The organism is Cupriavidus sp. YAF13, from assembly GCF_052113425.1.
In the GTDB taxonomy this organism is placed as follows: Bacteria; Pseudomonadota; Gammaproteobacteria; order Burkholderiales; family Burkholderiaceae; genus Cupriavidus.
Genome location: NZ_JBFRDD010000058.1, coordinates 1 through 49,357 on the forward strand (window position 1 = coordinate 1; position 49,357 = coordinate 49,357).

The following is a 49,357-nucleotide window of genomic DNA, read 5'->3' on the forward strand; positions in this document are numbered from 1 at the left end:
CGCGCGCGCTTCGTACCTGCTCCAACTGGCCGGCGGTGAGCTTGGTCACCGACTCCAGGAATCTCTTGAACTGGCGGGCGTTCATCGACTGCTCTCGTCATATCAACGACCAAAGTCTAGCAGCTATCCACGCTTAACCTGAACAGCGCCAATGAAACTCACCAGAACACGCTTCGCGTCACTGGCTGGCGCATTGGTTTATGGCTGCTTCGGCACGGCATTTGCGGCGGGCATGCAGGTGTCATCCGCATCGTTCGCGGACGGGGCGACGATCCCTGCGCTGCATGGCAACAATACGTCCGATTGCGGCGGCAAAGGCGTGTCGCCGCAGGTGTCGTGGTCGAATCTTCCCGCCGGCACCAGGTCCATGGCGGTGCTGCTACTGGATCCCGACGGCAATATGGGGCTAGGTAATTCGCATTGGGTTGCCTACAACATCGCCGCCGATCGCGGCCAGCTGAAGGAAGGCGAGGGCCAGACCAGTGGCCAAGGCGTCACCATTGGCAAGAGTGTCCGCGGCGAGCCGATTTATCGAGGACCTTGTCCGCCGGTTGGTGATGCGCCGCACCATTATGTGTTGACCGTCATCGCCACAGACCTTGCGCCAACCGCGCTGCCGCCCGGCCTGACCAGGGACGAACTGATGCAGGCGCTAAAGGGCCATGCGCTTGGCGGCCAAAGCGTCATTGGAAGATATGCGCGCTAAACGGTGGCGCAGCTTTTTGAGCGCACCTTTCATGAGCAAGAGGCTACGGGCATCGGGCCATCAGCAATAGCGCTTCACAATCACGCTCGGAAATACCCCGGCAATTGCCACAACAGCAATACACCATGACCCGCCACGCCGGCGCTGCGCGAGTGTTGCCCGCGCGGCGGCGGCCATCACAGGGCTGCAACCAGCACCGCTGCCAATAGCGCGCCAACGTGATGTCGAACATCACGCAATGATGCTTGGCGGGCTCGATCCTCTCGCTACGATTTCGTGCTGCTGCCGCAGGCAAGGCGCATCGTCGCCGCATGCGGCGAACTCGCCGTTGGCAACGCGCGCCGAAAAAATCCCTTGAGTTTCAAAACTACGACTCATAGAATCGGAGTTATGGGCCGGCGCGTCGCACAGCGTGCGAGGTCCGGCGGCTTGAACGCAAGCGTAAATTCAGAGGAGTTGCATGATGGCTAAACGTATCCTGATCGTTGGCGCCGGCTTCGCCGGCATGTGGAGTGCCCTGAGCGCGGCGCGCCTGATCGACCTGCACGGCCAGAAGGATGTGGAGATCGCACTGATCGCGCCCCAGCCGGAACTGCATGTGCGTCCGCGCTTCTATGAGGCAGGTGCTGCGCGGATGAGGGCGCCGCTGCACGACATCTTCAATGCGGTCGGCGTCAGGTTCATCCAGGGCACCGTCGAGCGCATCCATGCGAGCCGCAATGAAGTCGAGGTGGTTGGCGTCGATCAAGCGAGGTCAACGCTGTCCTATGACCGCCTCGTGCTCGCGACGGGCAGCCGCCTGTTCCGCCCGCAGATCCCGGGCCTGGACAAGCATGCATTCAGCGTGGACCAGATCGATGAGGCGGCCGAGCTGGAGGCGCATATCAAGCGCCTTGCCGATCATCCGGCATCCGCCGCGCGCAATACCATCGTGGTGGCCGGTGGCGGCTTCACCGGCATCGAGACCGCGGCCGAAATGCCGGCGCGCCTGCGCGAAGCGCTGGGCGAGGACGCCGAGGTGAACGTCATCGTGGTCGATCGCCATGACGAGGTGGCCGCCGAGCTCGGCGCCGGCCCGCGTCCCGTCATCACGCAAGCGCTTGAAGCGCTTGGCGTGACCTGGCGGCTAGGCGCGTCGGTGGCGTCGGTCGACGAGAACGGCCTGACCACGGCGGACGGCGAGCGCATCGATGCCAAGACGGTGATCTGGACGGCGGGCGTGCGCGCCAGCGCGCTCACGCAGCAGATCCCCGCGCAGCGCGATGCATTCGGTCGCCTGCATGTGGACAGCAACCTGCGCGTCAAGGGCGTGGATGCCGTGTTTGCCACCGGTGATGTCGCCTATGCCGCCACGGACGATGATGGCAACTATGCCGCGATGTCGTGCCAGCACGCGATGAACCTTGGCCGCTCGGCGGGGCACAACGTTGCCGCGGACCTGCTCGGCCTCGCACCGATCCCCTACCGCCAGCCGAGGTACGTCACCTGCCTGGACCTGGGTCCGTGGGGCGCGGTCTACACCGAGGGCTGGGAGCGCGAAGTGAAGCTCGTTGGCGCGGATGCCAAGGCGCTCAAGGGCCGGATCAACGCCGAGTGGATCTATCCGCCCAGCGCCGATCGCGCGCAGGCACTGGCCGCGGCCAATCCCGATCGTACCGTGGTCGCGTAATTTCCTTGCGATGACTGGCCAGAATCGCTGTCGCCCGGCCTAGTCCTTGTCTGCCGTATCGCGCTCGCCACGCCGGTGGGTGGCGCGGTCGGCAAGCCATCGCACTACGTGCGGGCCGAAGTTGGCTGGCGCCTTGACGAGGGTCCGCTCGGCGAGATCGGCAAGCGTGTGCTTGGCCAGTTCCTGCCGCATCGCCTTTTGTGCCGCCTGCATGACGGCATCGATGGAGCAGGTGCCACGGGTGGCCCAGGCGGGCGGCGATGCATCGAACAGCGCGCAGCGCTCGCGGATATCGCGGCAGTCGAACAGCGCCTTGTCGCCGTCGATAGCTTGCACGACATCCATGACCGTGATCTTTGCCGCCGGCCGCGCCAGCGTGAAGCCGCCGCGAATGCCTTCGGTGGCCACGACCAGGTTGGCCTTGGCCAGCTTGGTGAACAATTTTGCGAGGTATTCGGCAGGGACGCCTTGCAGCTCGGCCAGGTCGCGCACGCTGGCTTCCTTGACGCTTGCCGTCGGGTCGGCGAGGAACAGGAGGCAGTGCAGTCCGTATTCGACGCCCGTGCTGATGTGGGACATAGCTTAACTAAGATAGATTGAATCGTAGTTCAGCCTATACAGATTCAGCGCGAAGCGCAAGCGTCGGGAACGGCCAGCAGGCGCGGCCGCATGGCCGCGCAAGTAAGGCTGCGCGCAGGACTCAGGCGATCGTATCCACGACCCCGCCATCCACGCGCAACGCGGCGCCGGTGGTGGCCGAAGCTTGCGGGGAGCAGGCATAGACGATCATGTTGGCGACTTCTTCGACGCTGGCGGCACGCTGGATGATCGAGGTGGAACGGTGTGTCTTGACGAAGTCCGCTGCCACGGCTTCGGCGGATTGCCCTGAGCCTGCAATGGCATCCTTGAGCATGTCGGTGACGCCTTCCGACAGCGTGGGGCCTGGCAGCACCGCATTGACGGTCACGCCGGTACCGGCAAGCCGCTTGGCTAGCCCGCGCGAGACCGCGAGTTGCGCGGTCTTGGAAAAGCCGTAGTGGATCATGTCGGCGGGGATATTCAGTGCCGATTCCGACGAGACGAACACGATCCGTCCCCATTTACGCTCGGCCATGGACGGCGCATAGGCCCGCGACAGCCGCACGCCCGACATGACGTTGGTCTCGAAGAATCGGGTCCACTCGCTGTCGGGGGTCTCAAAGAAGTCCTGCGGCTGGAAGATGCCAAGGTTATTCACCAGCACATCCACCCGGGGATGCATCGCTACCAGGCGGGCGCAGACCTCGGGGGCGGCAAGGTCGCCGACGAAACCCGTCACGTCAGCGCCGGCAACAGCGGCGCGCAGCGCTTGCAGGGCCTTGTCCACCGTGGCCTCGCTGCGCCCGTTGACGATGACGCTGGCGCCCGCGCCGGCGAGCCCCTTGGCCGTTGCGAAGCCGATGCCGGCGGTGGATCCTGAAACAAGGGCGATCTTGCCCGTGAGATCAATCTTCATGGTCATTCCTTGGGAGGCCTGCCGAGAGCAGGCCGACTGACCTAGTGTATTGGCTCCGTGGATTTCGGCAAGGTCGTCCTTCAGGCGGCCACGCGCACCAGTTCCACCCTCCGGTTCTTGCCGCGGCCTTCCTCGCTGGCATTGTCGGCAATCGGCTTGCTGGCGCCAAAGCCCTCCGGATCGCCGGCCTGCCTGGGCGCGCTCTTTCGGTCCACGTACAATCGCTCCTTTTACTTGATCCCAAGGGTCCCACATGACCACTATCGGCACCCCTCTCTCGCCCGGCGCGACCAAAGTCATGCTGCTGGGCTCCGGCGAGCTCGGCAAGGAAGTCCTGATCGCGCTGCAACGGCTCGGCGTTGAAACGATTGCGGTGGATCGCTATGCCGATGCGCCTGGCCAGCAGGTGGCGCACCACGCGCGCACCATTTCCATGAGCGACCCGGACCAGCTCAAGGCGCTGATCGAAGCCGAGAAGCCGGACCTGGTGGTGCCGGAGATCGAGGCCATTGCCACGCAGATGCTGGAGACACTGGAAGCCGCCGGCGTGGTGCGCGTCATTCCCACGGCGCGCGCGGCGCGCCTGACCATGGACCGCGAAGGCATCCGCCGCCTGGCCGCGGAGACGCTCGGCGTGCCCACCAGCCCCTACAAGTTCTGCGACTCGCTGCAAGAGCTGCAGGCGGCCATCGATGGCGGCATCGGCTACCCGTGCGTGGTCAAGCCGGTAATGAGCAGCTCCGGCAAGGGCCAGAGCAAGATCGACGGCCCCGCCGACGTCAAGGCCGCATGGGACTACGCCATGGCCGGCGGCCGTGTCAGCCACGGCCGCGTGATCGTGGAAGGCTTCATCGACTTCGACTACGAAATCACGCTGCTGACGGTGCGCGCGATCGGCGCCGACGGCCAGGTGGAAACGCAGTTCTGCGAGCCGATCGGCCACGTGCAGGTCAGCGGGGATTACGTGGAAAGCTGGCAGCCGCATCCGATGCATCCGGCCGCGCTGCAAACATCCCAGCAGATTGCGCAGGCCGTCACCGCCAACCTGGGCGGACAGGGCCTGTTCGGCGTGGAGCTGTTCGTCAAGGGCGAGCAGGTCTGGTTCAGCGAGGTCAGCCCGCGTCCGCACGACACCGGCATGGTGACCATGATCACCCAGTGGCAGAACGAGTTCGAGCTGCACGCGCGCGCCATTCTCGGCCTGCCGGTCAGCACGGCGCTCAAAAGCCCGGGCGCCAGCGCGGTGATCTATGGTGGCGTGGATGCGCAAGGCGTGGTGTTCGACGGCGTGGACGAGGCGCTGCGCGTACCGCAGACCGAGCTGCGCCTGTTCGGCAAGCCGGAGAGCTTCACCAAGCGCCGCATGGGCGTGGCGCTGGCGTATGACGCCGATGTGGAAGCGGCCCGCGTGCGCGCCAAGGATGCAGCAGGACGTGTGAAGCCGCGCGTGGCAGGCTGAGCGTATCGCGCGAGGAGGGAGAGAGCCAGCGCGCGCGCTCTCTCTCGGTATCAGCCCTCCCAGTCCTCGACGCGCAGGCCAGCTACGCGTTGAAACTCGCGGGTGTTGTGGGTGACAAGTGTCAGGGCGCGGGCGCGGGCCTGGCCCGCAATCAGTACATCGTAAGGACCAATTGGCGTGCCGGCTGTGGCGAGCGCCGCTCGCAACTCACCGGCGTGGCGCGCATCTTCGCGGTCGAAGTCCAGCACCTCGAATTGCAACCCTTCGACCCGAGCGAGGTTTTCCGTGGCGCGTTGGCTTTTGAACGCGCCATAGAATAGCTCGTGCGCCACAATGGCCGGGATGCCGAAATCTTGCGGCTGGTGTTGCCGCAATCGTTTCAGAAAGCCTGCGTGACCTCTCAGGAGTGCAATGACGGCATTGCTGTCGAGCAGGAATTTCACTTAAAAAAATCCAGTTCTGGCCGGCTCTGCTCCGCGGGCTGCTCGCTTGCCGCCTGCGCGAAGTCTTCGTCCAGCGGGCCGACGATGGGATCCAGCCACGCCCAATCGCTGACAATAGGCTCCAGGATGACGGCGTTGCCATGGCGGCGAATGCGCACCTCGCTTGCCTCGAAACGGAAGTCTTTCGGCAAGCGTACGGCTTGTGATCGTCCAGACCAGAAGATTTTTGCGGTATCCATGCGCACTCCTGTTGAGTGAGATATACCAAAAGTATATGCCTACGGCCCAAGGCGTTCAATAGCGATTAGTGCCTTATGATGCTCAGGGATTGGCCGCTGCCAGCCAAACTCGTTCAAACACTGCAGTCCCCAATCACATCGTCACATCGTCACATCGTGACATCGCATGGAGCCATCCGTCATGACCCTGCATATCGGTATCGTTGCCTGCTCCGCCGAAGGCGCCGCGCTTTGCTACCGCACCATCTGTATGGAGGGGGCGCGGCTGCTCGGGCCGCATGCGCATCCCGAGATATCCATGCACACCCCGTCGCTTGCCGAGTACGTCAAGCACCTGGATCGCGGCGACTGGCAGGCCGTCGGTGAGTTGATGCTTACCTCCGCCGGGAAGCTCGCTGGCATGGGCGCGGATTTCCTGATCTGCCCCGACAACACCATTCACCAGGCGCTGCCGTACGTGGCGGCGCGTTCGCCGCGGCCCTGGCTGCATATTGCCGAGGTGGTGGCCGAGAGCGCGGCGGCGCGCGGTTTCACCCGCCTGGGCCTGACGGGAACGCGCTGGCTTGTCGACAGCGAGGTCTACCCCGAGAAGCTCGCCGCGCGCGGGCTCGGCTTTATGCGGCCTGACCCCGCCGAACGCGATGAAATCAACCGCATCATCATGGACGAACTGGTGGGCGGGATTGCCACCCCGGAAGCACTCACTTACTTCCAGCGGGTTATCGGGCGGATGAAGTCACAGGGTTGCGATGCTGTTGTGCTCGGCTGCACGGAAATCCCGCTGATCGTGAACGACGCGAACTCTGCGCTGCCGACGCTGGATTCCACGCGGCTGCTGGCGCAGGCGGCGTTGCGCAGGGCGGTGCAAGGCGCACATTGAGACCGGGCAAGCTGGCGGGTTCGCGCGTAGCATTGGCGACTACGCCGGCTACGCCGACTACGCCGCTACACCATCAGGAAGCCCAGCCATGACCAGCAAGCCCATCAAGATCCCGGGGCCCGATCATCCGATCGTCATCGAAGCGAACCCCGCGCGCGTCGTCGTGACGCTCGGCGGCGCCGTCATTGCCGACACCCGCAACGCGCTCACGCTGCACGAGGCATCCTACCCGGCGGTGCAGTACATTCCGCGCAAGGATGTCGATATGTCGCTGCTGGCGCGCACGGACCACGCCACCTACTGCCCGTACAAAGGCGAGTGCGCTTACTACAGCATCCCCGCGGGCGGTGAGCGATCGGTCAATGCGGTGTGGACTTACGAGGCGCCGTATGCCGCCGTCGAGGCCATCAAGGATCACGTGGCTTTCTACCCCAGCCGCGTCGATGCCATCGTGCAGCAGCAGGGCTAGCCGGTGAACGCCAGCGCGGAGCACTTAGCCGCGCGGCACGTCGTGGACGAACTGCCCGGCGCTTAGCGTGTTGACCTTGTCGCCCGAGATATCCATCAGGATGCGGCTGCGTTCCGGGGACATATACACAGTGATGTACTGGACCGGCCGCGACTCCGGGTCATGCAGCAGGCGCACCAGCTTGAGCAGCGGCGCGCCAACCTCCGTGCGCAGCCAGCCCGCATAGGCGGGGTCGGCCGCCTGGGCCGTGATTTCCTGCACCACGCGGCCAAACTTCACCCCCTGCGCCATCAGGATCTCGTAGAGCGCGTGCTTGCGCAGCGCCGCTGCCGACACGCGCTTGCCCAGCGCGGCGGGAACCCATGCATCCGTCAGCATCACCGGTGTGCCCTTGATGCTGCGCAGGCGCAGCGCGTGCACTGCTTGTTCGCCCGGGGCGAGTTGCAGCAGTTGGGCAATGTCCGCCGGCGGCACGGCCGTGGTCACCTCAAGGACCTCGACGTCCGTCTCCAGCGCAGCTTTGCGCAGGCCGTCGATCACGCTAAGGCTCGGGCTGCTGCGCCCCGCCGGCATGTCCGCCCGCACAAAGGTGCCAAGGCCATGGCGCCGCTCCACCAGCCCAAGCGCCGCCAGCTCGGATAGCGCCCGCCGCACCGTGATGCGCGAGACGCCAAAGCGCTCGCACAGTGCTTCTTCTTTCGGCAAAGCCCCCGTTTCCGCATAGACGCCGCGCGTGATTTCGTCGCGCAGCACGAGAAAGAGCTGCCGGTGCAGTGAGGTGCCGGGCATATGGCCCAGTGGTGTAGGGGAGTCGGTCGTGCGCGGCATGGGGTGGCGGCTGAGTGACGCAGGCAGCATAGCACAACGATTCTGAAGCAAATCCCCCTGTCGTGTTGGGCTCTATTCAGTTGTATTTATAATATAAACACATAAACTTTGGTGGCAAGAAAACCCCCGTTTTCGTTTTCGCCTGCCGCTGGCACAGCGTCTGGCGGCAACGCTGCCCGGCAGCGGGACATGACCGAACCCATCAGCCAGCGCGCCGCGCCGGCACCGCCTGGCGCGCTGGCAATTCATCTTTCATCAGCAGGCGCACCAGGACGGCGCTGAGCAGCGCAACCCCGGCGGCCACGCAAAGAATCCAGGCGAAGCCATCCGCGAAGGCGGTGCGCGCAAGCGGTTCCAGCACGCTGCGCAGCGGTGCTTGCACATCGGCCATCGCGCCGTGCAGGTCGCCGGCAACCACGCGCGGGATGATGTGTGCGGCCATGCCGGGCATCATCTCCGAGCTTTCTTCATGCGCGCGCAGCGCCGTGTCGAATATGGCCTGGGTACGGTAGGCGAGCAGGCCGCCGAGCAAGCCGAAGGACAGCACGATCGCGCTGAACCGCGTGGTGGTGCTGATGCCAGACGCCATGCCGGAGCGCTCGCGCGGAATGCAGGCCATGATGTTCTTCTGCGTATCGCCATTGAGCAGGCCCGCGCCGCTGCCGGTGACGGCAATGGCCAGCGCGAAAGGCAGGTAGGACATGGTGACAGCCGCCCACGCGCTCAGCAGGTTGCCGAGGCCGACCAGCACGAGCCCGAACACCAGCATCGACGGCGCATCCAGCCGCCCCGACAGCCGCACGCCGATGCGCGGAAAGATCAGCATGGTCAGCGCAAACGGCAGCATGGCGGCGCCTGAAGCGATCGCCGAGAACCCCAGGCCCGTCTGCAGATATAGCGGGATCAAGGTCATCATCACCTGGGCGCAGGCGGCATAGGCGGCCATGCCGAGCAACGCGCCGATCAGGCGCGGATTGCGGAACAGCGTGAGATCCACCATGGGCCGGCGCTGGATGCGCTCCACGCCGATAAACAGCGCGAAGAGCAAGGCGCCGCCGGCCAGCCGCATCACGGTGTGCGTGTCGCCCCAGCCAATGCGGTTGGCCTCGATCAGGGCCCAGATCATCAGGAACAGGCTGCCGCAAAAACATAGCCCACCCCACAGGTCGATGCGCGCCGCGCCCGTGTCGCGCGACTCCGCAATATGCCGCAGCACCATGGCACCCAGCAGGATGCCGACCGGCAGGTTCAGCAGGAACACCCAGCGCCATCCCAACGCCTGGCTGATGACGCCGCCAAGGCTCGGCGCGACCAGCATGGCCACACCCATGCACGCGCCCCAGAAGGCCCACGCCCGGGCACGCTCGCGTTCGTCGTGAAAGGCGTGCGCGATGGTCGCCAGCGCGGAGGTCAGCAGCATGGCAGCGCCCACGCCCTTGACGGCGCGCGCCAGGTTCAGCGCCAGGCTGCTCCCGGCCAGGCCGCAGCCCAGCGAGGCCAGCATGAAGACCGCCAGGCCGGTCAGCAGCATGAGCTTGCGGCCGAACTTGTCGGCCAGGCTGCCCGCGGGCAGCAGGCCGCCGGCAAAGGTCAGCATGTAGGCGCTGACCACCCACTCGATATCGGAGAACGTGGCATGCAGGTCGCTCGCGATGCGCGGCAGCGTGACAGCCACGATGTTGGTGTCGAGGACGATCAGCGCGCAGGCGCCCGAGGCGGTCAGCAGCGCGGCGCGCGAGTTCATGCCGCTCATGCCGTCTCCCCGTCAAACAGCCCTGCCGGCGATATTGCCTGAAATGAAATAAATCTGGATGTGCCGTGCCTGGCTGGCTGTGGGTGCCGATTCGTCTTGTGCCGCATGTCGTTGCTTCCTGTCGCATTCCTTGATTGGATGCGGGCTAGGATACGGCGGGCAGGGCCGCGCGTTGTTGCGCTGGCCGTGCTATTTTATTGCCTTGCAGCTAATAATCAGAAAGCACTTAGACGACCTAGACGACCTAGACGACCTAGAAGGTAAAACAGCAAACCGATGGAACTGCGCCACTTTCGCTACTTCATCGCGGTAGCCCAGGACTTGCACTTCACCCGCGCCGCCGCGCGGCTCGGCATTTCCACGCCGACGCTTACCCGCCAGATCCAGGAGATGGAAGCTAGCCTTGGCATTCGCCTGTTCGAGCGCAACCAGCGCTCGGTGGCGTTGACGCCGGCCGGCGAGGTGCTGCTGGCGGAGGCGCAAGCCGTGGTGGCGCAGTTCGAGGCCGCCCAACTGCGCGCCCAGCGCGAGGCGCGTGGCGAGACGGGCAAGATCCATGTGGGTTATGTCGCCTCGGCGGCCTACTCGGGCGTGCTCCAGCGGCAAGTCGCGGCATTCCGCAAGGCTTGCCCCGATGTGCAACTGCTGGTGCGCGAGGCGCCCATGGGCACGCTGCCCGAGCAGGTCAGGGATGGTCAGGTCGACATCGCCTATATCCGCTCCCCGATGAACCTGCCCGAGGGCGTGGACGCGCTGCCGCTGGCGCCGGAAGGCTTTATCCTCGCGCTGCACAGCGATTCATGGCTGTGCGGCCTGGCCGAGATCCAGCCCGCGCATCTCAAGGCGGAGACATTCATTCTTCCCGAACAGGTTTCGGGCACGCTGTCCACCGCCGAGCAGGGTGGCTTCGTGCCCAGGCTGGGCCCGCAGCCGGGCGGGCTGGTGGCGGTGCTGACACTGGTGTCGCTGGGCGAAGGCGTGGCGATTGTCCCGAACGCCGTGGCCGGCCATATCAGCCTGCCCAGCCTTGTCTACCGGGATATCGCGGGCCTGGAGGTGACGTCGTATCTGTCGCTGATGTCGCGCCAGTACGAGAAGGCCGCGACCATTCGACGCTATATCGAACTGGTGTCGCGGCCCGCGGTTACCTCAGGCCGAAAAAGCCGAGTACAAACAGGACAATGACCACCGCGCCTACCAACCAGACGATGCTGTTCATGACACGCTCCTTGCGCAGACTGTGGCCTGACAATCGCACACGTGGCGGGGCGTGTCTGTACGGTAGCGTGCAGCGGCGTCAGACCACCATCGGCGTGGTGGCGCCATCGACCGACAGGATGGCGCCCGAGATATAGCTGGCGCGGGGCGAGGCGAGGAACAGCACGGCATCCGCCACCTCTTCCGGCGTGGCCAGGCGGCCCAGGCCAGTGCGCGCGTTGGCGCGTGCCAATGCCTGCTCCACGGTCGTGCCGCCGATGCGCGCATCCACTTCCATGCCTTGCTGCAGGCGTTCGGTATGCGTGGCCGCCGGGTTGACGGCGTTCACGCGCACACCCTGCTTGCCATAGGCATTGGCCAGGCCGGCGCTGGCCAGCATCAGCGCCGCGTTGGCCGCGCCGCCCGCCAGGTGGGCGGGGTTGGCCAGCTTGCCGCCCATGCCCACGATATTGACGATGGCGCCGCGCCCCTGCTGCGCCATGCGCTTGACCACGGGGTCGATCACGTTGATGTAGCTGAAGTACTTGGCGGCCATGGCGTCCTGCCACAGCTGCGGGGTCAGCTCGTCCGGCGGGCGGCGCTTGGCCGCGCCGGCGGAGGTCACCAGGATGTCGATGGCGCCAAGCGCCGCCACGGCCTGCTCCACCGCGCGCGCGGCCTCGGCGATATCGGTCAGGTCGGCGGATAGCGTGACCACGTCCTTGGCGTATTCGCCTTCGCCTTCGGCCAGGCTGGCGCGGGCCGTGGCCAGGTTCTCGGCGCTGCGCGAAACGATGGCTACGCGCGCACCCTCGCGCAGGAAGCCGGCCGCGCAGGCCAGGCCAATGCCGCGGCTGCCGCCGGTGATGAGCACGCGTTGATTGCGAAGTTCGAGATCCATGGTGATGTGTCCTGGCTGGTCAGGGAGCGCACGGGCGTCGATCGATCAATCGATCAATGGGGCGGATCCGCGCGCGTGGCGGGGCGGCCGTCAGGCCGGTGAGACAACAGGGGTGCCATCTTAGCGCGGCTGCGCCAGCCTTGCTGGCGAGCGCTCAATCCCGGGACGTCGTGCCAGCGCGGCGCCAACGCACCTACGCCGGTGTCAGCGCTGCATGCACCGCGATGCCCTCGATCGGGTCGAGCACGCCGCGCCAGGGCGCGGCCGCGATGGCTTGCTTGCCGTGGACATAGCCGGCGTTCCAGCGCGCGTCGATGCCGGCGGCGCTGAAGTCGATGTCCTTGGTCAGGTCTTCGCCGTCGAACGACGGCGCATTGAGCTCGACCACGTGCATGGTGGTATGGCAGCCCCAGCCCAGCAACGTCTCGACCGCGGGCGTGCTGCGCTCCGCCTGGGGAATGTGCTTGCCGAGTTCGCGGATCACATGCCGCAGCCGGTGCAATTGCCTCTGGTGCTCCAGCTGGGTCTCGGCGCGGCTTGAGTACTGGATATCCCGCTGCCGTCCCATGGCTTGCCAGATGGTGTCGGGCTCCGGGCCTTGCAGCGGCCACAGCTGCACGGCGAAGATCACCGAGCTGCGGCGAGGGTGGTCGTCGAGCACGGCTTCGATCGGCGTGTTGGAGCAGATGCCACCGTCCCAAAACGCTTCGCCGTCGATCCGGATCGCCGGGAAGCCCGGCGGCAGCGCCGCGGATGCCAGCAGATGCTCCACGCTCAGCGCGGTGTCCCGGTTGGTGTAGTAGCACATCTTGCCGCTGCGGACATTGACCATGCCGACGGTGAGCCGCGTGTGTTTTTCGCTGAGGTAAGCGAAATCCACCAGCGAGAGCAGGGTCTCGCGCAGTGGCGAGACAGAATAGAAGCTGGCCCGCTCCACCCCTAGCGGCACGCGCGTGCCGAACCAGGCAGCCGGGTTTGGCGTGAAGAAGCCAGGGATGCCCTGGGTGAGGGTTGCAAGGTTCGACATCGTGCCGTCGCCGCCCGAGAGCAGGCGGGCTAGTTCGAGTGGCCCGTGGCGGCCCACCTGCTCCCAGAACTGCCGCAGGCGCGGCAAGCGATCCGCAGGCCGGTTGCCCGCCACGATCGAGCCGTTGATGGCGCCGATGGAGGTGCCGATGGCCCAGTCGGGCTCGACCCCGGCCTCGTGCAGCGCCTGGTAGACCCCCGCCTGGAAGGCGCCCAGCGCGCCCCCTCCCTGCAGGACGAACACCACTTGCTGATCGATGGGCCGACTGGCAGCGCCAGGTGCGTCGGTCGGGGCTGCGGCGGGTTGCGTCTTGCTATCCATGGTGTTCCGGCTCCCGGGTTGTCAGGGGGCGGCCGCATTTGCCGGTGTTCGCGGCATGAGCGGCCGCCGGACATGGACGGGATCGTCATCGAGCGCAATGATGACGGGCTTGTCCATCGGCCCCTTGCCGCCTGGTGTGCATCGGCGGCCCCGCAGGCAGACTCGCAGTGCCTGGCCGCTTAGTAAGGCTAGCACCTCGCGCCGTTCTTGCCAGAGCCGTGTTGCCAGTGGGCAAAAGGCGTCACACGCGCGCAGGTGCCGTCGTCCTGTGCTTAGCCTTGCTCGAAGGAGATCCGCGCGGCAAAGGCCAGCAGCGCGGCCGAGAAGGACCAGCGCTGGACCGTCTGCGCGCGCGGGCTCCGGCGTAGCCAGCCGGTCAGGCGCAGCGCGCCGAACACGCACGCCAGGTCGAAGGCCACGCCGGTCAGCACCAGCACCACGCCGAGCTCAAGTACCTGCGACCACACCGGCGCGCCATGCGGATCCACGAACTGCGGCAACAGCACGGAACAAAAGAGCAGGGCCTTGGGATTAAGGATGCTGCTGAGCGCCCCCTTGGCGACGGAGGCGCGCAGCCGCACCGGTGTTGCTGCCGCGCCGGTGCCGGCGTGCATCCCGAAGGCTGGGCTGCGGAAGATCTGGACGGCCACATAGGCCAGGTAAAGGCCGCCCGCGACGCGGATGCCCTGGTAGAGCCAGGGCGCCGCGCGCAGCAGCGCGGCCACGCCGCATGCCGAGAGCGTGACATGCGCCGCGCGTGCCATGGCCAGGCCGGCGACGGTGGCCAGGCCATGGCGGACGCCCCGGCCGGTGCTGGTTTGCAGCACCAGTGCCATGTCCGGCCCGGGTAAGGCGTAGACCACGGCCAAGGCGCCGATAAAGGTAACGAGCAAATGTAGGGAGACCATGATGCATGCCGTGACGAGGGCAACATCATGACCCAGGGGCTGGAGGGGATTCTGGCGATCTTATGGTGGAAAACCATATAATTTGGTGGAATCCGCTAATTTTGACTTACTGATTGGAGTCTTGCTCTTGGATCTCGATAAAACCGATCGCGCCATCCTGATGGCGCTGCAGGCGGACGGGCGCGCCACCAACGCCAGCGTGGCGGAATCCGTGGGGCTGAGCGAGACACCGTGCGCGCGCCGGCTCAAGCGGCTGGAGGCCGACGGCTATATCGAGGCCTATCGCGCGGTACTGTCCCGCCAGGCCCTAGGGCTTGGCCTGATGGCGTTCACGCAGGTCCGCTTTGGCGTGCACAGCCGTGAGCTCTCCGACCGCTTCGAGCGCGAGATCCAGGCAATCCCACGCATCGTCTCGTGCCATAACGTGTCGGGCAGCGCCGATTACCTACTCTTGGTGGTCGCGCGCGACCTGGAGGATTACGGCATCTTCATGCGCGATGTACTGCGCACATTGCCCGGCGTGACAGCGGTGGAATCCATGCTGTCGCTGGGCGAGGTCAAGCGCAATGCCGGCTTGCCGTTGCTATGACGTGATGACGTGATGACGCGATGACGTGGCAAGGCTAGGCGCCGCAGCCGGGTTCAGTCGTCGCGGTTCGCGGCCAGGGACAGCTCACGCGCTACAAAGAAGCATAAAAGCGCGATGCCCGTGCACAGGATCGCCACGGTGAAGGCCAGTTGCTTGCCGTGCCACAGATCGGAGAACCACTGCGAGAACTCGGCCGCCAGCACCGCTGCCTTGCCGCCGAGGGATAAGCTCGATCAGCCCCCCGGCTATAGTCGCTCACCCCTTGTCACTCACCCCTTGGGCCAGACCATGCCACATCGATCTCTCCAGCCCGGCACGCTGTGGCCGGCCATCCTACGCCAGACGGAGCACGCCCTGCAATGTGGCGCGCTGCATCCGATCGAGACCTTCCAGGCGGGCATCGACGATGGCGGCGTGCGCTTCCTGGTGCGTCAGGTTTCCAGCCTGGCGCGCAAGGACCGCGAAAGGGACCAGAGCCAGGCGCGGCAGAAGGACAACACCGTTTCCGGCAACCAGGCGGGCACCGACCCGTTCCTTCCCTACGACCCGGACCTGTTTGTTGCCGACATCTCCGAGACCCATCTCGCGCTGCTGAACAAGTTCAATGTCCTGGACCATCACCTGCTGATCGTTACCCGCCGCTTCGAGCCGCAGGACGCGCTGCTCAACCTGGCGGATTTCGAGGCGCTGCTTGCCTGCATGGCCGAGTTCGATGGCCTTGGCTTCTATAACGGGGGCGCGGCGGCCGGCGCAAGCCAGTGCCACAAGCACCTGCAACTGGTGCCGCTGCCGCTTGCCAGCGAAGGCCCGGCGCTGCCCATCGCGCCGCTGCTTGCGGCCGCGCGCATCGATGGCGCCGTCGGCATCGTGCCGGGGCTGGCGTTCTCGCATGCGTTCGCGCCGCTGGCTTTGCCGGCGGCCCGCGGCCCGGATCTGGCGCGCACCGCACTTGCGCGCTATCGCGCGCTGCTGGAGGCGGCCGGCGTGCGGGTGATCGACGTGGATGGAGCATCGCAGCCGCTGGCGCCATACAACCTGCTTGTCACGCCGCTTGGGATGCTGCTCGTGCCAAGGTCGGCGGAGTCCGTCGAGGGCATTTCGGTCAATACGCTCGGGTTTGCCGGATCGTTCTTTGTGCGGGACGAGGCACAGATGCGCACCATCGAGCGGCTCGGCCCCATGGCGATGCTGCGGCAAGTCTCGGGCGTGGCGTCGGCGTCACCGGCCGYATCGCGCCAGAAATAAGGGGTAAATATAAAAGCGGGCGCGCCGTTAAAGGGTTTGGGCTAGCAAGGCTTTCCGGTGGCGTTCGCGCCGGGCCGGAATCCGTGCTTGATCGTGCTAGCCAGGTCAGGTCGCATTGCTCGCTGCGCGATGCGACGTTCCCCCCAACGCATGACTTGGTAGGCCTCACCACTTGCCTCTTCAAACGGCTACCGCCCCAGCCAGTCCAAGCCGCGGCCGCAAGCATTCGCGCCTGCCGCGCTTGCTGCCAGCCCTGCTTGCCGCCATCCTCTGCGCGCAGTCGCAGCACACCGCTGCGGACACGGCCCCCCCGCGCGCCGAGGCGGTGGCGCGGGTGGTGTTCAGCCTGCTTGGCTATGCGCGCTGGCCAACCGAGCGGGAAGTCCTGCGCCTGTGCGTGGACGGCTCGGCCCGCTACGGCGCCAAGCTTGCGGAGGGCGGCGTCCTGGCAACTGGCCGCTCCGTGCAATCCAGGCGCATCGACCTGCAGGATGGCGTGTCCACCGCGGGCTGCGATTCCGTCTACCTCGGGCCCATGACGGATGCCCGGCGCAAGAAACTGTCGACGGAGCTGATCGGGCGCCCGGTCCTTGTCATCACGGAAGAAGACTACGAGTGCGAGATCGGCAGCATGTTCTGCCTCAACGTGGTCGATGGCCACGTCTCGTTCCGCGTCAACCTGGATGCCGTTGCCCGCAGCGGCATCCATATCCATCCGGCCGTATTGCAGCTTGGCCGCCGCCGGGGGCCATCGCCATGAAGCTGCCTTTGCGGCCCGACGCGACGAGATCGCGTCCGACGCTGTACAACACGCTGCGCCGCATTCATCTCAGCGTGGCGTTGATCGCCGTGTGCACGGCGGGCATCTCGCTGACCGCGCTCGGGCTGGCCGCGCTGCGCGTCTATGCCGACCACAACCTGCACCTGGTTGCCCGCTCCGTGGCGTACACGCTGGAAGCGCCGGTGGTGTTCCGCGACCAGGCGGCCGCCAACGAGGCGCTGGTGGCAATCGCCGCGACGGAGGTGGCCCAGGCCCGCGTCTATGACAAGGACAACCGGCTGCTGGCCGAGTGGCAGCGCCCGGACGACGAGCGGTTTCCCGGCCTGCAGCGCCTGGCCAGCCGCGTGATGGCGCTCGGCCCGGTGGAGCAGGAGATCCTGCATGAAACGCAGGCGGTGGGCACCGTCCGCCTGACCGCCGACACCGGCAACCTCTTGCGCTTTGTGCTCAGCGGGCTGCTGGGGCTGCTGGCTTGCCTGGTGCTCACCGCGGTCAGCGCGCACTATATGTCGAGCCGCATGCTGGTCCATATCATCGAGCCGGTGCGCAACCTCATGCGCGTGGCCCATGCCGTGCGCTCGGAGCGCGCTTTCGACCAGCGCACGCCGCCAGCGCATATTGCCGAGCTCAATGCGCTCGGGGAGGATTTCAACGGCCTGCTCGACGAACTGGAGACCTGGCAGAACCAGCTCCAGCACGAGAACAGGTCGCTGGCGCACCGCGCCAGCCACGACAGCCTGACCGGCCTGCTCAATCGGGCGGCGTTCGAGGATGCGCTGCATCGGGCCGTGCGCTTTGCCGGCACCTCCAAGGGATATGCGGGCGTGCTCTACCTGGACAGCGACGCGTTCAAGGAGATCAACGACAACTTTGGCCATGCCGCCGGGGACGAGGTGTTGTCCGACATTGCCCGGCGCATCCGTTCCTGCGTGCGCGAGGGCGACCTGGTCGCCAGGCTCGGCGGCGATGAGTTTGCGGTACTGCTCACCGCGCTGCGCAAGCCTGCCGACATCATCCAGGTCGCGGAGCATATCCTGCTTCGCATGAAGGACCCGGTGCAACTGTCGAGCGGCACCAGCATCGGCGCCTCGCTGAGCATCGGGTTGTCCGTGTTTCCGCTTCATGCCCAGACTGCCGCCACCCTGATGCACACGGCGGACGAGGCCATGTACCGGGCCAAGCGCAGGTCGGGAGGCGGCTGGGAGAGCGCGGAGCCGCGGCTGGCGAAATCCGGGCCCGCCACGGCGTCCGAGTGCGAAGACAACGAGAAATAAAACAAGAACGAAAACAAGAACAAGATTAGGAGCATCTTTCATGCTATTGAACTTGCGAGCCGCTGGCAGCCGCGGCATCGCTGCCGCCATGATTGCCATCACCCTTGCGCTTGCTGCCTGCCAGTCGGTGCCGGCCCCGAAGCTCATGCCCGCGCAAGTCGAGGCGCTGCAGTCGCAAGGGTTCCAGATGACCGAGAACGGCTGGGAGCTTGGCCTGTCCGAGAAGGTGCTGTTCGGCCTGAACGAAGACGTGATCAGCGCAGACCGGCAAGGGGCGGTGCAGCGGATCGGCCTGGCGCTATTGGGCGCGGGCATCGATCATGTGCGCCTGGACGGGCACACGGATGACTCCGGCCCGGCTGACTACAACCAGCAGCTGTCGGTCCGGCGCGCGGAGGCGGTGGCGAAGGTGCTCGCCACCACGGGGTTCCAGGCCGAGAACATCCAGGTGCGCGGGCTGGGCAAGAGCAAGCCGGTGGCGGACAACCGCATTGCCACGGGCCGCGCGGAGAACCGGCGCGTGGCCATCGTGGTCACGATTGAGTAGTCATGGCAGCCCAGCAATCAACACCCTCGGGTCAAGCCGGTTCCGGCCTGTCCGCTGCTGCTGAGTTCAACGCGCTGTCACAACGCTTGCAGGCAGGCGGCGTGATTCCCCCTGACGATATTCGCAGGTGGTGCCACCTTGGGCTGGAGCTGGGGCAGCCCGGCCTCGTCCAGACCGTCTGCCAGAACCTGCTGGCGGCGCCCGATGTGCACCCGGCGCTGCGTCCGTACTGGCTGTTTTTCCTGGGCGGGGCGCTGCTCCATCAGCGGCGCGTGGAGGATGGCGTGCTTGCCTTGCGCCAGGCGCTTGAAGCCCTGTGCGTGGCCCCGCTGATCCACAACCCGCAGCCCGTCATGCGCCACCTCGCTGATCCGCAGATCGAGGCGCTGCTGTGGCAAGCCTTGGCGCAGCTCGCCGCCGGCGGCGTGCGCGCGTTCGCCCATGCGGGCACCTTGCTCGGCCTGGTGCGCGAGAATCGTCTGTTGCCGTTCGACAAGGACCTCGACCTGGGACTGCTGGTGGAAGAACTGCCCGCCGCGCACCAGATCCTGACGCGCCATGGCTGGCAGCGCCCGCCGCAGGTCTTTCCCATCGACAACATGGCGACTTATCACCACCCGGCGCGGGACGTGGTCCTCGATCTTTGCGGGTTGGCGCCGCAAGCGGATGGCGCGAGCCTGCTGGGTGGCTTCTGGATCAACCACGGCACGCCCGCCAGCCATCAGCGCGTCACGCGTTTTCCCGGCCCGCTGCGGCTGGAGCGCCATGCCGGGCCGGCTGGCGAAGTCTGGCGCCTGCAGGATCCCGAAACGTGGTTGGAAGCGTTCTACGGCAAGGCGTGGCGTCTTCCGGACCCCGCCTTCGATACCATCATCGGGGCCCACAACCTGGTCGGATTTTCCGCGTTGACGCAGTGGTATGCGTATTCGCGCATTACCAACGCCTGCCTCAACGGCTACTGGGAAAAGGCATTGCGCCTGACGCATCTCGTGCTGGAGCGGCATACGCCGGAGGATGGCTTGCTGCTGCGGATTGCCAGCATACTGGACGGCCACGTCGCCGGCGCGCATCCGCACCGGGTGATTTGACGCGTCAGCCGCCGCGCCGCGCCATGAAGGCGAGCAGGTCCAGGTAGCGGGTGGCTGAGTTCTCGTTGTCGAAGCAGGCCGGCAGTACCAGCCGGTTGCCCGCCAGCCGTGCGCGCGGCCGCAGCAGCACGACGGATTCCGGGCTCAGGGCAAAGGCCTGCGGCCCGGCATCGACGGGCGAGAGCCGGACCAGTCCCTTGAGCTCGCCGCTGGCGCACGCAGCGTCCAGCGCATCCAGCAGCCCGGCCTCCGATGGGGGCCTGGCGAGCCCGAAGCGAAAGTCGATCAGCGACACACCGGTATAGGGAATCAGCACATAGTCCACGCGAAACGCCGCCGGCGCGAGGAAGGGCAGCAGCCGGGGCCCTTCGGTTTCCAGCGTGCACGCGCGGCGCTCGGGATGCGGGTGGTTCGCCAGCCGGTGCGCAGGGACGTTATGGATGACGCTCACCTCGGCATTGTCCACACCGTAGTGCCGCTGCAGCCAGTGGGCCAGCGGCACGAACGCGTTGACCGTGCAGGAGCCATAGGAAATCACCTCGGCCGCCGGGTCGACGGACGCATGGTTGTAGCCGAACACCAGCGTCTGGTCGGCATCGTGGCAGGTGGCCGAGACCAGCACGCGCCGGGTTTGCCCGGCGAGGAAGCGGCGGCATTGCCGCGCACCCGGGTACGCACCCGAGCACTCCAGCCACCAGTTGGTCTGGCCGAGCCAGGGAGCGTGCTCCGCCGGGCCGTGGCTATAGGCAATATGCAGCGTGGCTTGTCCATGCCTGGCGATGAGCAGGGCATCGCCCTCGGCGCGGATCTGGCAGTCGGAGAAGGAAACCTTCGTGTCTTCGGCCAGCACGCGCACGGCCGAGGCCAGCGTGTGATGCGCGTCGTTGATGGCCGTGATGCGCACGGGTGGATCGGGCAGGTCCAGCCAGGCCCGCAATAGATGCAGGCCGAAGCGGCCCAGGCCGTTCAGGCCGGCTGTGATGGTTGGCATTACCCAGGCCTCACGCCGGCAGGCTGTTCAGGATGCGCTCGCGCAGCGCCGTGGTGGATACCTCGCTGGCGCGCGGCGTCCAGGTCAGCCCGATGCCCTGCGCGGCCAGGCGCGGCGCCAGGCGCTCCCAGCGCGCGCTGCCGCGCCAGTCTTCGCCAATGAAGACATGGTTGATCGCCAGCCTGGCCAGCCAGCGTTGCGCGGTCTCGGTGTCGTCCAGGCTGCCAAGCTGGGGCAGCGCCTGATTCACCCAGCCCAGGCCGCGCACGATCTCCATGCGCTCGGTTTCCGGCATGGCGGGGGCGCGTTGCTTCTTCGCTAGTACGGTGGCGTCGCGCGTCACCGCGACGACCAGGGTCTGGCAACGCGCGCGTGCAAATTGCAGGTAGCGCAGGTGGCCGACATGGAACAGGTCGAAGACGCCCACGGCCAGGCCGCGCGCGGGAAGCGGCTGGGCCGGGGCAGCGGCGTCGCCGCTGGCGTGAGGATGCTCGTCGGTCATCGAGTAGAAGGCCATGGGTATGAAGTTGCCTTGGGCATCGGCAAGGGGGCCGATGCCGGCGTCGGCCGCCATGATAGTGCCGCGGGCGCGGCGGCAATCCGGGGAATAAAGGGGGAAGACGGGCCGGAGCGAAGCGAATGCCGCGCACGGGTGGCGTCCCGTGCACGGCAGACGAAGGCGGGACGCCAAGCGGCATCCCGCCTCACTGCAATGACAATCCAATCAGAACGGCAGGCGGACCTTTACCGAAGCGGTCTGGTTGGTAAAGCGCTCGCGCACTTCCGCGTCATAGCGCACGCTGACTTCCATCGCCTTGCTGCTGGTGACGACAAAGCCCAGGCCCGCACGCATCAGCCAGCGCGACGGCGCCATGCCGCGCGTGACGAACTGGGCGCCGCCACCCACGTAGCCCGCGGTGATGGCCGACTGCCGCGCCAGCGCGTCATACCCCACGCCAAGGTTGGCGCTGAACATGGCGTGCTCGGTCAGCGACTGGTTCAGGCGGGCCTCCGTGGACAGGATCAGTTCGCGCGCCGAGTTCTTCGCGACCGCCAGGCTCAGCGCATCGGCGCCGGTCTCGGTGTAGGCCGCATCCTGGATGAAGGTGTAGTCGGCCCGCAGCGACGGCGTGAAGGTGGTGGTTGGCTGCAGGTTGAAGACGCGGCCGATGCCGGCGCGGACGTGCGCGTTCCAGCTGTTGTAGCTCGACGACGCACGGCTGTTCAGCCCGCCGAAGTTGATGTTGCGCTGGCCCTCGTTGCGGCCCGCGCCCAGGTCGGCCTGCACGCTGATGTCGGTGCGCGGATCCAGGCTGTAGCTGCCGTAGCTGATCAGGCGATAGCCGTCGACGCTGGCGCTTTGCGCGGCCACCGGCGAGTTGCCGTCGATGCGGCTGTGCATGTAGGAGAACGCACCGCCCACGCGCACATTGTCGGAGACCACAGTGTCGGCACCCAGCACCATGCCGTAGGTGTTGGCCTTGTAACCTGCCACGCCATCGCGGTCGCCCTGCTTGGCCCACGAGCCCATGGGCTTGAACCAGACCTGGCGGTCGCTGACGAACTCGTCGCCGGAGGACAGGCCGCGGTTGGCTTCCTGGCGGGACTGGATCACGCGGTTGGTGGCGTGCATGGCGGCGGAGTTCACATCCGTCATGCCGGCGACCATCAGCGGCAGGGTCTGCTTGACCGCGTCCGACACCGCTTGCTCGGTCGGCAGGGTGCCCAGGGCGGTGATGACCGGCGTCATGGCTGCGGGGGCGCCCGCGCCTTGCGAGATCAGGGCGTCGAGCACGCGCGCGGCGCCCAGTCCCGGGGTGTTCTGCGCGCCGGTCACGCTGCTGACCACGGTGATCACCGGGGTCGGCGCCGGGGTGGGCGTCGGGGTTGGCGAACTCGGCGAAGCCGGGTCCGGCGTCAGAGTCACCGGCGCGGCGGAGCAGGACGAAGCGCCGGCCCTGGCCACGCACAGGTCGACGGCATTGCCGTTGCGGGTGGCGATGAAATCGAACAGCGCGCTGTTGTCGGTCACCGTGAAGGTCGGGCCGGCCCGCAGCTGGGCGGCGGAGATCACACCGGGCTGCACGCTGGTGCCCGCGACGAGCGCCGGCGCGCCGGCCACGTTCACATTGATCTTGTTGCTGGCGGACAGGTCGGCAGTGCCCCTCACCACCAGCTTGCCATAGGTGCCCTTGGCGCCCAGGCCGGTCTGGAACACACCGCTTGCGGATTGCGTGTAGTTACCATCGATGGTCGCGGTCGCCCCGGGCGCAACGGCCAGTGTGCCGGCGTTGTTCAAGCCCGAGGCCACGCTGATGTAATGCCCCATGTTGAACACGGCGCTCTTGGCCACATTGAACATGTCCACCTGGAACGTGTTGCCCGACGTGAATGTGCCGTTGACGTTGACAGCGGACCCGGCTTGGCCAGAGACCGGGCCGGTCACGGTGGCGGTGGCGCCATCCAGTTCCAGCGTCGCTTTGCCCAGCATGACGGCACCGTCCAGGCGGCCGGCGTTATGGATGCCGTTGGTGATCTTGCTGTCGGCGCTGATACTGATGGCGGTCCCGGCAGAGATCGTGCCGAAGTTGTCAATCCGGTCCACCGTACTGTTCAGTACATTGATACCGGTGCTGAAGCCGCCAGGAGAGGATGCCGTGATGGTCCCGGTATTGCCAACAATGCCAACCGTACTCCCGGAAATGCCGATACCGATTGCCATGCCCCCCGCGAGAGTGTTGGGGAACATGAAGCTGGGGCGGGAACCGCCAGTGGCGGAAATGGTCCCGGCGTTCTGAATGGACTGGACGCTGCTTGAATCGATGCTGACGCCAGTAGCCGCGCCACCTGTGTCGGTGATCGTCCCCGCGCCTTGCACATTCCCGCCAATGCCGGAGATGGTCGCGCTCGCGTTGTTTTCTAGCGCGCCCAGCATGCCTGACGAGATGCTGACGCCAATGCCCGTGCCGGCGTGCCCAAATGCACCTGTCTGGGTGGTGCCGTTTGAGCCGCCTGCGCCACCGGTGCCGGTGATCGAGCCATTATTGGTGATGGTCGCGACGTTTGCTGTCGACACGTTGATGCCGATGCCCGCCGCGCCCGCACCGCCATTGGCTCCAGGGATGGGCGATGGATTGCCACTGCCACCATTCCCGCCCACGCCGGAGATCGAGCCTTTGTTGGTAATCACGCCGACGGTAAACACGCCGGGAGCCATTGAGGACACGCTGATGCCCGTGCCGACGCCGCCGTCTCCACCCGCGGGCGATTGCATGGAGGTTGAATTGGCGCCGTTCAGGCCAGTGCTCGAGATGCTGCCCTGGTTTTCGATGAAAGTGACCGGGGCAAACAGCCCTCCCGAAGGCGTCGTCACGCCGGGGCCGCCCACCACGCTGATGATGCCGCCGGGGGTGGTGACGAGCAGGCTGCTGGCTGAAGCCAGCGTGCAAGTGGCCGTGACCGTGTTCGAGATCGTGTTGGGCGACAACGGCTGGCATGAAGCGCCTGACGCTGCCGCGGCAGGCAGCGCCGCCAGGGAGCCGAGCGCCATGATGGCGGCGGTCGCGATGGACCGCGGCATGGAGGGGGGCAATGCAATCCGGTGAGGCAGATCTGCGGGGCGGCTGCCGGTGGCAAAGCTGCCTTGCCGGACGTTGCTGCGATGGCGTTTCATTTTTCCTGGGACCCTGTTGGGCAAGTGGCCGCTGTCGGCTTGCCGCTTGTTGTTGGCTTGATTTTTTTCCTGATAGAACGACTAGCAAGAAGGAACTGGCAAAAAGGAACTGGCAAAAAGGGACTAGCTTCCGTTGATCTCTTCCTTTCCTATTCCTTTCCAAATCGCGCGAGCTTCGCGTGTTTTTCTGCATATCGATCCTATCCAAATGCATCGTCGCAAAGCTGACAAATGCTGACATCGGCCACTGGTCATGCTTTGCCTGGTCCAATTGGGCAAGTTGTTGCGATAGACTTGCCGCTTGTTGCTGGCCCGTTCTAGTTTTACGTGGCCTTAGATCAAGCCCACGGATCCAGATTTCCTGTGACAAGTCCTCCCCAGGCTGCGCCAATAAGGGCCCCCTTCGTGCCGACAAGAATCCTGATCCTGCTGGCGGTTATCCTGCTTGGCGCCTGCACCCATTTCTCGCCCGCGGCCCGCCGGGAGAACGCCGATGCGCTGGCGGCGGCGCGGGGCTGGCAGCCGTTGCGCCTGCCCGCGCGGGAGTTCGTGCTGACCGCGTATGCGCCGGCCAGCGTGGTGCCTGCGCATACCCTGGCCATCTACATCGAGGGCGATGGCCTCGCCTGGCTTAGCGCCGCGCAGCCCTCCGACGATCCGACGCCGTTGCGCCCGGTGGCGCTCGAGCTCGCGCTGCGCCAGGAGCGTGGCGCAGCGGCGTACCTGTCGCGGCCATGCCAGTTTGTGCAAGGGGAGGATTTCCGGGGCTGCAAGACGGCCGACTGGACGGACCGGCGCTTCTCTGCCGAGGTGATCGGCGCCAGCAACCAGGCCATCGACGCGCTCAAGCAGCGCTACGGTGCGCGGCAACTGATACTGGTGGGGTATTCGGGCGGAGGCGCCGTGGCGGCGCTGGTAGCGGCGCGGCGCCCGGATGTCGTCCGGCTGGTAACGGTGGCGGGCAATCTCGACCCGGTGGCCTGGGCCGCGCTGCACGGCGTGCCGCCGCTGGCCGGCTCGCTCAATCCCGCCGACGCGTGGCGCGCCTTGCAGGACATCCCGCAGCTGCATTTCGTGGGCAGCCGCGATACCAACATCACGCGCGACGTGGCGGCCGCCTATGCGTCACGCTTCCCGGCGGACCGGCAGCCCGCCATCAGGATGGTGGATGGCGCCACGCACACCTGCTGCTGGGCCGAGAAATGGGCTGCCCTGTGGCCTCAGGCTTTCCCATAGGCAGCGCAAGCTCTCGCGCCGTGGCGCGAGAGCTTGCATCGGGTGTGGTGCTTTCCTAGGCCGGCAAGTCAGGGCGCCAGCGGCGCCAGCTTCTCCTGTGCCCAGTTGACCGCCTCGCGCGCGGGCGCCAGCCCGCTCTTCTCCACGCGTTGGGCCAGCGCGAACACGCGCTCGCGGATCCGCGCCACCTCGGTCAGCACCGCCGCTTCCTCGGCGCCGCCCAGGTACTCGCGGGCGCAGCTGATGATGCCGCCCGCGTTGATCAGGAAATCCGGCGCATAGAAGATGCCGCGGCGTTGCAGCGTGTCGCCCTCGTCCAGCGACGCGAGCTGGTTGTTGGCGCCGCCCGCGACGATCTTGAACTGGCAGCCCTCGGCTACCGCCGGGGTGATCACCGCGCCGAGCGCGCAGGGCGCGAACACATCGGCGGCCACGCTGGTGATGGCGGTGGTGGAAACCACCTGTGCGCCGAATTGCTCGCGCGCCTGCTCTGCCTTGGCGCCGTGGATATCGGCCACGATCAGCCGCGCGCCGGCCGCATGCAGCTGGCGGCACAGGTCCCAGCCTACCGAGCCAAGGCCCTGCACGGCAACGGACACGCCTTGCAGGCTGTTATGGTCCAGCACGTAGCGCACGGCGGCCTCGATGCCGACGAACACGCCATAAGCGGTCTTGGGCGATGGGTTGCCGCCGAAGGTGCCCTCGCGCGGCATGCCGCTGATGTAGCGGGTCTGCGTGCGGGCGGCGACCATGTCTTCCACCGTGGTGCCGACGTCTTCTGCGGTGATGTAGCGGCCACCCAGCGATTCGACCATGCGGCCGAAGGCGCGGAACAGCTTGGTGCGATCGGTTTGCGCCGGGGTGCGCAGGATCACGGCCTTGCCGCCGCCGAAGGGCAGGTCGGCCAGCGCATTCTTGTAGGCCATGCCTTGCGACAGGCGCAGGGCGTCGGTCAGGGCGTCGCTCTCGGCGGGATAGGCCCAGTAGCGGCAGCCGCCAAACGCGGGGCCAAGGCTGGTGCTGTAGATGGCGATGATGGCCTGCAGGCCGGACTCGGGATCGGTGGCGAGCGTGACGCGCTCGTGGGATGGGCCTTCGCCAGTGCCGAACAGGCGGCCGGCGGCCTCTGCGGTGATGCGTTCAGTCAAAGCGTCTTCTCCATGAAGATTGGGAGCGCAAAGGGATACCTTCGCTTTCCGGGTGCACCGCATTGGGTTGCAAGGCAGTGCAGTTGCAACGGCAGCCATCGGGGGCCGCCGTCTCGATAAGGCCGGGCCGCCATTGTGTGGCTGCCCGGCCTCGGGTAAACGCTGGGTACCGCGTCGTGGCGCGGAACCGGTGCTGGATCTTACCGGCAAATCGCGGGGAGATGAAGGGCGCGCGCGGTGTGTATGTGTGCGTGTGCGGCGTGTGTGCGGCACCGGCACATCTATACTTGGAACGAGGTAATCCTCAACTCGAGCGAAGCGTGAGAGGGCGCCTGCGCGGTGGCCTCCGCCCTTCGCGTGCCAGGAGGGCACCATGTTCCAGCATCTGCTGCTGCCCGTCGACGGCTCACCCCTGTCCGAAGCCGCTTTCCGCAAGGCCCTGGTGTTCGCCCATGAGGCGCGGGCCCATGTCACGGTGATCCGGGTGATCCCGGACTTCCATGTCTACACCTACCAGGTGGAATTGCTGGCCGACACCCGTACGCGGTTCGTGCAGGAAGCCACCCGCAGTTCGGCGGACTACCTGAAAACCCTGGCCGCCGAAGCCGAGGCGGCGGACGTGTCTTGCGAGACCCTTAGCGTCATACATGACCACCCCTATGAGGCCATCATCCAGGCCGCCCAGGAAAAGGAGTGCGACCTGATCGTGATGGCCTCGCACGGGCGGCGCGGTTTGCAGGGCGTGCTGATCGGCAGCGAGACCAACAAGGTGCTGACGCATAGCCGTATCCCTGTGCTGGTGTATCGCTAGCGGCTCACCGCAGCTGGCTTGCGTTGTGCGGCGCTAGCCACCTGCGGCGTGGCAGCGTCCGGGCAAGACATGGATGCGCCACTAGCATGCGCTTCTAGCCCGCGGCAGTCGCCGCCTGGTCCGGCCGCGTCCAGTCCAGCACCACCTTGCCGCTGTTGCCTGACAGCATGGCGGCAAAGCCGGCCTCGTAGTCGCCCACGCTGAAGCGATGCGTGATCATCGGCGTCAGGTCCAGCCCGCTTTGCAGCATGGCAACCATCTTGTACCAGGTCTCGAACATCTCGCGGCCGTAGATGCCCTTGATCTCCAGCCCCTTGAAAATCACCTGGTTCCAGTCTATCGCCATCTTCGATGGCGGAATGCCGAGCATGGCAATCTTGCCGCCGTGGTTCATGTGCTCGAGCATGGTCGCAAAGGCGGTCGGCACACCGGACATTTCCATGCCCACGTCGAAGCCTTCCGTCATGTGCAACTCGGCAGCCACGTCTTTCAGGTTTTCGTGCTGCACGTTGACGGCGCGCGTGGCGCCCATCTTGCGCGCCAGCGCGAGCCGGTACTCGTTGACGTCGGTGATCACGACATTGCGCGCGCCCACGTGCCGAGCGATGGCAGCGGCCATGATGCCGATGGGGCCTGCGCCGGTGATCAGCACGTCCTCGCCCACCAGGTTGAAGGACAGCGCGGTGTGCGTCGCGTTGCCAAAGGGGTCGAAGATGGCGGCGATCTCGTCCGGGATGTCGCCGGGAATGCGGAACGCGTTGAAGGCCGGAATCACCAGGTACTCGGCAAAGGCGCCGGCGCGGTTCACGCCCACGCCTACCGAGTTGCGGCACAGGTGGCGGCGCCCGGCGCGGCAGTTGCGGCAGAAGCCGCAGGTGATGTGCCCCTCGCCGGAAACGCGGTCGCCAATGGCCAGCCCGCGCACTTCCTGCCCGATGGCGACGATCTCGCCGACATACTCGTGCCCCACCTGCATCGGCACGGGGATGGTGTTCTGCGCCCACTCGTCCCATTTCCAGATATGGATGTCGGTGCCGCAGATGGCCGTCTGCCGGATGCGGATCATCACATCGTTGTGGCCGACTTCCGGCTCGGGGACGTCGGTCAGCGTCAGGCCGGGTGCGCGTTCGAGTTTGGCGAGGGCTTTCATGGGGGAGCCTCCTGCTTGCAGCGTGGTTGAAGCGCTTGGGTGACGCCTGAGCGCCGCTCAGGCGATGGCGCCGAACTTGCGGCCTACCTTGGCAAACGCGGCCACGGCCCGCTCGATCTGCTCGGCCGTATGCGCTGCGCTCATCTGCGTGCGGATCCGCGCCCGGCCCTTGGGCACCACCGGGAAGGAGAAGCCCACCACGTACACATGCTCTGCCAGCAACGCATCGGCCATGCCGGATGCCAGCGCGGCATCGCCCAGCATCACCGGGATGATGGGATGCTGGCCCGGCACCAGCGTAAAGCCCAGCGCCGTCATCTCGCGGCGGAAATGCTCGCCGTTCTCCCGCACGCGCGCGCGCAATGCCGCGCCTTCTTCGCTGGCCAGCAACTCCAGCACTTTCAGCGTGGCGGCGCAGATGCTCGGCGCCAGCGAGTTGGAAAAAAGATAAGGCCGCGAGCGCTGCCGCAGCAACTCCACGATTTCCCGGTGCGCCGCCACATAGCCACCCGAGGCGCCGCCCAGCGCCTTGCCCAGCGTGCCGGTGATGATATCCACGCGGCCCTCCACGCCACACAGCTCCGGCGTGCCACGCCCGTGCTCGCCCACGAAGCCCACCGCGTGCGAATCGTCGACCATCACCAGCGCCCCGTAGCGGTCCGCCAGGTCGCAGATGGATTTGAGGTCCGCGATGATGCCGTCCATCGAGAACACGCCGTCGGTGGCGATCAGCTTGAAGCGCGCGCCGGCGGCATCCGCCTCCTGCAGCCGGGTCTCCAGGTCGGCCATGTCGTTGTTGCGGTAGCGGTAGCGCCTGGCCTTGCACAGGCGCACGCCGTCGATGATGCTGGCGTGGTTGAGCTCGTCGCTGATGACGGCGTCCTGGTCGTCGAGCAAGGTCTCGAACAGGCCGCCGTTGGCGTCGAAGCAACTGGAGTAGAGGATGCTGTCGCCGGTGTGGAGGAACTTGGCGAGTACGGCTTCGAGGGTCTTGTGCACGGACTGGGTGCCGCAGATGAAGCGGACCGAGGCCATGCCGAAACCGTCTTGCTCCAGGCCGCGCCGGGCGGCTTCGATCAGGCGGTGGTCATCTGCCAGGCCCAGGTAGTTGTTGGCGCAGAAGTTCAGTACGTGCTCGCCGCCCGCCAGCCGGATATCGGCTGCCTGCGGGCTGGCGATGACGCGCTCGGATTTATGGAAGCCGTCGGCGCGGATGGTGCTTAAGGTGTCGCGAAGGTGGGAGAGATAGCGGTCGCGCATGGAAGGTCCCCGGCTAGGTTGTTGGGCGGCGTAGCTTGCGCCAGTCTCCATGGTATGGCGAAAGCCGGGAAAATACCGCTTTTGCCGTGCGCGTGTTTTGTGCTGCGCTGCGCAAGCGCTGGCCGGCGCAGCGCGACCGATGCTGCTATGCGGCAGCCGCCGCGCCGGTCCCTGGATCAGATCGAAAACGCAATGAAATCAAGCCTTTGTCTCTTTGCCTTAGGGTCGGCAACTCCTATCCTTAAGTGAGGTTGCGCATGCCGCCGCGATCGGCGCGCATGCCGGCTACCGGCTTGCTGGCGGAGGCGGCCATGAACGAAGACGTACGGATTGCTCCTATCGAGCGAATCATCTATTCGCGCCGGCACGGATCCACCGGCACCCTTGTCTGCCACAACGCGCGGCGCCGCCGCCTGATCCAGGCCGCCGCCGCTACCGCGCTTGCCGCGGGGCTTGGCCCCTTGGTGCTGCCACGCCGGGCGCAGGCAGCCAGGCACACCTTGAAGATCCTCCAGTGGAACCACTTCGTGCCGGGCTATGACAAGTGGTTCGATAACACCTATGTGAAGGAATGGGGCCAGCGCAACGATACCGAGGTCATCGTCGATCACGTGGGGATTCCCGCGCTGGCCACGCGGGCCGCCGCCGAGGTATCCGCCCAGAAGGGGCACGACCTGTTCATGTTCCTGTCGCCTGCGCCAGTGTACGAGGAGCAGGTCATCGATCACCGCGAGATTTACGAGGAATGCCAGCGCAAGCATGGCAAGCCGGTCGAACTGGCGATCAAGAGTACGTATAACCCGAAGACGAAGAAGTACTTCGGCTTCTCCGACAGCTTCGTGCCGGACCCGATCAATTTCCGCAAGGACCTGTGGGACGAGATCGGCATGCCTGCGCCGGACAGCTGGGACGACGTGCTGAGCGCGGGCCGCAAGATCAAGCGCAATCGCAACGTGCCGGTGGGCATTGGCTTGTCGGCTGAACTCGATACCGCGATGGCGATGCGAACCATCCTCTTCGCATTCGGCGGCTCGATCCAGGATGAGCGCCATACCGTCGTGCTGAATTCGAAGAACACGCTGGAGGCGGTCAAGTTCGTCAAGGCCCTGTACCAGGAGACCATGACGCCGGAGGTGCTGGCGTGGGATCCGTCCTCCAACAACCGCGCCATGCTGGCGGGCAAGATCTCGCTTTGCCTGAACGCTATTTCCATCACGCGCGAAGGCGAGAACAAGAACATTCCAGTCACGCCCGATATCTGGCTGACCCAGGCCTTGCGCGGCCCGGTGCGCCGCATCGGCATGGAACACGTGATGGACTGCTACGTGATCTGGAAATTTGCCGAGAACATAGCGGGTGCCAAGAAGTTCCTGCTGGACTATATCGACAATTTCCACCAGGCCTTTCTCGGCAGCGAGTACTACAACTTCCCCTGCTTCCCGAGCACAGTCCCGGACCTGCAGAAGCTGATCGCCGATGATCCCAAGGCTCGCCCGCGCGACAAGTACAAGGTGCTGGGCAGCCTGATGAACCAGGCCACCAACGTCGGCTACCCCGGCTATGCCAATGCGGCTATCGACGAGATCTTCAATACCTGGGTGCTCAACACCATGTTCGCCAAGGCCGCCACCGGCGATGAAACGCCGGAGAATGCCATCCGCGCCGCGGAATCCACGTGCAAGCGGATCTTCGCCAAGTGGCGGGAAAAAGGGCTCGTATGAGCCGCCCTTGCCGGGCCGGAGGCATCAGGATGGGCGTGGGCCGATAAGTCATGGCCACGGTGGAAACCCGCTCACTCACCAAGCGTTTCGACGGCGCCAACGCTGTCGACGGCATCGACCTGGCCGTGCACGAAGCTGAGTTCCTGGTGCTGCTGGGCCCGTCCGGCTCGGGCAAGACCACCTTGCTGCGCCTGATTGCCGGGCTGGAAGCACCCACCTCCGGCGATATCGTGGTGGGCGGCCGTGTCGTCACCGGGCTGCCGCCGCGCGCGCACAACATGGCCATGGTGTTCCAGAGCTACGCGCTCTATCCGCACCTGAGCGTGGCCGGCAACATCGCCTTCCCGCTGGAGGCGCAGCGCATGCCGCGCGAGGCAATCGCGCGCAAGGTGAGCTGGGCCGCGGCGCTGTTCGGCATCGGCCACCTGCTGGCGCGCAAGCCGCGCCAGCTCTCCGGCGGCGAGCGCCAGCGGGTGGCGCTGGCGCGCGCGGTGGTGCGCGATCCGGTGGCTTTCCTGCTGGACGAGCCGCTCTCCAATCTCGACGCCAAGCTCAGGACCTCCGCGCGCGAGGAATTGCAGCAGCTTCAGCGGCGCCTGGCGACCACCACGATCTACGTCACGCACGACCAGAGCGAGGCGCTGGCGCTAGGCGACCGGGTCGCCATTCTCGATCACGGCCGCGTGCACCAGCTCGGCACCCCGCAGCAAGTGTACGAGCAGCCGGCAGATACCTTCGTGGCCACCTTCATCGGCTCGCCGCCGATGAACCTGGTCGACACCGATGGCCTGGTGACGGGCTTCCGGCCGGAGCACTTCCTGCCGCGCGGGGTCTATGGCGGCGATGAAGCGCTGGAACCCTTCCCCTTCCATATCACCCGCATCGAGAATCTCGGTTCCGACCGGCTGGTGTATGGCCTGCTGGAGCCACCGCTGCCGCCGGCCAAGGTTATCTCGCGGATTCCCTGCACCGTCACCTTCGCGCTGGAGACCGGCGCGCGCTACCCGTTCGCGGTGCGGCGTGCCGACCTGAGGCGCTTTGATCCGCATTCCGGCGCCAGCCTCGGCGTGCCGTCGTCCGTGAGGCCGGCATGAGCACCCGGGCTCCCGCCGCGCTAGCGCCACAGGCCGGTGCCTGGCATGCGCTGGGCGAGCGCTGGCTCGGCGCCCTGATGCTGGCGCCGGCACTCATCTATATCGCGCTGCTGCTCGGCCTTCCCTTCCTGCTGTCGATCTACTACAGCCTGTCCGATATCACGGTGGGCACGCGCGCCATGCATTTCGTTGGCCTCGCGAACTTCCAGCGTATCGTGCACAACCCCACCTTCTGGCGCTCGCTTGGCAATGCGCTGGTGTTCACGCTGGTGTCGCAGGCGCTGGTGGTGGTCCTGGCCAAGATCCTGGCGCTGGCACTGGTGCGTGATTTTCGCGGCAAATGGCTGGTGCGGCTGCTGATCCTGTTACCGTGGGTGGCGCCGATCTCGCTGGGTTCGATCGGCTGGCTGTGGATATTCGATCCGGTCTACAGCATCATCAACTGGACGCTGCGCGCGCTCGGCCTGTTTGGGCCGCAGACCTGGCCGATCTGGCTGGGCCAGCCGGACCTGGCCATGGCGTCGGTGATCCTGGTGGATGTCTGGCGCCTGCTGCCGCTGGCCACGGTCATTATCCTGGCCGGCCTGCACGGCATCCCGCAGGATATCCACGATGCCGCGGCCATGGATGGCGCCGGCTTCTGGCGCCACCTGTTGCGCATCAATATCCCGCTGGTGATGCCGATCATGCTGGTGGCGCTGTTGTTCGGCATCGTGTTTACGCTCACCGACATGATCATCATCTTCGTGCTGACCCGTGGCGGGCCTTACGACACTACGCAGGTGCTGGCCAGCCTGGCATTTTTCACCGGCATCCAGGGCGGCGACCTGGCCGAGGGCGCGGCGATTTCGCTGTTCCTGTTCCCGCTGCTGGTAGCGGTGGTGGCCCTGCTGCTGACCATCGCCAACCGCGCGGAGGTAGCCTGACATGCGTGCCGATGCCAGTCACTGGAAGCACAGAGGCGCGCGCTGGGGCGCACGCTTCGGCCATGTCGCCATCCTTGCCGTCTTCGCGGGGTTCTGCGCCTTTCCCTTCTACTGGATGCTGATCACCACCTTCAAGGATGTCCACGACCTGATCAACACGGCCAACAACCCCTTCCTGTTCAACCAGCCGCCCACCCTGGACAACCTGCGCGTGCTGTTCCTGGAGACACGCTACCTGCGCTGGATCGCCAATACGCTGCTGGTGGGGGCGATGGTGGTGGCCATCACCTTGCTGCTGGCGGTGCCGGCCGGCTACAGCCTGGCCCGGCTGGCAGGCAGCCGCGGGCGGCAGCTGGCGATCGCCATCTTCCTGACCTACCTGATCCCGCCCACCATCCTGTTCATTCCCTTCTCCCGCATCATCGGCGCGCTCGGCCTGCAGGATTCGCTGTGGTCGCTGGTGCTGGTGTACCCGAGTTTCACCGTGCCTTTCTGCACCTGGCTGATGATGGGGTTTTTCAAGGCGGTGCCGCGCGATATCGAAGAGGCGGCGATGATGGACGGGCTGAGCCGCTTCGGCGCCTTCCTGAAGGTGGTGGTGCCGCTGTCGTCGGCCGGCATCCTGACCGTAGTCATATTCACGCTGACGCTGGTGATGCAGGAATTCGTCTATGCCCTCACCTTTATCACCAGTTCGTCACAGTACACCGTCAGCGTTGGCGTGCCGACCTTCCTGGTGCGTGGGGATGTCTATTTCTGGGGCTCCCTGATGGGCGCCTGCCTGGTCGTCAGCGTGCCGGTAGCCGTGCTCTACAACCTGTTCGTCGACCGCTTTGTCGCGGGTTTTACCGTGGGCGCGGTGAAGTGAGCGGGTTTGGCGGTGGCCGGGTCCGTGCTCCCGCTGCGCGGCGCCGCCTCAAACTCCGCTACAATCGCGCCATGTTTCGCGCAGACCGCCCCTCCTTCTTGCGGGGAGCCTTGCTGCTGTTGCTGTTTGCAATGCAGCTCCTCACCCCGCTTCTGCACGGCCATCTCGGAACCCCGAAACTCCATGGCCTGCATGTGCACACGGCGCTCCAAGGTGCGGTTAATTCTTATTCTCCTTCCGCTTCATCCCCTTTGCCCACAGGTTCCGCCGCGCTGATCGCGGTCGAGCCGCTTGAGGTCGATGTGCAGACCGCCATCGGCCCCATTGCCTTTTCCCTCCACGTGCAGGCCGCCGATGTGCTGATCGGCCTGGTCTTCGCGTTCCTGCTGTTTGCCGCGCGGCCGCTGCCGGTGTTCCGGCGCTTGCCGTGGCGCCAGCGCACGCCGCCCCGATGGCGTGGCAGCGACAGCAGGCCACCCCCCGCGCACGCCCCGCCCTTCGCTTCCTGATTCCCCTGCCGGCCACGCCGGCGGTGCACGCTCGCGCGCCTGATCGAGGCTGATCACGGCGTGCCGGGGGCTTCCATCCTGCTTTGGAGTCAGGCATGTTTTCCCGTCGAGTTGTTTTCGTTGGCGCGCTGGTCGCGTCGACGCTGTTCCCCATTGGCATGGCCCGCGCGCAGGTACTGGCGTTGTCCGATGCACAGGCCCGCGCGCTCGGCGTGCGGTTTGATCCGGTCGCCGGTGCCGCGCAGCTGGAGACCGGCGCCAGCGCTCGCGTGGTGCTGAAGCCCGATGCGCAGTACGTGGTTGCGGCGCCCTATGCCGGCATGGTCTCGCGCGTGCTGGTGTCGATCGGCCAGGCGGTGCGCGCCGGCCAGCCGCTGGCCGCCTTTGCCAGCCCGCAACTGTTCGAGGCCGGGCGTGCGCTGTCGGAAGCGCGCTCGCAGGCCAACCTGGCCCGCCTGGCGCTGGCGCGGGACCGCGGCTTGCACGACGACGGCATCATCCCGGGCAGCCGCTGGCACGCCACGCAGGCACGCGCGGCGGAAGGCGCGGCGATGGTGCGCGCCCGCGAGGCCGAGATGGCTGCCGCGGGCATCGTGTTCGCCAGCGGCTCGGGTGAGCCGCAACTGGTGGCCGGCCGTGCCGGGCTGATTGCCGAGGTCAACGCCGTGCCCGGCACGCGCGTGGAAGGCGCCGCGCCGTTGTTCCGCATCGTGGATCCCACCGCGCTGGAACTGGATCTGCTGGTTGGCCGCGATGTGCCCGCTCCGGCGGGCGGCGAGCGCGTGGAGGTGCGCCAGCGCGGCGCCACCGGCACGGTGGCCGGCGTGGTGCCGGCAAGCGACGGCACCGCCGCCGTGCGCGTGCGCGCGGTGCTGGACAAGCGCGGCAGCCTGCAGGCCGGCGAGAGCGTGAATGTGATCGTGCACTTGCGTAGCACACCCGACGCCACCGGCGCGGGCCGCGTACGGGTGCCGGCCATGGCGCTGACGTATTGGCGCGGCACGCCGGGCGTGTTCGTGGCGACCAAGACCGGCGTGCGCTACCAGACCGTGGTGGTCGAAGCCGTGGACGATGCCGCCGCGACCGTGCGCGGCCCGCTGCCGGCCGGCACGCGCGTGGCGGTGGCCGGCGTGGGCGCGCTCAAGGGCATGCTCGCGGGAGGCCAGTGATGCTGGCCGGCCTGATCGAATTCTCCCTGCGCCAGCGGGCGCTGGTGCTGATTGCCGCCTGCGTGCTGGCTGTGGCCGGAGCGTGGGCTTACTTGAAGCTGCCCATCGATGCCTTTCCGGACATCTCGCCCACCCAGGTCAAGGTCATCCTGAAGATCCCCGGCATGACGCCGGAGGAAGTCGAGCAGCGCGTTTCCACGCCGATCGAGCAGGAACTGCTGGGCATCCCGCACAAGACCATCGTCCGCTCGGTGTCCAAGTACGGCATCAGCGACGTGACGGTCGATTTCGAGGAAGGCGTGGATAGCTACTGGGCCCGCCAGCAGGTGTCCGAGCGGCTCGCCGGCCTGTTGCGCGACCTGCCGCCCAACGCCATCGGCGGGCTGGCGCCGATCACCACGCCGCTGGGCGAGATGTTCATGTTCACGGTGGAGGGGGATGCCTTCTCGCTGGCCGAGCGGCGCCGCGTGCTGGACTGGGTGCTGCGCCCGGCCTTGCGCACCGTGCCCGGCGTGGCGGATGTCAACGCGCTGGGCGGCGAGGTGCGCAGCTACGAGGTCATCCCCGATCCGGCGCGGCTGCGCGCCCGCGCCGTCACGCTGGAGCAACTGCGCCAGGCGCTCGACGCCAACAACCGCAACGACGGCGCCGGCCGGGTGGAGCAGGGCGACGAGAACTGGGTGGTGCGCGTCGAAGGCGGCGTGCGCGGCGTGGAAGACCTGCGCCAGGTGGCCGTTGCCGCGCCGGGCGGGCGCAACGGCATGCCGCTGGTGACGGTGGGCGATGTGGCCACCGTCAGGCTCGGYGTGGCTACGCGCAACGGCGCGGTCAGCAAGGACGGCCGCGGTGAAGCGGTGCAGGGGCTGGTGCTGGCCCTGCGCGGCGCCGATGCCCGCCAGCTGGTCGCCGACGTGCAGGCCAGGCTGGATGCGCTGGCGCCGCAGCTGCCCAAGGGCATGTCCACGCACGTGTTCTACAACCGGGGTGAACTGGTCACGCGTGCCGCCAATACCGTGGTGCGGGCCTTGATCGAGGCCAGCTTGCTGGTGGTGGTGACGCTGTACCTGTTTCTCGGCGGCCTGCGCGCGGCGCTGGTGGTGGCGGCAACCCTGCCGCTGTCGATGCTGGCGACCTTCCTGCTGATGCGCTACGTGGGGCTGACCGCCAACCTGATGAGCCTTGGCGGCCTGGCGATTGCGCTGGGCATGCTGGTGGACGCGGCGGTGGTGGTGGTGGAGAACATCGAATCCGCGTTGGCGAAGGCGCACGAACGCAAGTCCGACCCGGCGCTGCGCGGCGCGGTGATCCGCCATGCTGTCGCCAGCGTGGCGGTGCCGATGCTGGCCGGGGTGTCGATCATCGCGATCGTGTTCCTGCCGCTGCTGTCGCTGCAAGGCCTGGAGGGCAAGCTGTTTGGCCCGGTGGCGCTGACCATCGTGCTGGCGTTGGCGTCGTCGGTGGCGATCGCCTTCACCGTGGTGCCGGCACTGGCGTCGCTGCTGCTGCGCGCGCATGCGGACGAGACGCCGTACCTGATGCGCAAGGTGGCACGCGGCTTTGCCCGGCTGCAGGACTGGAGCGGGCGGCATCCGCGCGCGGTCTTTGCCTCGGCGGGTGTGGCGCTGGCCTTGGCGGTGGCGCTCTACCTGTCGGTGGGCAAGACCTTCATGCCCACCATGGACGAGGGCGACATGATCGTGCAGCTGCAGAAGGCGCCGTCGGTCTCGCTGGCCACCTCGGTGGACCTGGACCTGCGGGTGCAGCAGGCGCTGCTGGCCGAGGTGCCGGAGATCCGCTCGATCGTGGCGCGCTCCGGCTCAGACGATCTCGGCCTCGATCCGATGGGGCTGAACGAGACCGACACCTTCCTCGTGCTGCAGCCAAAGGACCAGTGGCGCGGCAGCAAGGAAGACATCGCCATCGCCATCCGCCGCGTCATGGAGCGTTTCCCGGGCGTGGTGTATGGCTTCACGCAACCCATCGAGATGCGCGTCTCGGAGATGCTGACCGGCACGCGCGGCGACGTGGCGATCAAGGTGTTCGGCGCTGATCTCGGCGCGATCGACACCGCGGCGCAGGCCATCGCCGCGCGCGTGCGCAAGATCCCCGGCGCGGCCGAAGTGATCGCGCCCAGCAACGAGGGCGTGCAGTACCTCACGCTCGCGCTGGACCGCGCCGCCGTCGGGCGCGCAGGGCTCTCCGGCGATGCGCTGCAAGCGTTGCTGCGCGCGCAGGTGGAGGGCGACCGGATCGGCATCGTGCCGGAGGGCACCGTGCGCACGCCGCTGATCCTGCGTGGCAGCGATAGCCTGCGGCAGACGCCGGAGACATTCACCAGCTTGCAGGTGACGGCGCCGGACGGCACGTCCTGGCCGCTCACCTCCCTGGCACAGGTGCGGCGCGTGGAAGGGCCGGTGCGCATCAACCACGAAGACGGTGGGCGCTTTGCGGTGATCCAGGTCAGCGTGGAAGGACGCGACCTGACCGGCTTCGTGCAGGAGGCGCAAACGGCCGTGGCGGGCCTGTCCGGACTGCCCAAGGGATTGCGCGTGGCCTGGGGGGGCCAGTTCGAGAACCAGCAGCGCGCCGCCGCGCGCCTTGCGCTGGTAGTGCCGCTGGCGCTGGGCGCCATCTTCCTGCTGTTGATGCTGACCTTCCGCTCGATCCGCCAGGCGGCGCTCGTCATCGCCAATATTCCGTTCGCGCTGGTGGGCGGCATCGCCGCGCTGCGGGTGGCGGGCGAGTACCTGTCGGTGCCCGCCTCGGTGGGCTTTATCGCGCTCCTGGGCATTGCCGTGCTGAACGGCGTGGTGCTGGTTTCGCATTTCAATACCTTGCTGGAGGAAGGGTGGCCAATGGCCGAAGCGGTGCGCACCGGCGTGCGCGACCGCTTGCGGCCGGTCCTGATGACCGCCTGCATCACGGCGCTGGGGATGATTCCCTTGCTGCTTGCCAGCGGGCCCGGCTCTGAGATCCAGCGCCCGCTGGCCATCGTCGTCTCGGGCGGCCTGGTCAGCTCCACCGCACTGACCTTGCTGCTGTTGCCGCTGTTGTTCGAGCGCTTTGGCGTGGCGCGGTCGCGCGAGGACAAGCAAGGCCGCATGGCACAAGGAGAGGCGCAATGAGCGGCGCAATGAGAGGCGCAAAGAGAGGCGCAATGAGCAAGATGGCAGCCGCGGCTGTCATGATCGCGGCCGCCGGGATGCCGGGCGTCGCCCGGGCGCAAGCAGCCATGCCGGCTGAAGCTGGCGTGCTGCCGCTTGAGTCCGCCGTGCGCGACGCCGTTGGCCAGTCGCCGGACGTGCAGATGGCCGAGGCCCGCCGCGATGCGGTGCTGGCCCGGGCGGATGGCATCCGTGCCGGCACTGCCGAGGCCGTGGTGCGGGCCATCGGGCAGCGCCGCCAGGTGCGCGAGCCGTCCGACCGGTTTGCCGAAGGGCAACTGGCGCTGGAGCGCCCGCTGCGGCTATGGGGCAAGGCCGACGCCGATGGCGAACTGGCCGATGCCACGGCGCAGTCGGGCCAGCTCGCTGTGATGGATGCACGCCATGAAGTCTCGCGGCAGATCCTGTCGCTGTGGTTCGGGGCACTGCGCGCGCAGCAGGCGCGGCTGGCGGCGCAGGGCGACGACAGCCTGGCGGGCGAGCTGGCGGCCGTCACTGCGCGCCGGGTGCAGGCCGGCGATGCGGCACCCATGGACCATGAGCTTCTGCTGGCCGAGCGCGCCCGCACCGCCGCCACGCTGGCCAGCGCGCGCGCGGCGGAGGCGGCGGCGCTAGCCGAGTTGCGGGTGCGCTTCCCGGGCCTGGGCGTGCCCGGCGGCCTGCCGGCGGATGTGCGCCTGCAGGCGTTGCCGGACGACCCCGCCGATGCGCTGCGCAGCCGCTATGTGGAGGACAGCCACGAGTTTCGCCTCGCCCAGTCGCAGGAGACGCAAGCCCAGCGGCAGGCCCGGCGCACCGACCTGGAGCGCAAGCCGGACCCGACCGTGGGCGTGTTCTTCACGGTGGAGCGCGGCGGCGCGGAGCGGATTGCCGGCGTGAGCATCAGCATGCCGCTTGGCTCCGCGCACCGGCGTTCGGCGGCGGTGGCGGCAGCGGCCGACGCGCAGGCGGCCGCCCGCAGCCGGGTGGCGGTGGAGCGCAGGATCGGCGCCGAGTTCGAGGTGCTGTACCGCGGCCTGGAAGGCAAGCGCGCCGCAGCCGTGGCGCAGGCCGAAGCGCTCGCGCTACAGCGCAGCGCCGCGGCACGCACCGGCCGGGCCTACAAGGCGGGGGAAACCGGCCTGAGCGAACTGCTGATGGTCCGGCGTACCTTGGCCGATACCACGCTGGCCGAACGCGTGGCCCTGGTCGATGCGCTGGAGGCCGATAGCCGGCTACGCCTGGACCTGCACCGGATGTGGGACTTCGACGATTGAGCGCGTCGCTGCCCGGGTGCGGTGCGCCCGGGCAGCGGGCGTCCGGCTAAGGGCTACCGGCTTGCGCGGCCACGCTTTGCCGGATGACTGGCATCGGCCGCTTCGCCAGCCACCTGCGCGCTCGCCAGCAGGCCGCGCAGGAACAGCATCAGCATCCGGCCCGTCGGGTCGGCGCTTGTCGTGCCCCGTTGCAGCGCGAGGCCATGGGCGAGCGCCATGAAACCCGCGGCCAGCTCTTCCGGCTGGGCTGGCGGCACGCGGCCCAGATGGCGGAACAGGCGCTCGATCAAGCCGCCGAGTTCGCCGCGGTGCGTCTCGCAGACCGCGCGGTAAACGCTGGCAAACGACGGGCTGCGATTGGCATGCATCTGCAGCTCGATCGATAGCATGGCCCAGTCGGCATCCGCATGGAGCGCCGCGGCCCAGGCATCCAGGCCCGCGAGCACCTCTGCGCCGGCGTGCTCCGCCGTGTCGAACACCGCTGCCAGCTGCTTTGCCTCGGCCTCCATATGGCCGCGCAGCAGATCGAGCAAAAGCGCCTCCTTGTCCGGGAAGTTCGAATAGAACGCCCCCTGCGAATACCCCGCTTCCTCCGCGATATCCCGGATCGACGTGCCGCCGAAGCCACGCTGCATAAACAAGCTGCGCGCGGCCTCAAGCAGGCGCTCGCGGGTCTGCGCCTGGCTTTGCTCGCGGCTCAGGCGCTTGCGCGGGGTGGGTTGCTTCATTGGCGTGGTACTGGGCGTGGCATTGGGCATGGCGAGAGGGATTGCCGTATCGATTGCATTTGGGACTTCAACTGTTATCATAAAGGATATCAATCGATATCTAGATTTCATATGACCTTCGAGATAAAGGCCTGTCCATGAACTTGCAAACCGCTTTCGTGACCGGTGCCACCGGTCTGCTCGGCAACAATCTTGTCCGCGAACTGCGGGGCCGCGGTGTCGCGGTCAAGGCGCTGGTGCGCTCGGCGGAAAAGGCCAGGCAGCAATTCGGCGATCTCGCGGGTGTGGAGTTCGTGGTTGGCGACATGGCCGATGTCGAGGCGTTCGCCCCGGCCATGCACGGCTGCGATGTGGTGTTCCATACCGCCGCGTTCTTCCGCGACAACTACAAGGGTGGCAGTCACTGGGAAACGCTCAGGCGCATCAATGTCGACGGCACGGCCGCCCTGATCGCGCAAGCCCATGCGGCGGGCGTGCGCCGCTTCGTGCAGACCTCGTCCATCGCCGTGCTCAATGGCGCGCCGGGTTCGGTGATCGATGAAACGCATGTGCGCGATCCCGCCGACGCCGATGAGTACTATCGCAGCAAGATCCTGGGCGACCGCGCCGTCCTGGCTTTCCTCGAGAATGCCCCCGAGATGCATGCCACGTTCGTGCTGCCCGGCTGGATGTGGGGGCCGGGCGATATCGGGCCGACGTCAGCCGGACAAGTCGCGCTCGATACGGTAATGCGCCGCTTGCCGGGCCTGGTTCCAGGGAGCTTTTCCGTGGTCGACGCCCGCGATGTCGCACAGGCCCATATTGCCGCGGCGCTGCGCGGGCGGCGTGGCGAGCGCTATCTCGCGGCGGGCCGGCATATGACCATGCGCGAGCTGATCCCGCTGATCGGACGCACCGCGGGGGTGGCAACGCCCAAGCGCGCGCTGCCCGTGCCGTTGTTGTTTGCGCTGGCCTGCGTGCAGGAGATCTACGCCCGGGTCAGCGGCAAGCCGATCCTGCTCAGCCTTGCAACCGTGCGGCTGATGGTGAAGGAAGCGGACCGGACACGCTTTAGCCATGCCAAAAGCGAGGGCGAGCTTGGCTTGGGCTTCCGGCCCGTGGATCACACGGTTCGCGATGTCATTGCCTGGTATCGGGCGCACGGATGGCTGCCGGGCGCGGCGTGAGGGCTGGGGGCGCAAGCTGAACGCCATGGCTGCGGGGCCGGGCGGCGGAGCAGGCCAAGGTCATGCCGATTTTGCATAGGCTGCCCCCGCGCCTTGTGGAAGAATGCATGCATTCTTCCAGTGCGCACCCGTACTGCAACCCAGGCCCCGGCGCCCGCCAGCCTTACCCTACCCACCATGAACGAAGAAATCGTCTATCTCAACGGCGAGCTCACGCCCCTGTCCGAAGCCCGCGTCCCCGTGCTGGATCGCGGCTTTATCTTTGGCGATGGCGTGTATGAAGTGGTCCCTATCTATGCCGGCAAGCCGTTCCGCCTGCAGCAGCACCTGGCGCGGCTGGCGCGCAGCCTGGACACCATCGGCATCCCCAACCCGCACGCCGACGCGCAGTGGATGGCGCTGATCGACCGTGTGGTGCAGGCCAACGGCCTCGCCGACCAGATGGTGTACATCCAGGTCACGCGCGGCGTGGCGCGGCGCACCCATGCCTTCCCGAAGACGGTGACGCCGACGGTGCTCATCATGACCAACCCGATGTCGCTGCCCTCGGCGGCCATGCGCGAGAAGGGCGTGTCCTGCGTGACAGCGCAGGACAAGCGCTGGCTGCACTGCCAGGTGAAATCCACCTCGCTGCTGGGCAATGTGCTGGCGGCGCAGAACGCGGTGGAGAACGACGCCACCGAGACCATCCAGTTTCGCGACGGGATGTTGACCGAGGCCTCCGCGTCCAACGTCTGGGTGGTCAGCAAGGGCCGGGTCTCGGCGCCGCCGAAGGACAACCTGATCCTGGAAGGGATCCGCTACGGCTGGATGGAGGAGCTGTGCGCGGCGCTGGATATCTCGCTGGAAGCGCGCCGCATTTCGCAGGACGAGGTGATGGGCGCGGATGAGGTGCTGCTGACCTCGGCCAGCAAGGAGATCCTGCCGGTGGTCACCATCGACGGCAAGACCATCGGCGATGGCGAGCCCGGCCCGGTGTTCAAGAAGTTGTACGCCGCATACCAGGAAGCCAAAGCGGCCACGCAGGCGGCGTGATCAACGCCTAAGCGCGCGGCGTGGCTATTCGGCGCGAGCCGGCTACCCCGCAGCGCGCTGCATGAAGACAAGCGGCCATATGTGATAGCTCGTTCCACAAGATTCCCTTCCGGCAGCGCGATCCCGCTCGCCTGACATGATCCGCGCTAGACAGAAATGCCCCCGCGTTGCATGCTCTGCGAACGCGGACATTCAACTGTTGAGAGGAATCGCATATGGAACAACCAGCACGCAACCAGATCGCCGCTACCCTGATCCCGGGCGACGGCATTGGCCCGGAAGTGGTGCAAGCCACCGTCAAGGTGTTGGACGCGCTGGGGGCGCCGTTTTCCTGGGACGTGCAGCAGGCTGGCATGGCGGGCATCGACCAGGGCGGTGATCCGCTGCCGGAGGCCACCCTCGAGAGCATCCGCCGCACAGGCCTGGCGCTCAAGGGCCCGCTGACCACGCCGGTGGGCGGGGGCTTCCGCTCGGTCAATGTGCGGCTGCGCGAAGCCTTCAACCTCTTTGCCAACGTACGGCCCGCGCGCACGCTGGTGCCAGGCCGCTTCGAGGATATCGACCTGGTGCTGGTGCGCGAGAACGTGGGCGGCTTCTACGTGGCGCACGATTACTACATCGCCGTGGGCGATGACCCGCATGCGGTGGCCGTGTCCACCGGCACCAATACGCGCGACGCCTGCCGGCGCATCGCCCGTTTTGCGTTCGAGTATGCGGTCAAGAACCAGCGCAAGAAGATCACCGTGGTGCACAAGGCCAATATCCTGAAGGCGCTGACCGGCATCTTCCTGGAGGCCGCGCGCGAGGTGGCGCAGGACTACGTTGGCCGCGTGGAGATGGATGATCGCATCGTCGATGCCTGCGCCATGCAGCTCGTGCTCAATCCCTGGCAGTTCGACATGCTGCTTTGTACCAACCTGTTCGGCGACATCCTGTCCGATCAGATCGCCGGCCTTGTCGGCGGGCTGGGCATGGCGCCGGGCGCCAATATCGGCGAGACGGCAGCCATCTTCGAAGCCGTGCACGGCTCCGCGCCGGACATCGCCGGCAAGGGCATCGCCAACCCGATCTCGCTGATGCTGGCCGCCGGCCTGATGCTCGAGCATGTGGGCCGCCAGGACCTGGCGGCGCGGCTGCGCCAGGCGATCGACCTGGCGCTCAACCAGGACCAGGTGAAAACCGGCGACCTCAAGGGCTCGGCCTCGACCTTGCAGTTTGCCGAGACGGTGATCAAGCGGCTGGGGTGACCGCGCGGCGAGCGTCCCGGCCTGCGCCGGGCAGCTTACTACTACCTCTGCCATTCCCCACAGCGGCAGGGCGGAGCAACCCCGATAGCCTGAACGCACCCACTTGCGTACGATGTCTGCGCCGCAACCGTCACTCCCGATACGGCCGGCGTTAACCGAGGGCTTGGCATGCAGACATCGGAACCCTACCTCCACTTTCGTCTCGATTCGAATGACGATCACAAGATCGAGGTCCACCGCTGGCAGGGCGGCGTCGCGCCGCGTGCCGTGGTCCAGATCGCGCATGGCATGGGCGAGCATGCGCTGCGTTACCGGCCCCTGGCCGACGCGCTGGTGCGCGCGGGCTACGTGGTCTACGCCAGCGAGCATCGCGGACACGGCGCCGATGCAGCCGCGCAGGACAAGCTTGGCGACTTCGGCCCGCGTGGCTTCGCCGCGCTGGCGGACGACATGGCCGTGCTCAGCCGGCACGCACGCGCGCAGCATCCCGGGGTGCCGCTGATCCTGTTTGGCCACAGCATGGGCTCGTTCGCAGCGCAGTGCTACCTGGTTGCGCACAGCGATCTGCTCGACGGCGTGTCGCTGTCGGGTACCACCGCGGTGGATCTGATGCTGGCAGCGGCGCAGGCGGGATTCAAGCTGGAAGACATGAACGCCGGGGTGCCGGATGGCCGCACGCCATTCGACTGGCTCAGCCGCGACCCCGCCCAGGTGGATGCGTATCTGGCCGATCCGTTGTGCGGGTTCACCGTGACGCCGGCATCGCGCGCCTCGATGTTCACCGAGTGCGCGCGCCTGGCCGAGCCGGATACGCTGCGCCGTATCCGTCCGGCGTTGCCGATGTACCTGTTCACCGGCGATGCGGATCCGGTCAACCATCACCTGGCATGGTTCGAGCCGCTGGTCAGCCGCTACCGCGCGGCAGGGCAGGCCGATGTGTCGTCCCACGTGTTCGGCGGGGCGCGGCATGAAACGTTGAACGAGACCAACCGCGAGGAAGTGGTCGCGGTGTTCATCGCGTGGATCGAGCGGGTAGTGTCCAGCCGCTGAATTGCTGATTTGCCGATGGCGCTAGGCTAGCAGCCGCGCCTCGGTCAGCGCCTGCAACTCGCCGAAGGTCATGCCCTCGGCCATGGCCTCCACGCGCAAGCCGCTGGGCGTCACGCGCATCACCGCCAGGTCGGTATAGATGCGGCTGACCACACCGCTTGCCGTCAACGGCAGCGTGCAGCGGTGCAACAGGCGCGGGCGAGCGTCGCGCGTGGTGTGTTCCATCAGCACCCAGACCTCGCGCGCGCCGAAGGCCAGCTCCATGGCGCCGCCCACCGCGGGCGGCGTGTTCGGGTCGCCGCGGCTCCAGTTGGCCAGGTCGCCGTTCTCCGCCACTTCGTAGGCGCCAAGGATGGCCAGATCCAGGTGGCCGCCGCGCATCATCGCGAAGCTCAGCGCGGAATCGAAGATGGCCGCGCCAGGCTGCAGCGTCACCGGCTGCTTGCTGGCATTGATCAGGTCCGGGTTCTCCTGCCCCAGCGGCGGGCGTGGCCCGAGATGCAGGATGCCGTTTTCGCTATGCAGGAAGACCTCGCGCTCCCGCGGGATCATGTCGCCGACCAGCGTCGGCAGGCCGATGCCCAGGTTGACGTAGGCGCCCGGCCGGATGTCCTGCGCCGCGCGCCGGGCGATCTGTTCCCTGTTCCATCGCTTCATGGCTGGCTCCCGGCTTGTGGCTTGTTGGCGTTAGCGGTGACGACGCGGTGGACAAAGATGCCGGGCGTCACGATATGTTCGGGGTTCATCGCGCCGGCCTCGACCATCGCCTCCACCTCCGCCACCACCACGCGCGCCGCCGTGGCCATGATGGGGTTGAAGTTGCGGCCCGCCAGGTGATAGTCCAGGTTGCCAAGGCGATCCGCATGGCGTGCGCGAATCAGCGCAAAGTCCGCATGCAGCGGCAGCTCCAGCACGTGCGGCACACCGTTGATCTCCCGCGTGTCCTTGCCTTGGGCAAGGATCGTCCCGGCCGTGATGGGGCAGTAGAAGCCGCCCAGCCCGGCTCCGGCGCAGCGAATGCGCTCCACCAGCGTGCCCTGCGCCACCAGCTCCAGCTCGATCTCGCCGCGCCGGTAAGCGTCGCGGAACGCCGTGGCGCCCGCTGTCAGCGGGTAGGAGCAGACCAGCTTGCGCATGCGCCGGGCTTCGATCAGGCTCGCCACGCCTTCGCCGTCGTAGCCGGCGTTGTTGGAGATCACCGTGAGATCCCGCGCGCCGTGCGCCAGCACTGCGGCGATCAGGCCGTCGGGCAGGCCCGCGCTGCCGAAGCCGCCCACCATCACGGTGGCGCCGTCGCGCAGGTCGGCGATGGCCTCTGCGCAGCTTGCTACCCGTTTGTTGACCAATCCCATGCCCGACTTGCTCCCGATACGTGACGCGGCGCAGCCGCCAAGTCATGCATCATGCGGCGCAGGCTTTGATAGGTTCAAGTGCGCAAAGCTTAATTGTTGATAAGCTGCGCTTATATTGAAAGCGGGCTATCGCGATGAACCTCGAACTCCGACACTACCGATACTTTGCCGCGCTGGCCGAGGAGCTGCACTTTGGCCGCGCGGCGGAGCGCCTGGGCATATCGCAGCCGGCGTTGAGCCAGCAGTTCCGGTGGATCGAACAAGAGGCGGGCGCGCCGCTGCTCTCGCGCAGCAAGCGCCGCATTGCGCTGACCGAGGTGGGTGCCGTTTTTTACGAGGAAGCAATGGGTGTGCTGCGCCAGGTCCAGCATGCCGGGCTGGTCACGGCCAGTGCCAGCCGGGGTGATGTCGGCGGCGCTGCCATCGGGTATGTGGCGTCGGCCGCGTTGTCAGGCTTGCTGCCAAGGCTCGTCTATCGTTTTCGCCAGGATCATCCGGCCGTGCGGCTTGCCATGCGGGAGATGGACATGCCGGCCCAGCTCGAAGCGGTGGCACGTGGCGAACTCGATATCGGCTTTATCCGGCCACCGCTGCGGTCCCTGCCAGAAGGGCTGGCCTTGTTCGACATCGCGTCCGAAGCCGTCGTGGTGGCCTTGCACGCCACCCATGCGCTGGCTGGCCGCGCCCGCGTCGACGTAGCCACGCTGCGCGACGAGACCTTTATCTGCACGCATACCGAGCACGGTACGGGCTTCTACGCCATCACGCTCGCCATCTGCGGCAATGCCGGCTTCCAGCCACGCGTAGAGGCTTTGTCGACCCAGATGGCTACCATCATCAGCATGGTGGCGGCCGGGTTTGGCGTGGCGCTGATCCCCGCCTCGATGCGCGCGTTCGCCCCGCCCGACGTGGTATTCAAGCCGCTGGCCCGCAACGACGTGGTGTCGCAACTGGCCGTGGTCCATCGCAAGAACGAGCGCTCGCCTACGGTGCTGAGGCTGATCGAGCGCTGCCGCGAGGCGAAGGGGGCAGAGCGGCAGCCAGAGTAAATCGTGCGGCAAGCCTTCTAGCCTTATAGCTTTATAGCCCTATGCCAGTCCGCATCTGCCGCGCCACCGCCGCCGCTTATTTCTTGAAGCGCGTGGCTTCCGCCTGCGTGACAGAGCCTGCGTCGGCGCCGTTGAGGTCCACTCGCGCAGCGCCTTCCGTGAGACATGCCTTGTAACGGGTCCCGCGGCACCAGGTCTTGATGGCTTCGCGCAACTCCGCCTCTTGCAAGCCCAGCTCGCTAGCGTAGCCAAGCAGATCGTCGAAGATGCCGACTTTCAACGCTCGCTTTGGCGCAGGGTTCTTAGGGAAGGCCAGGGGGAAGCGCTTTTGAAGCCGCCCGATGTTCCGTACAACAGGATCCACCGGTTTCGACTGGGCCGCTTGCGCGGATGGGCGGGCGCGTGTGGGCTTGGCCGCCGGCTTGGGTTTGGCCTGTTGCGCCAGCTGCGCTTTCAGCGCAGCAAGTTGTTCGAATCCCATAGTGTTCTGTTGTGAAGAGGTGAGGAGTGAAGGCGAATTTTAGCGGAAGCCGGTCAGCCCCGAGGTTTGATGCTCGATTGTGCGCTTTGGGGCGCTTTTTTTGTGCCGACTAAATTTTCCAGAAAAGACTTGCCAGCACCGTGCCGACAGCTTAGTATTCGCCCCCTTCCGCAGTACAACGCTCAGCTGCAAAGCAGACGGGCGAAGGTTGCGGGGATGGCAGGAAAGGTGAGAAGAGCGCGTAGCGAATCTAACCCGAGCAAGAAAAGATTAAAAAAGTATTGATGAAACGCAGATAATTCTTTATARTCTCGTTTCTCTGCTGCAGCAAACGCAGCGACGCGGTAAGCAAAGCGAACCGTGGCCAGTTCTTTAACAAACAAACAACCGATAAGTGTGGGCGCTTGATAGCGGATGCGGAAGACTTCGGTCTTTTAGCTTACAAGTTATAAAG

49 protein-coding genes are annotated in these 49,357 nt (G+C 66.7%); 28 read left to right on the forward strand and 21 right to left on the reverse strand.

Going from position 1 to position 49,357, the window contains the following annotated elements:
- The first annotated feature begins 151 nt into the window (after nucleotides 1–151).
- Both AB4061_RS33070 and AB4061_RS33075 read left to right on the forward strand, forming a co-directional pair.
- On the forward strand, nucleotides 152–706 hold the full coding sequence (locus AB4061_RS33070) for a YbhB/YbcL family Raf kinase inhibitor-like protein (RefSeq protein WP_441640400.1): 555 nt from the start codon (nucleotides 152–154) through the stop codon (nucleotides 704–706).
- A gap of 463 nt (nucleotides 707–1,169) precedes the next feature.
- On the forward strand, nucleotides 1,170–2,375 hold the full coding sequence (locus AB4061_RS33075; RefSeq protein WP_441640444.1) for an NAD(P)/FAD-dependent oxidoreductase: 1,206 nt from the start codon (nucleotides 1,170–1,172) through the stop codon (nucleotides 2,373–2,375).
- Between the two features lie 39 nt (nucleotides 2,376–2,414).
- Here AB4061_RS33075 and AB4061_RS33080 read toward each other — a convergent pair whose 3' ends face one another.
- From AB4061_RS33080 to AB4061_RS33090, 3 genes are all read right to left on the reverse strand, one after another.
- Nucleotides 2,415–2,954 carry an RrF2 family transcriptional regulator gene (locus AB4061_RS33080; RefSeq protein WP_441640401.1) on the reverse strand — a complete coding sequence of 180 codons (540 nt, stop codon included), beginning with the start codon at nucleotides 2,952–2,954 and terminating at the stop codon, nucleotides 2,415–2,417.
- 121 nt (nucleotides 2,955–3,075) lie between these two features.
- Nucleotides 3,076–3,870, reverse strand: coding sequence for an SDR family NAD(P)-dependent oxidoreductase (locus AB4061_RS33085; RefSeq protein WP_441640402.1), 795 nt, complete (start codon nucleotides 3,868–3,870; stop codon nucleotides 3,076–3,078).
- A gap of 80 nt (nucleotides 3,871–3,950) precedes the next feature.
- Complete coding sequence (locus tag AB4061_RS33090) at nucleotides 3,951–4,085, reverse strand: hypothetical protein (protein WP_441640403.1); 135 nt, start codon at nucleotides 4,083–4,085, stop codon at nucleotides 3,951–3,953.
- A 38-nt stretch (nucleotides 4,086–4,123) separates the two neighbouring features.
- Between AB4061_RS33090 and purT the strand changes: the two genes are divergently transcribed.
- Nucleotides 4,124–5,329 (forward strand): formate-dependent phosphoribosylglycinamide formyltransferase, encoded by a 1,206-nt coding sequence (gene purT, locus AB4061_RS33095; RefSeq protein ID WP_441640404.1) that lies wholly within the window; start codon nucleotides 4,124–4,126, stop codon nucleotides 5,327–5,329.
- A 50-nt stretch (nucleotides 5,330–5,379) separates the two neighbouring features.
- Here the strand turns inward: purT and AB4061_RS33100 are convergent, their stop codons facing one another.
- Nucleotides 5,380–5,772, reverse strand: a complete 393-nt coding sequence (locus tag AB4061_RS33100) for a type II toxin-antitoxin system VapC family toxin (protein ID WP_441640405.1) — start codon at nucleotides 5,770–5,772, stop codon at nucleotides 5,380–5,382.
- The gene (locus AB4061_RS33105; RefSeq protein ID WP_441640406.1) at nucleotides 5,769–6,011 is read right to left on the reverse strand and encodes an antitoxin; all 243 of its coding nucleotides are present in this window, start codon (nucleotides 6,009–6,011) and stop codon (nucleotides 5,769–5,771) included. The genes AB4061_RS33100 and AB4061_RS33105 overlap by 4 nt, the downstream gene beginning before the upstream one ends.
- A gap of 181 nt (nucleotides 6,012–6,192) precedes the next feature.
- Between AB4061_RS33105 and AB4061_RS33110 the strand changes: the two genes are divergently transcribed.
- Nucleotides 6,193–6,891, forward strand: coding sequence for an aspartate/glutamate racemase family protein (locus AB4061_RS33110; protein ID WP_441640407.1), 699 nt, complete (start codon nucleotides 6,193–6,195; stop codon nucleotides 6,889–6,891).
- Nucleotides 6,892–6,979: 88 nt separating this feature from the next.
- Entirely contained in the window at nucleotides 6,980–7,360 is a 381-nt protein-coding gene (locus AB4061_RS33115; protein ID WP_441640408.1) for a DUF427 domain-containing protein, read from the forward strand.
- 24 nt (nucleotides 7,361–7,384) lie between these two features.
- On the opposite strand, the gene AB4061_RS33120 is transcribed toward AB4061_RS33115, so the two are convergent.
- Both AB4061_RS33120 and AB4061_RS33125 read right to left on the reverse strand, forming a co-directional pair.
- On the reverse strand, nucleotides 7,385–8,188 hold the full coding sequence (locus AB4061_RS33120; RefSeq protein WP_441640409.1) for a GntR family transcriptional regulator: 804 nt from the start codon (nucleotides 8,186–8,188) through the stop codon (nucleotides 7,385–7,387).
- Nucleotides 8,189–8,390: 202 nt separating this feature from the next.
- Nucleotides 8,391–9,941, reverse strand: a complete 1,551-nt coding sequence (locus tag AB4061_RS33125) for an MFS transporter (protein ID WP_441640410.1) — start codon at nucleotides 9,939–9,941, stop codon at nucleotides 8,391–8,393.
- A 276-nt stretch (nucleotides 9,942–10,217) separates the two neighbouring features.
- Here AB4061_RS33125 and AB4061_RS33130 point away from each other — a divergent pair, with 276 nt between their 5' ends.
- A complete protein-coding gene (locus tag AB4061_RS33130; protein WP_253932335.1) occupies nucleotides 10,218–11,126 on the forward strand; it encodes a LysR family transcriptional regulator in 909 nt (302 codons plus the stop codon).
- Nucleotides 11,127–11,238: 112 nt separating this feature from the next.
- Here AB4061_RS33130 and AB4061_RS33135 read toward each other — a convergent pair whose 3' ends face one another.
- From AB4061_RS33135 to AB4061_RS33145, 3 genes are all read right to left on the reverse strand, one after another.
- Nucleotides 11,239–12,039 carry an SDR family oxidoreductase gene (locus AB4061_RS33135; RefSeq protein ID WP_441640411.1) on the reverse strand — a complete coding sequence of 267 codons (801 nt, stop codon included), beginning with the start codon at nucleotides 12,037–12,039 and terminating at the stop codon, nucleotides 11,239–11,241.
- Nucleotides 12,040–12,232: 193 nt separating this feature from the next.
- On the reverse strand, nucleotides 12,233–13,387 hold the full coding sequence (locus AB4061_RS33140; RefSeq protein ID WP_441640412.1) for a patatin-like phospholipase family protein: 1,155 nt from the start codon (nucleotides 13,385–13,387) through the stop codon (nucleotides 12,233–12,235).
- A 272-nt stretch (nucleotides 13,388–13,659) separates the two neighbouring features.
- Entirely contained in the window at nucleotides 13,660–14,295 is a 636-nt protein-coding gene (locus tag AB4061_RS33145; RefSeq protein ID WP_441640413.1) for a LysE family translocator, read from the reverse strand.
- 127 nt (nucleotides 14,296–14,422) lie between these two features.
- Between AB4061_RS33145 and AB4061_RS33150 the strand changes: the two genes are divergently transcribed.
- Nucleotides 14,423–14,884, forward strand: a complete 462-nt coding sequence (locus tag AB4061_RS33150) for an Lrp/AsnC family transcriptional regulator (RefSeq protein WP_043353252.1) — start codon at nucleotides 14,423–14,425, stop codon at nucleotides 14,882–14,884.
- Between the two features lie 53 nt (nucleotides 14,885–14,937).
- Here the strand turns inward: AB4061_RS33150 and AB4061_RS33155 are convergent, their stop codons facing one another.
- Nucleotides 14,938–15,087 carry a hypothetical protein gene (locus AB4061_RS33155; RefSeq protein WP_441640414.1) on the reverse strand — a complete coding sequence of 50 codons (150 nt, stop codon included), beginning with the start codon at nucleotides 15,085–15,087 and terminating at the stop codon, nucleotides 14,938–14,940.
- Nucleotides 15,088–15,172: 85 nt separating this feature from the next.
- On the opposite strand from AB4061_RS33155, the gene AB4061_RS33160 reads away from it, so the two are divergent.
- From AB4061_RS33160 to AB4061_RS33180, 5 genes are all read left to right on the forward strand, one after another.
- Nucleotides 15,173–16,129: an ATP adenylyltransferase family protein gene (locus tag AB4061_RS33160; RefSeq protein ID WP_441640415.1), complete on the forward strand. Its 957-nt coding sequence runs from the start codon at nucleotides 15,173–15,175 to the stop codon at nucleotides 16,127–16,129.
- 172 nt (nucleotides 16,130–16,301) lie between these two features.
- Nucleotides 16,302–16,889, forward strand: a complete 588-nt coding sequence (locus AB4061_RS33165; protein WP_441640416.1) for a YfiR family protein — start codon at nucleotides 16,302–16,304, stop codon at nucleotides 16,887–16,889.
- Complete coding sequence (locus tag AB4061_RS33170) at nucleotides 16,886–18,184, forward strand: diguanylate cyclase domain-containing protein (protein WP_441640417.1); 1,299 nt, start codon at nucleotides 16,886–16,888, stop codon at nucleotides 18,182–18,184. Before AB4061_RS33165 ends, AB4061_RS33170 begins: the two co-directional genes overlap by 4 nt.
- 40 nt (nucleotides 18,185–18,224) lie before the next feature.
- Nucleotides 18,225–18,731, forward strand: coding sequence for an OmpA family protein (locus AB4061_RS33175; RefSeq protein ID WP_441640418.1), 507 nt, complete (start codon nucleotides 18,225–18,227; stop codon nucleotides 18,729–18,731).
- 2 nt (nucleotides 18,732–18,733) lie between these two features.
- A complete protein-coding gene (locus AB4061_RS33180; protein WP_441640419.1) occupies nucleotides 18,734–19,819 on the forward strand; it encodes a hypothetical protein in 1,086 nt (361 codons plus the stop codon).
- A 4-nt stretch (nucleotides 19,820–19,823) separates the two neighbouring features.
- On the opposite strand, the gene AB4061_RS33185 is transcribed toward AB4061_RS33180, so the two are convergent.
- The 3 genes from AB4061_RS33185 to AB4061_RS33195 form a co-directional block, all read right to left on the reverse strand.
- Nucleotides 19,824–20,810 carry a hypothetical protein gene (locus AB4061_RS33185; RefSeq protein ID WP_441640420.1) on the reverse strand — a complete coding sequence of 329 codons (987 nt, stop codon included), beginning with the start codon at nucleotides 20,808–20,810 and terminating at the stop codon, nucleotides 19,824–19,826.
- 10 nt (nucleotides 20,811–20,820) lie between these two features.
- Nucleotides 20,821–21,384, reverse strand: a complete 564-nt coding sequence (locus AB4061_RS33190; RefSeq protein ID WP_441640421.1) for an adenylyltransferase/cytidyltransferase family protein — start codon at nucleotides 21,382–21,384, stop codon at nucleotides 20,821–20,823.
- A 150-nt stretch (nucleotides 21,385–21,534) separates the two neighbouring features.
- Nucleotides 21,535–23,532, reverse strand: coding sequence for an autotransporter domain-containing protein (locus AB4061_RS33195; protein ID WP_441640422.1), 1,998 nt, complete (start codon nucleotides 23,530–23,532; stop codon nucleotides 21,535–21,537).
- 76 nt (nucleotides 23,533–23,608) lie between these two features.
- Here AB4061_RS33195 and AB4061_RS33200 point away from each other — a divergent pair, with 76 nt between their 5' ends.
- Nucleotides 23,609–24,415, forward strand: coding sequence for a hypothetical protein (locus AB4061_RS33200; RefSeq protein WP_441640423.1), 807 nt, complete (start codon nucleotides 23,609–23,611; stop codon nucleotides 24,413–24,415).
- 473 nt (nucleotides 24,416–24,888) lie between these two features.
- A complete protein-coding gene (locus AB4061_RS33205) occupies nucleotides 24,889–25,719 on the forward strand; it encodes an alpha/beta fold hydrolase (protein WP_441640424.1) in 831 nt (276 codons plus the stop codon).
- A 68-nt stretch (nucleotides 25,720–25,787) separates the two neighbouring features.
- On the opposite strand, the gene AB4061_RS33210 is transcribed toward AB4061_RS33205, so the two are convergent.
- Nucleotides 25,788–26,867 (reverse strand): Leu/Phe/Val dehydrogenase, encoded by a 1,080-nt coding sequence (locus AB4061_RS33210; protein ID WP_441640425.1) that lies wholly within the window; start codon nucleotides 26,865–26,867, stop codon nucleotides 25,788–25,790.
- 373 nt (nucleotides 26,868–27,240) lie between these two features.
- Between AB4061_RS33210 and AB4061_RS33215 the strand changes: the two genes are divergently transcribed.
- On the forward strand, nucleotides 27,241–27,678 hold the full coding sequence (locus tag AB4061_RS33215) for a universal stress protein (RefSeq protein WP_441640426.1): 438 nt from the start codon (nucleotides 27,241–27,243) through the stop codon (nucleotides 27,676–27,678).
- A 94-nt stretch (nucleotides 27,679–27,772) separates the two neighbouring features.
- Here the strand turns inward: AB4061_RS33215 and tdh are convergent, their stop codons facing one another.
- Together tdh and AB4061_RS33225 are read right to left on the reverse strand one after the other, a co-directional pair.
- Entirely contained in the window at nucleotides 27,773–28,828 is a 1,056-nt protein-coding gene (tdh, locus tag AB4061_RS33220) for an L-threonine 3-dehydrogenase (protein ID WP_441640427.1), read from the reverse strand.
- A 57-nt stretch (nucleotides 28,829–28,885) separates the two neighbouring features.
- Nucleotides 28,886–30,088, reverse strand: coding sequence for a glycine C-acetyltransferase (locus AB4061_RS33225; protein WP_441640428.1), 1,203 nt, complete (start codon nucleotides 30,086–30,088; stop codon nucleotides 28,886–28,888).
- A gap of 257 nt (nucleotides 30,089–30,345) precedes the next feature.
- On the opposite strand from AB4061_RS33225, the gene AB4061_RS33230 reads away from it, so the two are divergent.
- The 8 genes from AB4061_RS33230 (at nucleotide 30,346) to AB4061_RS33265 (ending at nucleotide 40,795) form a co-directional block, all read left to right on the forward strand.
- A complete protein-coding gene (locus tag AB4061_RS33230; protein ID WP_441640429.1) occupies nucleotides 30,346–31,809 on the forward strand; it encodes an ABC transporter substrate-binding protein in 1,464 nt (487 codons plus the stop codon).
- A 50-nt stretch (nucleotides 31,810–31,859) separates the two neighbouring features.
- The gene (locus tag AB4061_RS33235; protein ID WP_441640430.1) at nucleotides 31,860–32,903 is read left to right on the forward strand and encodes an ABC transporter ATP-binding protein; all 1,044 of its coding nucleotides are present in this window, start codon (nucleotides 31,860–31,862) and stop codon (nucleotides 32,901–32,903) included.
- Nucleotides 32,900–33,829, forward strand: a complete 930-nt coding sequence (locus AB4061_RS33240) for a carbohydrate ABC transporter permease (RefSeq protein ID WP_441640431.1) — start codon at nucleotides 32,900–32,902, stop codon at nucleotides 33,827–33,829. The genes AB4061_RS33235 and AB4061_RS33240 overlap by 4 nt, the downstream gene beginning before the upstream one ends.
- Before the next feature lies 1 nt (nucleotide 33,830).
- Nucleotides 33,831–34,697 carry a carbohydrate ABC transporter permease gene (locus tag AB4061_RS33245; RefSeq protein WP_441640432.1) on the forward strand — a complete coding sequence of 289 codons (867 nt, stop codon included), beginning with the start codon at nucleotides 33,831–33,833 and terminating at the stop codon, nucleotides 34,695–34,697.
- Nucleotides 34,698–34,807: 110 nt separating this feature from the next.
- Nucleotides 34,808–35,206: a hypothetical protein gene (locus tag AB4061_RS33250; RefSeq protein ID WP_441640433.1), complete on the forward strand. Its 399-nt coding sequence runs from the start codon at nucleotides 34,808–34,810 to the stop codon at nucleotides 35,204–35,206.
- Between the two features lie 95 nt (nucleotides 35,207–35,301).
- Nucleotides 35,302–36,375: an efflux RND transporter periplasmic adaptor subunit gene (locus AB4061_RS33255; protein WP_441640434.1), complete on the forward strand. Its 1,074-nt coding sequence runs from the start codon at nucleotides 35,302–35,304 to the stop codon at nucleotides 36,373–36,375.
- Nucleotides 36,375–39,500: an efflux RND transporter permease subunit gene (locus AB4061_RS33260; RefSeq protein WP_441640435.1), complete on the forward strand. Its 3,126-nt coding sequence runs from the start codon at nucleotides 36,375–36,377 to the stop codon at nucleotides 39,498–39,500. The genes AB4061_RS33255 and AB4061_RS33260 overlap by 1 nt, the downstream gene beginning before the upstream one ends.
- A 32-nt stretch (nucleotides 39,501–39,532) precedes the next feature.
- A complete protein-coding gene (locus tag AB4061_RS33265; protein WP_441640436.1) occupies nucleotides 39,533–40,795 on the forward strand; it encodes a TolC family protein in 1,263 nt (420 codons plus the stop codon).
- A 53-nt stretch (nucleotides 40,796–40,848) separates the two neighbouring features.
- Here the strand turns inward: AB4061_RS33265 and AB4061_RS33270 are convergent, their stop codons facing one another.
- On the reverse strand, nucleotides 40,849–41,523 hold the full coding sequence (locus AB4061_RS33270) for a TetR/AcrR family transcriptional regulator (protein WP_441640437.1): 675 nt from the start codon (nucleotides 41,521–41,523) through the stop codon (nucleotides 40,849–40,851).
- 137 nt (nucleotides 41,524–41,660) lie between these two features.
- Between AB4061_RS33270 and AB4061_RS33275 the strand changes: the two genes are divergently transcribed.
- From AB4061_RS33275 to AB4061_RS33290, 4 genes are all read left to right on the forward strand, one after another.
- Nucleotides 41,661–42,689 (forward strand): SDR family oxidoreductase, encoded by a 1,029-nt coding sequence (locus tag AB4061_RS33275; protein WP_441640438.1) that lies wholly within the window; start codon nucleotides 41,661–41,663, stop codon nucleotides 42,687–42,689.
- 177 nt (nucleotides 42,690–42,866) lie between these two features.
- On the forward strand, nucleotides 42,867–43,724 hold the full coding sequence (locus AB4061_RS33280) for a D-amino acid aminotransferase (RefSeq protein ID WP_441640439.1): 858 nt from the start codon (nucleotides 42,867–42,869) through the stop codon (nucleotides 43,722–43,724).
- 215 nt (nucleotides 43,725–43,939) lie between these two features.
- Nucleotides 43,940–44,971 carry an isocitrate/isopropylmalate dehydrogenase family protein gene (locus tag AB4061_RS33285; protein ID WP_441640440.1) on the forward strand — a complete coding sequence of 344 codons (1,032 nt, stop codon included), beginning with the start codon at nucleotides 43,940–43,942 and terminating at the stop codon, nucleotides 44,969–44,971.
- A 168-nt stretch (nucleotides 44,972–45,139) separates the two neighbouring features.
- Nucleotides 45,140–46,021 carry an alpha/beta fold hydrolase gene (locus tag AB4061_RS33290; protein WP_441640441.1) on the forward strand — a complete coding sequence of 294 codons (882 nt, stop codon included), beginning with the start codon at nucleotides 45,140–45,142 and terminating at the stop codon, nucleotides 46,019–46,021.
- Nucleotides 46,022–46,042: 21 nt separating this feature from the next.
- On the opposite strand, the gene AB4061_RS33295 is transcribed toward AB4061_RS33290, so the two are convergent.
- Together AB4061_RS33295 and AB4061_RS33300 are read right to left on the reverse strand one after the other, a co-directional pair.
- Nucleotides 46,043–46,678, reverse strand: coding sequence for a 3-oxoacid CoA-transferase subunit B (locus AB4061_RS33295; protein WP_441640442.1), 636 nt, complete (start codon nucleotides 46,676–46,678; stop codon nucleotides 46,043–46,045).
- Nucleotides 46,675–47,367: a 3-oxoacid CoA-transferase subunit A gene (locus tag AB4061_RS33300; RefSeq protein ID WP_441640445.1), complete on the reverse strand. Its 693-nt coding sequence runs from the start codon at nucleotides 47,365–47,367 to the stop codon at nucleotides 46,675–46,677. The genes AB4061_RS33295 and AB4061_RS33300 overlap by 4 nt, the downstream gene beginning before the upstream one ends.
- A gap of 140 nt (nucleotides 47,368–47,507) precedes the next feature.
- Here AB4061_RS33300 and AB4061_RS33305 point away from each other — a divergent pair, with 140 nt between their 5' ends.
- Nucleotides 47,508–48,422, forward strand: coding sequence for a LysR family transcriptional regulator (locus AB4061_RS33305; RefSeq protein ID WP_441640443.1), 915 nt, complete (start codon nucleotides 47,508–47,510; stop codon nucleotides 48,420–48,422).
- 76 nt (nucleotides 48,423–48,498) lie between these two features.
- Here the strand turns inward: AB4061_RS33305 and AB4061_RS33310 are convergent, their stop codons facing one another.
- A complete protein-coding gene (locus AB4061_RS33310) occupies nucleotides 48,499–48,903 on the reverse strand; it encodes a ProQ/FinO family protein (protein WP_174426743.1) in 405 nt (134 codons plus the stop codon).
- Nucleotides 48,904–49,357: the final 454 nt, after the last annotated feature.

Coding starts and splice junctions, on each gene's coding strand:
- tdh (WP_441640427.1), bottom strand. CDS start 28,828: ATGAAAGCCCTCGCCAAACTCGAACGCGCACCCGGCCTGACGCTGACC.
- AB4061_RS33105 (WP_441640406.1), bottom strand. CDS start 6,011: ATGGATACCGCAAAAATCTTCTGGTCTGGACGATCACAAGCCGTACGC.
- AB4061_RS33125 (WP_441640410.1), bottom strand. CDS start 9,941: ATGAGCGGCATGAACTCGCGCGCCGCGCTGCTGACCGCCTCGGGCGCC.
- AB4061_RS33265 (WP_441640436.1), top strand. CDS start 39,533: ATGAGCAAGATGGCAGCCGCGGCTGTCATGATCGCGGCCGCCGGGATG.
- AB4061_RS33140 (WP_441640412.1), bottom strand. CDS start 13,387: ATGGATAGCAAGACGCAACCCGCCGCAGCCCCGACCGACGCACCTGGC.
- AB4061_RS33275 (WP_441640438.1), top strand. CDS start 41,661: ATGAACTTGCAAACCGCTTTCGTGACCGGTGCCACCGGTCTGCTCGGC.
- AB4061_RS33190 (WP_441640421.1), bottom strand. CDS start 21,384: ATGGCGGCCGACGCCGGCATCGGCCCCCTTGCCGATGCCCAAGGCAAC.
- AB4061_RS33070 (WP_441640400.1), top strand. CDS start 152: ATGAAACTCACCAGAACACGCTTCGCGTCACTGGCTGGCGCATTGGTT.
- AB4061_RS33110 (WP_441640407.1), top strand. CDS start 6,193: ATGACCCTGCATATCGGTATCGTTGCCTGCTCCGCCGAAGGCGCCGCG.
- AB4061_RS33295 (WP_441640442.1), bottom strand. CDS start 46,678: ATGAAGCGATGGAACAGGGAACAGATCGCCCGGCGCGCGGCGCAGGAC.
- AB4061_RS33080 (WP_441640401.1), bottom strand. CDS start 2,954: ATGTCCCACATCAGCACGGGCGTCGAATACGGACTGCACTGCCTCCTG.
- AB4061_RS33235 (WP_441640430.1), top strand. CDS start 31,860: ATGGCCACGGTGGAAACCCGCTCACTCACCAAGCGTTTCGACGGCGCC.
- AB4061_RS33285 (WP_441640440.1), top strand. CDS start 43,940: ATGGAACAACCAGCACGCAACCAGATCGCCGCTACCCTGATCCCGGGC.
- AB4061_RS33255 (WP_441640434.1), top strand. CDS start 35,302: ATGTTTTCCCGTCGAGTTGTTTTCGTTGGCGCGCTGGTCGCGTCGACG.
- AB4061_RS33230 (WP_441640429.1), top strand. CDS start 30,346: ATGCCGCCGCGATCGGCGCGCATGCCGGCTACCGGCTTGCTGGCGGAG.
- AB4061_RS33195 (WP_441640422.1), bottom strand. CDS start 23,532: ATGGCAATCGGTATCGGCATTTCCGGGAGTACGGTTGGCATTGTTGGC.
- AB4061_RS33290 (WP_441640441.1), top strand. CDS start 45,140: ATGCAGACATCGGAACCCTACCTCCACTTTCGTCTCGATTCGAATGAC.
- purT (WP_441640404.1), top strand. CDS start 4,124: ATGACCACTATCGGCACCCCTCTCTCGCCCGGCGCGACCAAAGTCATG.
- AB4061_RS33120 (WP_441640409.1), bottom strand. CDS start 8,188: ATGCCGCGCACGACCGACTCCCCTACACCACTGGGCCATATGCCCGGC.
- AB4061_RS33270 (WP_441640437.1), bottom strand. CDS start 41,523: ATGAAGCAACCCACCCCGCGCAAGCGCCTGAGCCGCGAGCAAAGCCAG.
- AB4061_RS33115 (WP_441640408.1), top strand. CDS start 6,980: ATGACCAGCAAGCCCATCAAGATCCCGGGGCCCGATCATCCGATCGTC.
- AB4061_RS33225 (WP_441640428.1), bottom strand. CDS start 30,088: ATGCGCGACCGCTATCTCTCCCACCTTCGCGACACCTTAAGCACCATC.
- AB4061_RS33305 (WP_441640443.1), top strand. CDS start 47,508: ATGAACCTCGAACTCCGACACTACCGATACTTTGCCGCGCTGGCCGAG.
- AB4061_RS33145 (WP_441640413.1), bottom strand. CDS start 14,295: ATGGTCTCCCTACATTTGCTCGTTACCTTTATCGGCGCCTTGGCCGTG.
- AB4061_RS33245 (WP_441640432.1), top strand. CDS start 33,831: ATGCGTGCCGATGCCAGTCACTGGAAGCACAGAGGCGCGCGCTGGGGC.
- AB4061_RS33075 (WP_441640444.1), top strand. CDS start 1,170: ATGGCTAAACGTATCCTGATCGTTGGCGCCGGCTTCGCCGGCATGTGG.
- AB4061_RS33280 (WP_441640439.1), top strand. CDS start 42,867: ATGAACGAAGAAATCGTCTATCTCAACGGCGAGCTCACGCCCCTGTCC.
- AB4061_RS33310 (WP_174426743.1), bottom strand. CDS start 48,903: ATGGGATTCGAACAACTTGCTGCGCTGAAAGCGCAGCTGGCGCAACAG.
- AB4061_RS33200 (WP_441640423.1), top strand. CDS start 23,609: ATGGACTGGACGCTGCTTGAATCGATGCTGACGCCAGTAGCCGCGCCA.
- AB4061_RS33240 (WP_441640431.1), top strand. CDS start 32,900: ATGAGCACCCGGGCTCCCGCCGCGCTAGCGCCACAGGCCGGTGCCTGG.
- AB4061_RS33085 (WP_441640402.1), bottom strand. CDS start 3,870: ATGAAGATTGATCTCACGGGCAAGATCGCCCTTGTTTCAGGATCCACC.
- AB4061_RS33130 (WP_253932335.1), top strand. CDS start 10,218: ATGGAACTGCGCCACTTTCGCTACTTCATCGCGGTAGCCCAGGACTTG.
- AB4061_RS33180 (WP_441640419.1), top strand. CDS start 18,734: ATGGCAGCCCAGCAATCAACACCCTCGGGTCAAGCCGGTTCCGGCCTG.
- AB4061_RS33215 (WP_441640426.1), top strand. CDS start 27,241: ATGTTCCAGCATCTGCTGCTGCCCGTCGACGGCTCACCCCTGTCCGAA.
- AB4061_RS33185 (WP_441640420.1), bottom strand. CDS start 20,810: ATGCCAACCATCACAGCCGGCCTGAACGGCCTGGGCCGCTTCGGCCTG.
- AB4061_RS33170 (WP_441640417.1), top strand. CDS start 16,886: ATGAAGCTGCCTTTGCGGCCCGACGCGACGAGATCGCGTCCGACGCTG.
- AB4061_RS33135 (WP_441640411.1), bottom strand. CDS start 12,039: ATGGATCTCGAACTTCGCAATCAACGCGTGCTCATCACCGGCGGCAGC.
- AB4061_RS33175 (WP_441640418.1), top strand. CDS start 18,225: ATGCTATTGAACTTGCGAGCCGCTGGCAGCCGCGGCATCGCTGCCGCC.